The following is a 57671-nucleotide window of genomic DNA, read 5'->3' on the forward strand; positions in this document are numbered from 1 at the left end:
GGCTGCTGCCAGTCGGTCTGGAAGCCGGGGTGGACGTCGGTCTCCAGGGCGATCGCGCTGAGCGCGCTGCCCGGGTGCCAGAAGCGGATGCCCTCGTCGTCGATCTCGAAGGCGCCGCCGACCTTCCGGTAGGTGTTCAGGAAGGTCATCATCGAACGCTGCTGGGCGCCGCGCACGTAGATGTTGCCCTCGGTCGCCAGCGCGGCGGACGCCCAGGAGGCGGCCTCCAGGCGGTCCGGGATGGCGCGGTGGTTGTAGCCGCCGAGCGTGTCGACACCGGTGATCCGGATCGTCCGGTCGGTGTCCATGGAGATGATCGCGCCCATCTTCTGCAGGACGCAGATCAGGTCCTCGATCTCCGGCTCCACGGCCGCGTTCGACAGCTCGGTGACGCCCTCCGCCAGGACGGCGGTCAGCAGCACCTGCTCGGTCGAGCCGACGGAGGGGTACGGCAGCCGGATCTTGCAGCCGCGCAGGCGCTGCGGCGCCTCCAGGTACTGCCCGTCCGCCCGCTTCTCGATGGTCGCGCCGAACTTGCGCAGCACGTCGAAGTGGAAGTCCACCGGACGGCCGCCGATGTCGCAGCCGCCCAGGCCCGGGATGAAGGCGTGGCCCAGGCGGTGCAGCAGCGGGCCGCAGAAGAGGATCGGGATACGGGAGGAGCCCGCGTGGGCGTCGATGTCGGCGACGTTGGCGCTCTCCACGCGAGACGGGTCCAGGATCAGCTCACCGGGTTCCTCGCCCGGGCGCACGGTGACCCCGTGGAGCTGGAGCAGCCCGCGTACGACGCGCACGTCACGGATGTCGGGCACGTTGCGCAGCCGGCTCGGGCCGCTGCCGAGCAGGGCGGCGACCATGGCCTTGGGCACGAGGTTCTTCGCGCCGCGGACCCGGATCTCGCCCTCGAGCGGGGTGCCGCCGTGGACAAGCAATACGTCGTCGGTCATGGATCTCGCGTTCCTGGAGACGGGCAGGGGCCAAGCAGAAATGGTAAGGGCGCCGGAGGGGGTGTCCGTAGGGGCGGGCGGCCTCGGGGCGTGTAATGGCTTTGTCACAACACGCTCCGCTGCGGTCCGACTGTGCTCCGTAATCACTTTTGGTATAAGACATCCCTGTTTGCGATGAGCTGCGTTCCGCCCGGAAGTCGAGATTCCGGGAGCGGAAGTGCCGCTCGTGGCTCCATGGCCCCTCGGGCCCGTAAAGGGACGAAGGGGGGCAACGTGCCTGGCGGGGCCGGAATGGCCGTGCGCCGGTACTGCCGTCGTACGCCCCTTCCCTGCTCTTCACCGGGTCCGGCCGTTGACTCCCCCCGACGGTCCCAAGTGCGGGATCATGTGGTCATGACCGAGGTGTCCTCGCTCACAGGCCGGCTGCTCGTCGCCACACCGGCGCTCGCCGACCCGAATTTCGACCGCGCGGTGGTGCTGCTCCTCGACCACGACGAGGAGGGGTCCCTCGGCGTGGTCCTCAACCGCCCCACTCCGGTGGGGGTAGGCGACATCCTCGAACCCTGGGCGCCGCTGGCCGGGGAGCCGGGCGTGGTCTTCCAGGGCGGACCGGTGTCGCTGGACTCGGCCCTGGGGGTCGCGGTGGTCCCCGGCGGCGCGGAGGGCCCCGGGGGAGAGGTGCCGGGGGACGGCCCGCTGGGCTGGCGCCGGGTGCACGGCGCGATCGGGCTGGTGGACCTGGAGGCCCCGCCTGAACTGCTCGCCGCGGTCCTCGGCAGCCTGCGGATCTTCGCCGGGTACGCGGGCTGGGGCCCCGGCCAGTTGGAGGACGAACTGGTCGAGGGTGCCTGGTACGTCGTCGAGTCCGAGCCCGGTGACGTCTCCGCCCCTGACCCGGAGCGCCTGTGGCGGTCGGTGCTGCGCCGGCAGCGCAACGAACTGGCGATGGTGGCCACCTACCCGGACGACCCGTCGCTGAACTGAGCCGGGCGGGACGGCCGGTGGCCGGTGCCGGTGTCGATGCCTGTGCCTCCGGTGCGTCGCGGCAGGTCAGCGGCATGCCGACGGGCAGGGCAGGGGCATTGTCAGACCCCCTCGCTAGGGTCTGGTGGCAGTGGAGCCGTGCCACGGCCGACCGGTGTCACCGTCGGCGCTGTCGGCGCTGCCCCAGGTTTGTCGGTCGGATGTACGGGTCGGAGGGTCCGGGGCGGTGCGGGGCGGTCCGGACGGGGTGAACGGGGGAACCGTGATGTGCGAGCCGAGTGGGCCCGGGGAGCCGGACCATGCGGAACGGGTGGGGGAGCGTGCCGTGCCGCCCGCTCCGACGGCAGCCGCGCCGGGCGGCGGTGACATCTGCGCACGGGGGAGCCGGGGCCTGGCTGGGAGGACCCCGGGTACGGCCTTGAGGGCGGCGGCCTGGGGGACGGCGGCCTGGAGATGTTCGGGGCGTGGGGCCGGGGCTGGTGCGCCGGGCCGCTTCACCGCCCGCGTACGAGCGCGTGCCGTCGGTGGGACGGCCGCCGGCGGGCCGGCCGCCGGTGGGCCGGTGAACACCCTGCGTCCGCCGGGGGACCGGGAGCGTGTCTGCCGGGAAGCCGCCCTGTCCCCGGCCCCGGCCGCCGGACCCGGCCCGGCTCCGGGCGCCCGGATACCGGCCTGACGCCCGGGTTCTTGCACACCGGCCTGACGTCCGGGCTCCGCATACCGGGCTGCTGTCCGGGTGGGGCGGTGCACGCCGGGACCGGCTTCCTGAGACCGGGCGCCGACGCGTCGGCGCCCGGCCCGCCCCTCGTCATCTCTGCTCCGGTCCCGCTGTGCGCTTGTTCTCCGGTGCGGGGGCGGCCGGGCCGGTGAGCCGGAAGAAGCGCTCGGCCAGGGGATGGGCGTCGCGGTCGGGGAGCGCCAGACGGACGGGTACGGGCGGCGCGTTCTTCAGCCGCACGAAACGCAGGCCCGGGTGGGTGTGGCGTTGGGCCACCGCCTCCGACGCCACGCCGATCCCGTGTCCGGCAGCCACGGCCTCCAGCCACTCGTCGAAGTTGTCGGCGGTGCAGGCGAGCCGGGGCCGCCGTCCCCGGGGCCACAGCTCGGGGCGGGTGGTGCCGGTCACGGTGTTGACGACGAGAGGGAGGTCCGCGAGTTCCGCCCAGTCCAGCACGCGCCGCCGGGCCACCGTGCCGGTCCGCTCGCGGGCCGGGCCGGTGCCGGGCTCCGTACGGGAGACGACGGCGACCCGTGACTCGTAGGACAGCAGCCGGGTACGGACCGGCGCCCCCTCAGGCGGGTCGCCGCGCAGCACCGCCACATCCGACTCGCCCGTGTCCAGCCCGGCCAGCGGGGTGTCCCGGCGCACCAGCCGGACGCCCGCGCCGGTCGCCGCCTCGAAGGCCGAGGTGAGTGCGGGGCAGCAGGCGGGCAGCGGCGCGGTGAAGCCCAGGCGCAGGATGGCCTGTTCGCCGGGCGAGCGCAGGGCGTCGGCCAGCCGGGAGAGGAGCGGTGCGATGTCGTCGTGGAGCTGGCGGCCGGCGTCGGTCAGTTCGACGCGGCGGGTGGTGCGGTCCAGCAGGCGTACGGCGAGGGCGTCTTCGAGGGCCCGTACGGTACGGGTCAGCGCGGGCTGGCCGATGCCCAGCCGGTCGGCGGCGTGGGTGAAGCTGCGCTCCTCGGCGACGGCCACGAATGCGCGCAGATGCCGCAGCTCCACACCATCGTGCCCACCCGTGGTACGGACACCGGAAGCGGTACCAGCGTGTGCGGGATTCATGCCGCACGAGCATAAGCGGGTCCGTGCGGGCATTTCCCCTCGTTCCGGAGACTGCCTACGTTTCCGTCGTCGCTTCGGACGATCACGGGAGTTGAGCACGGTGCGGAAGGTATGGCTACTGGCCCTGGGGGCGTTCACCCTCGGCCTGGACGCGTACGTGATGGCGGGACTGCTGCCCGTCGTCGCGGACGACATCGGTACGACGGTCTCCCTGGCGGGGCAGATGGTCACTGTCTTCACCCTGGCGTACGCGATCTCGGCACCGCTGGTCGCCGGCCTGCTCAGCGGGGTGCGGCCACGGGTGCTCGTCATGGCCGCGCTGGCCGTTTTCACGCTGGGCAACGCCATGACCGCACTGGCCCCCGCACTCGGCGCGCTGCTCGCCGCCCGGGCCGTCGCCGGGGTGGGCGCCGGCGTCTACTCGGCGCTCTCGACCGCCGCCGCCTCCGCCCTGGTCCCGGCCGAGCGGCGGGGCCGGGCGCTGGCCGTGGTGATGGGCGGCATGAGTACGGGCACGGTTCTCGGCGTCCCCGTGGGCGTCCTGCTGGCCGGGCACGCCGGCTGGCGTTCCACGATGTGGCTGGTCACCGCGCTCGGCGCGGTGGCGCTGGTAGGTCTGTCCGTCCTGCTGCCGCCGGTGCCCGCCGATCCGCCGGTGTCCGTACGGGCCCGGCTGGCAGCCGTCACCGACCGCCGGGTGGCCCCGATCGTGGGCGTCTCCTTTCTCGCGGCGGTCGCCAGTCTCGGTCTGTACACCTACCTGGCGCCGGTCCTCGCCTCGGCGGGCGGCGTGAGCGAGGTCACTCCGTACCTGTGGGCGTGGGGCGTCGGCGGGGTGCTGGGCAGCGTCCTGGCCGGCCCGCTGGTGGACCGTACGGGAAAGGCGGCGACGCTGGTCGGCGCGGTGATGGCGGTCATCGTCGCTTCTCAGGCCCTGCTGCCGCCGCTCGCCTCGGTCGCACCGCCCGCCGCGGCGGCGGCCCTGCTGGTCTGGGGCGCGGCGGGCTGGGCCCTCCAGGTCCCCCAGCAGCACCGGCTGCTCGCACTGCGTGCCGACCGCGGCACGGTGGCCCTGGCGCTGAACAACTCGGCCCTCTACCTGGGCAGTGCGGCAGGCTCGGCACTGGGCGGAGTGGCGCTCGCGCAGGGGCTCGCGCCGTACGTGCTGCCGTGGGCGGCAGCCGGTGCGGCGGCCCTGGGACTGCTCCTCCACCTGTACGTCCGGCTGTCCGCGGGGCGACGCTCCCGGCATGCCGCCTGCCTCGGTACCCTTGGCAGTTATGAGCACTCTTGAGCCCGAGCGCGGGGCAGGTACGGGAACCCTCGTAGAGCCGACACCGCAGGTGTCGAACGGCGACGGCGACCACGAGCGCTTCGCCCACTACGTCCAGAAGGACAAGATCATGGCGAGCGCCCTGGACGGGACTCCCGTCGTCGCGCTCTGCGGCAAGGTCTGGGTCCCGGGCCGCGACCCGAAGAAGTACCCGGTCTGCCCGATGTGCAAGGAGATCTACGAGTCCATGGGCACCGGTGGTGGCAAGGACGGCAAGGACGGCGGCAAGAAGTGACGTGATCCGGTGACCGGGTCCCGGCGGCCCGGCTCATTGGCACGCACGGTCACTGGTGCTCACGGCTACCCGTACGACCTGTACCGGCACGAACCGCGCCGCGCCGTCTTCATGAGACGCCCGGCCCGCTCCCGTACGACACGGTGAGCGGGCCGGGCGTCTTGCTGCGTTCCGGCGCCCTTGCGTTCCGGCATCCCGGCATGCCTGCGTCCCTGCGTCCCGATATGCCTGCGTCCAGGCGCGGCCCCGCCACCGCGCCGGCTCCCGTTGCACGTCGTGCTTCTCGTGATCACGGGATGGTGGAGTCCGCCCGGCGGCCCTTGTGGCCGCGGTGCGGGCGCGCTTAGCCTCCTGCCAATTGTGCAGCGCGAAACGCCCGTTGCGTATGCTGCAACGTTGATTCGGAGGCACCCGAATGCAGCTCTCTGCCCGAACGGCCGCCCGAACACCCGCTTCCACCCCCCGTAAGACCGCCCGCGCGGCGGCGCTGGTGCTGGCCGGCCTGGTCGCCACCGCCGCCTGTGCCCCCGCCACCTCCGACAACGCCGCCAAGGAGGACGCGAAGAGCGGGACCCTGCGCGTCTGGCTGTTCCAGGAGGTGAACAACGCGCCGAAGGAGAAGGTCGTCCAGCAGGCCCTCGCGGCCTTCAAGGCGCGGCACGAAGGCGTCGGGGTCAGCGTCGACTACATACCGGTCGACACCCGCGCCCAGCGCATCAAGGCGGCCTTCAACGACCCGAAGAGCGCGCCCGACGTGATCGAGTACGGCAACACCGACACCGCCGGATACGTCAAGGACGGCGGACTGGCCGACGTGAGCGCCGAGTTCGCGTCCTGGTCCGACGCCAGGGAGACCGATCCGGCGGCGAAGGAGTCGGTGACCGTGGACGGGAAGGTCTACGGGGCGCCGCTGTTCGTCGGCGTACGGGCGCTGTACTACCGCACCGACGTCTTCAGGGAGCTGGGCTTGAAGCCCCCCGCCACCCAGGACGAACTGGCCGCCACCGCGCGGAAGATCCGCAAGGAGCGGCCCGAGCTGTACGGGATCGCGGTCGGCGGCGCGTACACCTACGGGGCACTGCCCTTCCTGTGGGCACACGGCGGCGAACTGGCCAGGGGCGGGAGCGCGGCGAAGGCCGGCGGCTCCGGCACGTACACCTCCGCCGTCAACGAGCCGGAGGCCGAGCAGGGCATCAAGGCGTACACCAGCCTGTTCGGGGACGACAACTGCCCGGCGCGCAAATGCGCGGACATGGGCGGCAACGACACCGTCACCGCGTTCGCGTCCGGGAAGGCCGGTATGGCCATCGGCGGTGACTTCAGTCATCAGGCCATGGAGGACGGGAAGGTCAAGGGAAAGTACGCGGTCGTGCCGCTGCCCGGCGTCAAGGCGGGCACAATCGCCCCGGCGTTCGCGGGCGGGAACAATATCGGCGTACTCAAGAGCAGTTCGCACCGCACGCTGGCGGTGGACCTGATGAAGTCGCTGGCGGGCAAGGAGACCCAGCGCAAGCTGTTCGACGCGATGGGATTCCTGCCGACGTACGGCGACGTGCGGCGCGAGGCCGCCGGGAAACAGCCCTTCGTACGGCCCTTCGTCAAGACCCTGGAAGCGGGCGCGAAGCCCGTGCCGGCCTCGCCCGCCTGGTCGGCCATCGACTCCTCACTCGTGCTGCCCACGATGTTCCAGGAGATTGTCAGCGGCCGTAAGAGCGTGGACGCGGCTGCCGACGACGCCGCGAAGAAGATGAACGAGGCATTCGCGAAGTGACCGCCGAGCGCGCCTTACGCGACCGCCCGGTACGCGACCGCCCCGCACACGACCGCCCGGGACGCGACGGCCCCGCGCGTACCCGCCTCGTACGTACCCGTCCCGTACGTACCCGTCCCATACGTCCCGGTCCCGCGCGAAGCCGTGGCGGCTGGACGCCCTGGCTCTACCTCGCCCCCGCACTGGTGGTGCTCGGCGGACTGCTGGTCTACCCCGTCTACCAGCTCGGTCTGATCTCCTTCCTCCGCTACACCCAGGCCCAGGTGAGCGGCGGCGAACCCACCAGTTTCCAGGGCCTGGGCAACTACGCCGAGCTGTTCGGCGACGGTGAGTTCTGGCGGGTGCTGCTGGCCACCGTGGTGTTCGCCGCCGCCTGCGTCCTTGGCACACTGCTGGTCGGCTGCGCGTGCGCCGTCCTGCTCACACGGGTACGGGCCGTGCCGCGCCTGGCCCTGATGCTGGCCGCGCTCGGCGCCTGGGCCACCCCCGCCATCACCGGCTCCACCGTCTGGGTCTTCCTCTTCGACCCGGATTTCGGGCCGGTCAACCGGGTGCTGGGTCTGGGCGACTTCTCCTGGACCTACGGGCGCTACAGCGCCTTCGCGCTGGTCCTGCTGGAAGTCGTGTGGTGCTCGTTCCCGTTCGTGATGGTGACCGTCTACGCGGGCATCCGGGCCATCCCGGGCGAGGTGCTGGAGGCCGCGGCCCTGGACGGCGCCTCGCAGTGGCGGACCTGGCGGTCGGTCATGGCGCCGATGCTGCGCCCGATCCTGGCCGTCGTCACCATCCAGTCGGTGATCTGGGACTTCAAGGTCTTCACGCAGATCTACGTCATGACCAACGGCGGCGGCATCGCCGGGCAGAACCTCGTACTGAACGTGTACGCGTACCAGAAGGCGTTCGCCTCCTCCCAGTACAGCCTGGGCTCGGCGATCGGCATCGTGATGCTGCTGATCCTGCTGGCCGTCACGCTCGTCCACCTGCGCCTGCTGCGCCGCCGGGGGGAGGAATGGTGAGTACGGTCCGTACGCCGCGCATCCGGCGGCCGGGACGGTCGGCCGCCGAGGCGGGCGCGCTGCTGCTCGCCGCCGCCGTCGCCTTCCCCCTCTACTGGATGGTGCTCTCCGCCTTCAAACCGGCGGGCGAGATCCAGTCCACCGACCCCCGCCCCTGGACCCTGCACCCCTCCCTGGACGCCTTCCGCCGGGTCTTCCAGCAGCACGACTTCGGGCGCTACTTCCTCAACAGCCTCTTCGTGGCGGGGGCCGTAGTCATCGCCTCCGCGCTGATCGCCTTCCTGGCGGCCACGGCCGTCACCCGCTTCCGTTTCCGGTTCCGTACGACGCTGCTCGTGATGTTCCTGGTCGCGCAGATGGTGCCCGTGGAAGCGCTGACGATCCCGCTGTTCTTCCTGATGCGGGACGTCGGCGACGCCGTACCCGGCATCGGCCTGAACACCCTCGGCTCGCTGATCCTGCCGCACCTCGCCTTCTCCCTGCCCTTCGCGATCTGGATGCTGCGCGGCTTCGTCAAGGCCGTACCCGAGGCGCTGGAGGAGGCGGCCTGTCTGGACGGTGCCTCCCGCACCCGCTTCCTGTGGCAGATCCTCTTCCCGCTGGTCTTCCCCGGGCTCGTGGCGACCAGCGTCTTCTCCTTCATCTCCACCTGGAACGACTTCCTGTTCGCCAAGTCCTTCATCATCAGCGCGACGGAGAACTCCACCCTCCCGATGGCCCTGCTCGTGTTCTTCAAACCGGACGAGAACGACTGGGGCGGGATCATGGCGGCGTCGACGGTGATGACCGTACCCGTGCTGGTCTTCTTCGTCCTCGCACAGCGCCGGCTCGTCTCGGGACTGGGCGGAGCGGTGAAGGACTGACACCACCATGACCGATGGACGGCACCGATGGGCGCCGATGGCGCCGATGGTTTCGACGACAAGGACACACGCATGACCGACAGGACGGAAACCAAGGCGGACCAGGGCGGCGGCGCGGAAGCGGAAGCGGTCACCGACCTCGTCCCCGCACCGCGCCAGGCCCGCCGCACCCGGCCCGCGACCGGTGAGCCCTGCGTCCTGGACGAGCGGACCGTACTGGACGCGGGCCCCGGCACCGAACGCGTCGCGCGCTGGCTGCGCTCGGCCGTCGGCGCGGCCACCGGCCTCCCGCTGGCACCCGCGCCCGCGCCCGGCGCCACCAACTGGACCGGGGACCACGCCTCGCCCCAGGACCGAGGGAACCGCGTCCTGCTCCGGCTGTCCCCGGACACGGAAAGACAGCTCGGCCCCGAGGGCTACTCCCTCGAAATCGGCGGTCCGGAAGCGGGGCCGTGTGTCGTCATCGACGGCGGTGACGAGGCAGGGCTGTTCTGGGGCGCCCAGACCCTGCGTCAACTGCTCGGCCCGGACGCCTTCCGCAGGGCACCGGTCGACCCGGACCGGCGGCAGTGGCCGCTGCCCGCCGTGTCCGTACGGGACGCGCCCCGCTTCTCCTGGCGCGGCATGCTGCTCGACGTGGCCCGGCACTTCATGCCCAAGGACGGCGTGCTGCGCTGGATCGACCTGCTCGCCGCGCACAAGCTGAACGTGCTCCACCTCCATCTCACCGACGACCAGGGGTGGCGCGTGGAGATCAAGCGCTACCCCAGGCTCACGGAGACCGGGGCCTGGCGCAGGCGGACCAAGGTCGGGCACCGCGCCTCACCCCTGTGGGACGAACGCCCGCACGGCGGCTACTACACCCAGGACGACCTCCGCGAGATCGTCGCCTACGCCGCCGAGCGGCATATCACCGTCGTCCCGGAGATCGACGTCCCCGGGCACTCGCAGGCCGCCATCGCCGCATACCCGGAGCTCGGCAACACCGATGTCATCGACACCAACTCCCTCGAAGTCTGGGACACCTGGGGCGTCAATCAGAACGTACTCGCCCCCACTGACAACACCCTCCGCTTCTACGAACACGTCCTGGAAGAGGTGCTGGCCCTCTTCCCCTCCCGCTTCGTCCACATCGGCGGCGACGAGTGCCCCAAGGACCAGTGGCGGGCCTCGCCCACCGCCCAGGCGCGCATCAAGGAACTGGGCCTGGCGGACGAGGACGGGCTCCAGAGCTGGTTCATCCGGCACTTCGACCGCTGGCTCGCCGCGCGCGGCCGACGGCTCATCGGCTGGGATGAGATCCTCGAAGGGGGCCTGGCCGAGGGCGCCGCGGTCTCCTCCTGGCGCGGCTACGCGGGCGGCCTCGCCGCCGCCCGGGCCGGCCACGACGTCGTCATGTGCCCCGAACAGCAGGTGTACTTCGACCACCGCCAGGACGGCGGCCCCGACGAACCCGTACCGATCGGCTACGTACGGACCCTGGAGGACGTCCACCGCTTCGAGCCGGTCCCGCCGGAACTGACGGACGAGCAGGCCGCACACATCCTGGGCACCCAGGCCAACCTCTGGACCGAGGTCCTGGACAGCCCCTCGCGGGTGGACTACCAGGCGTTCCCGCGGCTGGCGGCCTTCGCCGAGGTCGCCTGGTCGGCGCTGCCGGAGCCGGCCGCCCGCGACCACGCGGACTTCCTGCGGCGAATGACCGTCCACTATGCGCGCCTTGACGCCCTCGGGGTCGACTACCGCCCGCCCGGCGGCCCGCGGCCGTGGCAGCGGCGGCCCGGCGTGCTCGGACGCCCGATCGAGGGGTCGCCCCCAAACGTGTGAGCCGGAGCGGAAGGGACGCGTCCGGTGGGCAGATCCCTGGGACCGTGGTGCCCCCACACTGCCGCCGCCGGGCAATCACGGCATGCCGGATGTATCAGTTCATTCCGGCAGATGCGACACGTGGTGCAAGCGCGATGGCGGAGGCAGGAGTTACCGGCGGGATGTGGCGTGTGGTCTGTTACGTGAGGTATGCGCGATACGCGGACTGTGCCACGGGCTGCGCCAGGGACTGCGCCAAGGGCCGTGCCACGGACTGTGCAAGCTCCGTGCCCTACGCGGGGTACATGTGTGACATGCGAGATGTGCTGTAGATGCGATACACGCACTATGTGCCGTAGGGGTGATAGTGGGGGTGACAGCGGGGGTGACGGCCACCCCGGGTACGCCCATGCGTCCGCGGTCCTTCATGAGGACCGGCGGGCGGGCCCGCGGGCGGGCCGCCGGACGAAGGGGTGCAGCGGGGACGGATCGCCCGTTCGCGCACCCTCGCGCCGCGGCCCTGGGATGATGTGCCAGAGTTGCCACGTCCGGGCCGTGAGCACGTACCGTACGGCGGAGCGGAACAGCCGGGACACCGGGGAAGGGGCAGCTCGTTGACCACGCACGCACCGCAGGCGTCGCAGACGGTGACGTTGCCGGCCTCGCTGGACGAGGCGGTGGCGGCACTCGGCGCCATGCCCGCCGCCGTGCCCGTCGCGGGCGGCACCGACCTGATGGCCGCCGTCAATGCAGGGCTGCTCAGACCCGCGGCCCTGGTGGGCCTGGGCCGGATCAGCGAGATCCGCGGCTGGCAGTACCAGGACGGCCATGCCCTGCTCGGCGCGGGGCTGACCCTCGCCCGTATGGGACGCCCCGACTTCGCCGCGCTCATCCCGGCCCTGGCCGCCGCCGCCCGCGCGGCCGGCCCCCCACAGGTCCGCAACGCCGGCACGCTCGGCGGCAACATCGTCACCTCCGCGCCCACCGGTGACACCCTGCCCGTGCTCGCCGCCCTCGAAGCGACCCTGATCATCGCCGGGCCGCACGGCGCCCGCCGCGAGATCCCGGTCAGCCACCTGCTCGCCGGGCGCGAGATGCTGCGCCCCGGTGAGCTGCTCGGCTTCGTACGGGTGCCGCTGCTGCACGCCCCGCAGACCTTCCTGAAGGCCACCGGCCGTACGGGCCCCGGGCGGGCGACCGCCTCGGTGGCCCTGGTCCTGGACCCGGCGCGGCGCGGGGTGCGCTGCGCGGTCGGCGCGGTGGCCACGGTGCCGCTGAGGCCGCTGGAGGCCGAGCAGTGGGTGGCCTCGATCATCGACTGGGACGGCGAACGGGCCCTGGTCCCCGAGGCGCTGACGGCCTTCGGCGAGTACGTCGCCGCCGCCTGCATCCCGGACCCGATGCCCCGGCCCGGGTCCCCGGAGGGCACGGACGGCGGCGCACCGCAGGCCCTGCCGCCCGCCGCCCTGCATCTTCGTCGTACGGTGGCAGCCCTGGCCCGCCGAGCACTTGGGAGGGCGCTCTCGTGAGCGACGCACCGGACCAGCAGCCGCAGCAGCCCCAGCAGCCGCATCCGCACCCGCAGCAGCGGTGGGAGCCGCTGCCGCCGGGCGGGGAGTACGAATCGGAGGCCACGGCCTTCGTGCAGCTCCCGGAAGGCTTCACCACGGGCTACCCCGGCGCGTACGGCGCCGGGGCGTACCCGGGTGCTCAGGGCGCGACGGACACCGGGGGCGGAACGGGCACTTCGGGCGATTGGGGTGCGTACGGCGAGGACCCGCTCGCCGCACCCGGCCACGGCTACACCCCGCCGTCCTCCTTCGCCCCGCCCACTCCAGCCGCGAGCGCCGACCCCGGGGGGACCGGCCAGTGGACGATGCCGTTCGCGGACGCGGTCCCCGGCGCGGTTCACGGTGTGGTTCATGGCGCGCTCCCCGGCGCAGTTCATGGCGCGGTCCCTGGTGCGCCGATGGGTGGCGCGACGGCCGCCACGGCGGACGAGGGTGCTTCGCCGCAGGCCCCGGGCGCTGCGCAGCCGGGGTCGGAGCCGGGGTCCGGTTCCGCCGTGTCCTCACCGCCCTCCCCGTCGGCGCCGCAGGTGCCGCCCGGCGGTCACGGCGGCACCGGGATGCAGGTGGACTGGCCGGTCGCGGGCGGTACGGCGGCCGGCAGCGGGACGACCGGTCACTGGACGATCCCCACGGTCGCGGACGAGAGCCTGGAGGAGTCCGGCGAGTACCTGGTCGACCGGAACGGTACGGACGCGGGCACCGGGTACGCGGGTGCGTACGGCGCCGGTGCCGCGTACGGGGCGTACGGCGCCTCGGACGTGCACGGTGCTCCGGACGTACAGGGTGCTTCGGATCCGCACGGTGTGCCGGACGTGCACGGCGTGCCGGACGCACACGGTGTGCCGGGCGTGCACGACACCAACGGCGGCGCCGCGACCGGTCACTGGGACTTCGGCGCGGTCACGGCGGACGGCGCCACGGCCCGTACGGGGAACGGGGGGGAGCACGCGGCGCCCGAGTACCAGGGGCACGAGTACCCGGCTCAGGAGTACCCGGGCGCGGGCCGTACGAACGCGGCATACGCGGACGAAAGCGCCGGCTATCAAACGCACGCCGGCCATGAGGGCCTCAGCGTTCGCGAGAGCCACGGCGGGCACGCGGGCACGGCGTACGGGGACAGCCTCGGGGACGGCGTTCCCCTGGCCTCCGCCGGGCAGTCCGCCGACGAGCTGTCCGCCGCGTCCGCCTCTGCCGCCGAACCGTCCGCGGGCGACCCGTCCGGCGCCGGCCCGTTGGCGGCCGGACCCGCCCCGGCCTCGACCGGCCACTGGTCGCTGCCGGCCGACGCACTGGCCCAGTGGCCGCCCGCCGCCCCGTCCGCACCCGAGCCGGGGCCGGAGCTGGAGCGGGAATCAGAGGGCGCGCATGCCCTCGGGGCCACCGGTACCCCCGGTGCTGCCGGGGACGCCGCCGCGCCCGCCGTCGGGACGGGCCAGTGGTCGATCCCCGTCGCCGACGCGGAACAGCCGGACACCTCCGGCACGTTCGCCGTCGCCGTCGAGCCGGAGACCGCCGCCAAGGCCCCGGACGCCGGCGAACCTTCCGACGAATCGGCCACCGCCCAGGCCCCGGCTGCGGAGGAGGCCCCCGAGCCCTCCGCCGCATCGGAAGCCCCAAAGGCCGCAGAAGCCACGGAAGTCACGGAAGCTACAGAAGCCACAGAAGCGGCACCGAAGGCAGCGGAACCGTCCGAGCCGGCGGAACCGTCGGAACTGCCCGAGCCGGCGAAGCGTACGGAAGCAGCGGAACCGGCAGCAGCCGACCAAACGGCAAAAGCCGGCCAAGCGCCCGAAACCGTCGACCGGGCCCCCGGCGCCGAGTCCGCCCCCGAGCCCACCCCCGCCGCGGACCCGGCTCCGGACGCCCCCCGGCGCCCCCCGCCGACCAGGCACCCGCCACCCACGACCCCGACCCCGGGGCCCACCACCCCGACCCCCAGGCCCACGAACCGGACCCCCACACCGAACACCCCCACACCTCCTACGTCCTGCGCGTCAACGGCGCCGACCGCCCCGTCACCGACGCCTGGATCGGCGAGTCCCTCCTGTACGTGCTGCGCGAGCGGCTCGGCCTCGCCGGGGCCAAGGACGGCTGCTCGCAGGGTGAGTGCGGGGCCTGTTCCGTACAGGTCGACGGCCGGCTGGTGGCGTCCTGCCTGGTGCCCGCCGCGACCGCCGCGGGCAGCGAGGTCCGTACGGTCGAGGGCCTGGCCCAGGACGGCGCGCCGTCCGACGTCCAGTGCGCGCTGGCCGCGTCCGGGGCCGTGCAGTGCGGTTTCTGCGTACCCGGCATGGCGATGACCGTCCACGACCTGCTGGAGGGCAATCACGCCCCCACCGAGCTGGAGACCCGGCAGGCGCTGTGCGGCAACCTCTGCCGCTGCTCCGGCTACCGCGGTGTGCTCGACGCGGTCAAGGAGGTCGTCCAGACCCGTCAGGAGGCCGCCGAGGCCGCGGTTGAAGCGGCGCAGGCGGCCGAGGCGGCGGAGGCAACCGAGGCGGAAGCCGCCGGTGCCTTCGGCGCGGGCGAGCCACCGGACACCGCCCGCATCCCGCACCAGGCGGGCCCCGCCGACCTCCAGGGCAACCACCACCCTCACGGCCACCACCCGCACGCCCCCCACCACCAGGGCCCGGGCGCCGACCCGCAGACGGGAGGCTCCGCATGACCGGCACGACCGACGGCGCCGGTGCCGTCACCGCGACGCCCGCCGCGGGCACACAGGTCCCCGTCGAACCGCCGCCGCACGGTCTGGGCGTCTCCCTGCCGCCCGCCGACGCGCCGGCCAAGACGCAGGGCATCTTCCCCTACGCCGCGGACCTGTGGGCCGAGGGCCTGCTGTGGGCCGCGATCCTGCGCTCACCGCACCCCCGCGCCCGCATCCTGTCCATCGACACCAAGCCCGCGGCCGAGATGCCCGGGGTACGGGTCGTGGTCACCCATCAGGACGTGCCGGGGGACGCCGGGCACGGCCGGGGCACCCCCGACCGCCCGGTCTTCGCCAAGGACGAGGTGCGCCACCACGGCGAGCCGATCGCCGCGGTCGCCGCCGACCACCCCGACACGGCCCGGCTGGCCGCCGCCGCCATCGCCGTCGAGTACGAACTGCTGGACCCCGTCACCGACCCGCAGCTCGCCTTCGAGGCCGAGCCGCTGCACCCGGACGGCAACCTGATCCGGCACATCCCCCTGCACTTCGGCGAGCCCACCGCCACCGGCGACGTCATGGTCGAGGGCCTGTACCGCATCGGCCGCCAGGACCCGGCCCCCATCGGGGCCGAGGCCGGACTCGCCGTGCCGCGGCCCGACGGCGGCGTGGAGATCTACACCGCCTCCACGGACCCGCACACCGACCGTGACCTGGCCGCCGCCTGCTTCGGGCTGGAGCCGGAGCGCGTCAAGGTCGTCGTCACCGGCGTCCCCGGCGCGATGGCCGACCGCGAGGACCCGGGCATCCAGCTCCCCCTGGGACTGCTGGCGCTGCGTACCGGCTGCCCCGTCAAGATCGTCGCCACCCGCGAGGAGTCCTTCCTCGGCCACGCCCACCGCCACCCCACCCTGCTGCGCTACCGCCACCACGCGGACAGCGAGGGCAAACTCGTCAAGGTCGAGGCGCAGATCCTGATGGACGCCGGCGCCTACGCGGACACCTCCGCCGACGCGCTGGCCGCCGCCGTCTCCTTCGCCTGCGGCCCGTACGTCGTCCCGCACGCCTTCATCGAGGGCTGGGCGGTCCGTACGAACAACCCGCCGTCCGGACACGTACGCGGCGAGGGGGCCCTGCAGGTCTGCGCCGCCTACGAGGGCCAGATGGACAAGCTGGCGGCCGAGCTGGGCCTGGACCCGGCCGAGATCCGGCAGCGCAACGTCATGGCCACCGGTGACCTGCTGCCCACCGGCCAGACCGTCACCTGCCCGGCGCCGGTCGCCGAACTCCTGCGCGCCGTCAAGGAAGCGCCGCTGCCCGAACTCCCCAAGGACACCCCGGAGGAGGACTGGCTGCTGCCCGGCGGACCCGAGGGCGCCGGCGAGCCGTCCGCCGTCCGCCGTGGCGTCGGCTACGCGCTCGGCATGGTCCACATGCTCGGCGCGGAGGGTACGGACGAGGTCTCCACGGCCACCGTCAAGGTCAGCGGCTCGGTCGCCACCGTCATCTGCGCCGCCGTCGAGACCGGCTCCGGTTTCTCCACGCTGGCCCGCCAGATCGTCCAGGAGACCCTGGGCATCGACGAGGTCCATGTCGCGGGCGTCGACACCGACCAGCCGCCCGCGGGTCCGGCCTGCCACGGCCGCCACACCTGGGTCTCCGGCGGCGCCGTGGAGCGGGCCGCCAAGATGGTCCGTACGCAGCTCCTCCAGCCGCTGGCCCACAAGTTCGGCATGTCCACCGAACTCCTCCAGATCAACGACGGCAAGATCACTTCGTACGACGGGGTCCTGAGCACCACCGTCGCCGAGGCCCTGGACGGCAAGGAACTGTGGGCCACCGCCCAGTGCCGCCCGCACCCCACCGAACCCCTGGACGAGGCCGGCCAGGGCGACGCCTTCGTGGGCCTGGCCTTCTGCGCCATCCGCTGCGTCGCCGACGTCGACATCGAACTGGGCACCATCCGTGTGGTGGACATGACGGTGGCGCAGGACGTCGGCCGCGTCCTGAACCCCCGCCAGCTCCGCGCCCGTATCGAAGCCGGCGTCACCCAGGGCCTGGGCGCGGCCCTGATGGAGAACCTGCGCACCACCCGCGGCCAGGTCCGCCACCCCGACCTCACCGGCTACCCCCTGCCCACCGCCTTGGACGCCCCCGACATCCGCATCGTCAAACTCGTCGAGGAACGCGACGTGGTGGCTCCCTTCGGCGCCAAACCCGCCGGCGCCGTCCCGGTCGTCACGGCCCCCGCGGCCGTCGCCTCCGCCGTCCGCGCCGCCACCGGCCGCCCCATCGGCCGCCTCCCCATCCGCCCCCAGGCGGCCGTGGCGCAGCACTGACGGCCGTTTCCGGGCCCCGCGTGTACCAGGGCCGTCCCCGTACGCGCGGGGCCAAGCGATCCGCGAAACGGACACCGCACCGCCCGGCCGGCCGTCAGGCGGAACGAGGGAATCCTGGTCGCTGGTCCGGTTCGCGGATGCAGTCGTGGAGCGCGCCCGGTTCGGTGAAGCAGTGGTGTCCCGGGCATGAACGGCGGTGCTCACCGCCCGCGCCGGATTGCGCCAGTTCTCTATATGTAAGCTGTGAATTGATGTAGCTGTCACGCATCTTCCGTGGCAGTCTTTTCGGCATGTGAAAATCGCGGCACCAGGCATGCGCTCATCAATTTCTCGGCGTGCAGTCATCGCTCACTTATGCAACCCGAAGAGCCGGCCGCGCCAATCTGAACGTACCGGCCAGTTTATTTATCTTTATTGCGCATTGATCACTCGTCGGGTAGCGTCCGGTGTCAAGTTCTTGCCTACGGGAGCCAGATGGCGTTCGCCTGGGGCAGAGAATCGGAAGGGTATATTCCATTTTATGGTCCGGGCATTCATTCTCCGCTGAGAGGGCCGGCCTTGCGGTGTGGACAGGGGTGGAGTGGTGACGGACCTGCTGGGGTGTGCCGATCCGAAACCCGCCGGGCGGCGACAGTTATCCATACTTGCCGGGGCGTTGATTGCCTGGGCGACAAGGCGTCCGCTCGGCGAAAACGGGGAAGGGGTCACCCTGGTCCGTCATTCGTCGAACTTCCGACAGATGGTGGCGGTGCTGACGTTTTCGGAAATTCCGCTCGCTTTTCTCGTCTCCAGTATCCTGCCGCCTCACCTGCGCTGGGGGCATGCGGTACTGGAAGCGCTGGTGATTCTCACGGGGTTCGGCGTACTGGCGGCCCTGGCGCGGCACCCTCATGTCGTCTCGCGCTCGAAGGTCCTGCTGCGTACGGGGTTCCTGGGGAGCGTAACGCTGCCCCGTCAGTCTGTCCGGTCGGCGTCGAGAGGGATACGGACGATCGAGGGCCGGGGGCTGCGCCGCGTTCCCGGAGCGCCCGCGGAGCTGGTCTGCGCCGTCGGAAGCTCGGTCAATGTCCGGATCAATCTGGATCCGCCGGTATCAGTCGACCTGGGTGACGGGGAGCCCTTCGAGGTGACCGCCATTCATATCTCTGCGGACGTACCGGAGCAGTTGTTCAAAGCTCTGCGTGCCGAACGCGCACCCGAGGAGTAATGCGTGAACATGAAGGCTCCGGACCGCGAATTACCGGGCCCGGCTGGTCATGCCACCGCGCACAGCGCCGGGGCGGATTTATTGAGGGTATGCGGACAACCGGCGCCAGGTCGCACGGAAACCAACGTATTCCCGGAGGTTCCATGACCGCCACCTCGTTATCGACCCCAAAAGTATCCGTCTTCTTTCCGGGATCGGTACTCCGGGCGGAAATGGTGGAAGGCTTCGCTGAACTGGTTCGGGAGGCCGGCCTGGCCCGGTTGTGGATGGGGCAGAACCTGACCATCGATACGCATCACCTTTTCGCGTACCTCGCCGGCAGGGGGATAAAAGTTCCCGTCGGGACATCGGTCGGCCTGATGCCGCTGCGGCATCCCTTCGAAGCCGCCGTTCAAGCACGTTCGGCAGCCATGCTCACCGGACAGCCAATGGTGGCGGGATACGGCCCCGGAGCCGTGGAATTTGCTTCTTCCCTGCGCGGGACGGCGTACGCGAGTCCACTGACCGCTGCCCGTGAATACCTGTCCATGGTACGGGCGCTGGTGAACGGGGAACTGGTCGAGCGCTCCGGTGACTACTACTGCCTGAACGGCATGATTCCTCCGCTGCCGTCTGGCCGGCCGGAGGTCGAAGTCGGTGCCGGCGTGCTCCGCGCCAACATGGCGAAGGTCGCGGGAGAGGTCGCCGATGTGGCCATCACCTGGCTCACGCCCGCGCCGTACATCAAGAACGTGCTGGCACCGGCGTTGTACGAAGGCGCACAGAGCCGGGGCAGAGCGGCCCCGCGCATCGTGACGTTGCTGCACTTCGCGGTGGACCGCCCCCGACGCGACCCCCGGGAACTGGTGCTGGCGGCGAACGGCGGACACCTGGGCGCGGCGCCCTACGCAGCCATGCTGCGTAGGGCCGGGGTGGACGTCGATCCCGGGGAACCCGCGCGGAGCGCCGCCGCACTGGTGGATTCCGGTGTTTTCCTCACGGGTTCTGCGAGCGAGATCGCCGAGCAGGTAGCCGATTACGCGCGCTCGAACGTGGACGAGGTGGCGCTCTCTCCCGGAGGCGTGTTGATCCGGTACGGGGTGGAGGCAGCACTGGCTGATCTTCGGGAGGTCGTCGCGGAACTGAGAGGCAAAGATGTCTGAGACTTCCGAACCGGCCGGCGCGGGGTTCACCTTCACCCCGCGACGGCTCCTCCTGGTGGGTACGGGAGCGATCGGCGTCACCTTCCTGCCCTACTGGGTCAAGTGGATGAGCATCGTGCTGCCGGATGTGGAGTGCCGTGTCGTGGTGACACGCAGTGCTGAGCGTTTTGTGACGCGTGAGGCGCTGTCGGCCATCAACTCCAGTGAAGCGCTGCTTGACATGTGGCCGGACGAACCACGGACCAAAGCGCTGCACGTCGAATGGTCGCTGTGGGCCGAGGCCGTGGCGGTGTACCCGGCCACGGTGCACTTCATCAGCAGGCTCGCCACCGGCATGGGCGACACTCCGGCCATGCTCGCGTTGCAGTGCACCCAGGCGCCCATCGGCGTGGCCCCGTCCCTCCCGCCAGGGGCCATCGACAACCCGGTGCTGGCCCGGCACATGAAAGAACTGCGGGAGCGGCCCAACGTCTGCGTCATACCTCCTCAGCCCGGCCCGAGCAGCACCACCGGCCGTGACGATGCCTATATCCCGCCCGAGTTGCCGAAGCTGCTGAGACTGATGGAAGCGTTGCCGGCACGGTCGGCCTGAGCGAGCGGTGCGAGGAGGGGATCCGGTTGCACTCCGATGGAGAACTGATCGCTGAGTACGGTACCGAGCTCACCCGGACCGCCGTGTATCGGTGTCCTGGGCCGGCAGCGTACCGATGGGTGCGGACCGCCGGCCCCGGACAGCCGCACCAGGAACGTATGCCCTCGGCCACCACGCTGCGCCACCTGCGCGCCCTGCCGGCCGTGGGGCTGCGCCTTTCGCTGCCACAACAGGAGGGCCACCGGCTCATCTACCCGGTGGGCGGTCCCGACTCGTTGGCGACCCTGTTGATGACCAGCCCGCCGGAGGACGCGTACGCGCAAGGCCGCGTGTTGCTGAGGGACCTTGCCCGCACCCTAGGCGCACTGCACACCGTGCCGGCCGAGGGGCTCACGCGGCGGAAATACCCCGGTCTGCTCAGGTTGGAGCCTTGGTTCTCCCGCGACTTCCGCAAAGAGGGGACCGTGCGGTTGTACACCGTGGTCAGAAGGCGGCTGGGAGACACTCGGTTGCGGCATCTGCGGGAGCGGTGCCGGTGGTTTCTGACGGACACTCCAGCTCCGGTCCTCCTGCACGGGCGACCGGGAACCGGAGTGGTCGTGCCCGACCTGACCAATGGTTCGGGCAGCCTGCTGGCCGGTGAGGACATGGCCGCGGGCCGGCCCTGCCTCGATATCGGGTGGGTACTCGGCGAACTGGCTGAGTTGCGTGGCATGGTCCGCAGGAGAATCGGGGCGGAGGCGGCGGCGCAATGGTCGTTGATCACGCGTGCTTTCGCCGACGCGTGTGATCGGCCGGCGTTGGAAGATGCCCGTGAAGTCGCCGTACTGGGAATGCTCGCGCACATGAGGGATGCTTGTGATTACGTCGGATGGGGCGATGAGTGGGCGACCCTCACCGTGGACATCCTCGCGGAGGAGGCAGAGCGTGCCGCCCAGGGGAGCTGAAAAATAGCTCGCCCTTTTCTGGTTACACATACTCGCATTCCATATCGTCAACGGCCGGATGAAATCGCACCCGGCCCTTTCTGGCATGCCCGCACGGATGTCTTGCCAAAGTTTCAATGCGCCGGGAAAAGTCTTCCCTTGAATGCTTGTCCGGTGCTATAAAAGACTTCGTAAGCAGCGCCCGCGGAAAACCGGGGCGTGGATGTTCAACAGAAAGGAAGTCCCATGGACGCCGAGCAGCTTTTCGAGGGTTACACCACCTACGCCGACGCCGAGGAGCTGGCCGCCGCGACGCAGGACGTTGATGGCGCGCCCGGCTCGCTCGTCACCGTCGCCAGCGTCGTGGTCTCCATCTGGCAGGGTTGCTGACGCTGCTCAGTGCCGGTTTCTGAATGGGAATGCCGGAGTCGACTGATCCCGTCAAGTATCGAGTCGTCCCCAGCATCCCCGCTCAAATGATAGCGCGGGGGCGTGGACCGTTCCACGCCCCCGTTGGCCTGGGGCCCGTCTTCGCGAGGGGGCTCGTGGAAGGAGTCCGGGTGCCCGTGGTGCGCCGTATCGTTCTGGACAATGGCCTGAAAGTCCTGCTCGCCCCCCGGCGAGGGACATCGCTGGTCGCGGTCTGTATGCACTATGACATCGGTTTCCGGTCCGAGCCGCCGGCATTCAGCGGTTTCGCGCATCTTTTTGAACACCTGATGTTCCAGGGCAGCGGGAAATACCCGAAGCTGGCGCACTGGAATTACGTACAGGGCCTCGGCGGTTCCATCAACGGCACCACGCATCCGGACTACACCGACTACTTCCAGTTGTTGCCGAAAAACGGCCTGGCCGAGGTCCTCGCCATGGAGGCCGACCGGCTGGATTCTCTGGTCGTCAGTGACGAAAGCCTCGGTAACCAGCGGGCAGTGGTGAAGGAAGAGATCCGGACGAACATTATGAACCGGGCGTACGGTGGGTTCCCGTGGATTCCGTTGCCCGCGCTTCTGTACCGTACGTACCCCAATGCGCACAACGGGTACGGTGAATGGTCCGATCTGGATGCTGTGACTGTTGCGGACGCGGTGGAATTCCACCGCACGTATTACGTCCCGTCCAATGCCGTGCTCACGGTATCCGGGGATTTCGATGTCCCCGGCGTGCTGAAGCTGATCCACAAGCTGTTCGGTGTATTGCCTTCCCGGCCCCGCCCGCCCGCGCCGACGCTGCAAGAGCCGGTGCCCGAACGCACCGTGCGGGGCACGCACACGGACGTGCACGCTCCGCTGCCGGCCCTGGCACTCGGGTACCGGCTGCCGGACCCTGGCTCCGACCTGACCGCCTACCTGGCCCATATGGCACTGTGCGAGATCCTCGCCTGTGACTTCTCCGGCGCGCTGCACACGAGGCTGGTACGTGACAAGGCGCTTGCCGTCCGGGTGTCGGCGGGCTGTGGTCTGTTCAACTCTCTGGACGCCCGCGCGCCGGACACACTGGCGATCGTCGTGACCTGCCGGCCGGGCGTCGAACCAGAGGACACGGTCGCCGAGATCGACGAGGAGCTGGCCCGGCTCGCGGCGAGGGACACCATCGGCGCACTCGTTCCTGGCGCGCGAAACCGTCTGGCGGCCCGGCTTTACCGGCGCAACGCCGATTTGCTGGCACACACCCGCACCATGGGGGCATACGAACTGCTCCATGGCAGAGCGGAACTCGTCGACGAACTGCCCGAACGGGTCGCGGCGTTGGATACCACATCCGTCCAACGGGCGGTCACCCGTCTGCTGTCCCCTTCACGAGCGGTGCTTCGGCTTGTCCCGCGAAGCGCGCCTCCCGGCCGTACCGCCGGGACAGAGGTGGCCGTCGCGTCATGAACTCCTTGACGACAGCACGGCACCTGCTGGACACCACGCTGCCCAATGGCCTGCGGCTGATCGTGGTGCCGGACCACAGCGTGCCACTGGTCGAGATCCGGCTCAGTATCCCTTTCGCGGGTGTGGGCGAGGCGCACGCCGCGCATGCGCATATCCTCGGCGCCGTGCTCCTGCGCCCCGCCGCAGAGGTGTGTTCCACGCGGCGCGAAGCATGGGCGACAGCGGATATCAACGCCGCCAGAGGCATCGACCGCCTTGGCATCTTCGGCTACACGCCGACAGTGTTCCTGGAGCCGGTGCTGCACGAAATCGCAGCCTGCCTGGCCCGGCCACGTTACGGTGATGACGCCATCGCCGAGGCTCGGCAGAAGCACACCGCGCATGTCGGCATAGGGCGCGCGGAGGCCCGGTGGATGGCACTGGCCGCACTGTTACGGCGGTGGTATCCCGCGTATGCCCAGCCCTGTGACCTGCCGCCCCCCGCAGCCCTGGCTCGTGTCGAGCCGGAAAAGATACGACATCTGCATCACAGTCGGCTCAACCCGGCCGGCGCGACCCTGGTCCTGGTCGGGGATGTCGAGGCAGCGCAGCTCGCCGACCTGGTGCGCCTGGCCTTCATGGACTGGTCCGGCGGGCCGCCGCCCCACGATGTCTTCCCGCCGCCGTCGATTCCGTCGGCCGCCGGTGAACTCACCCTTCTCCACCGCCCGAAGTCGGCCCAGGCGGAAGTCCTCATGTTCGGCACGATGCCTGAGCGAACCGATGACCGCAGTCCCGCCTTCGACATCGCCAACGTGGTGTTCGGTGACGGCGTGGGGTCCCGGCTGACCAGGAAAGTCCGGGAGGACAGGGGCTACGCGTATCTCGCCGGCTCCGCCATGGAAATCATCGCGGGCCGATCCACCCTCCTGATCCGGTTGGCGGTGAACGAGCGTGACGCGGCAGCCGCTGTGAACGAGACACGGGCGGAACTGGCGGCCATGGTGCACACCCCGCCCGACCCGGCGGAGATCGCTGCCGCGAAGCAGTTGCTGGCCGGCCGACTGGTCACTTCCACCGCCTCACCGGCCTCGTACGCGACCTCTCTGGTGAACGTCGTCGCGGAAGGCGCCCCGCCGGACTGGGACCGGGCCTATGCGCGGCGTCTCGCCGGCACCGGCCGGACGGAGGTGGCCGAGGCCGCGCTCGCCCATTTCTCGCCGGAGGTGCTCGACACCGTGGTGGTGGGAGACGCCGAAGCCCTCGCCGTACCCCTGGAGCAAGTCGCTGACCTGCGGGTGCTTCGGTACGAGCGATTGGAGGACGTTCCCGCCCTGCCGCGGTCCGCGGCCTTCAAGACTTCGCCACGGGAGGCACGATGACACTGGTGGACCATCGGTACCGGGCCCGGCCCGAAAGCCTGGAATCGGTACCAGCAGTAGCGCGACTACTGCGGCGGCTGGGCCTCGGCACCTTCGACCCCGCCCATCTCACCTCGTACAACGGACGCAACAACAACTGGTCGGGCCTCACGACCGAGGGTACCCAACTCTTCGTCAAACACCTGAGCGGCCCCTTGGACGACGCACGGCGGCGCCTCACGAACATCCTCGCCTTCCATGAGCTGCTGAGGTACACGGAGCAGAGCATCGTGCGGGGGCCACGCTGTTTGGGCTGGAGCATGGAGGACGTCCTGGTCGTCTTCGAATGGCTGCCGGACACGGTGACCGGGGCCGAACGGGCGGATTCGGGTGCCTTCGGAGAGGAGGACGCCCACCGGATCGGTGAGACCATCGGTGCCCTGCACGGCCTGGACCCCTCGGGCCGGGTGAGCCTTGACCCGACACCGCACGCGCTGCCCCCCGTATCCGGGCTGAACGCCTTGTCCTTGGAAAAGCACCGGACGGCAAGCGGGGCGGAACTCAGGATGTGGAGCATCCTGCAACAGGACGGGGAACTGGCAGAAGCCATCAGGCGGCTGCGGAAGCCGGAGAGCGATGGCGTCTCCCGGCCCGTGCACGGCGACTTCCGACTGGACCAGGTGCTGTTCGCGCGGGATGCCATGTATCTGCTCGACTTCGAAGAGTTGCGGCGCACCGATCCCGCCCGGGACATCGGCGCGTATGTGGGTGAATGGCTGTACCGCGCGGTGCGGAAACTCGCCGGGCCGGAAAGCCCGGAAAGCGACGCCGCATCGGGAGCACCCGGAAGCATGCGGGCGCAGGCTGCAGGGGAGCCCCGGGGTCACGGTGCGGTCGCCCGTGCCACGAGCGAACTGGCCAGGTGCCGGCCCTTTATCGAACGATTCCGTGCGGGCTACGCCGCGCGGGGAGATGCCGCGCACGACGAAGCCCTGTGGATCCGCAGCGCGGGGTTCGCCGGCTGGCACCTGCTCGACCGGGTCATGGCGCGGTCGGCACAGCGGTCGGTACTGACGGCCGGAGACCGCGCTGCGATGGGTATCGCTCGTACGCTCCTGCTCTCTCCCGGCGCTGTGACGAGAACGCTCGGGCTGGAGGACTGATCCGAAAATGAACGGATACCGCAGTTCAGGACGTGACTGTTGCCGATGTGGTGCTGGTGATGAGGTCGCAGCAGACCGTCGGTCCCAGGGCGTTGGCCTCGCGGGTCATGTGCTGCACCGCACGGGCCGGGTCGCGCCGGGTGACGTGTGCGGCGCCCAGGTCCAGGTGGTCGACGTGGCTGTGCAAGACATGCCAGATATCGCCGATCTGACATCCGGACTCACCCGGCAACAACCTCCTACCGGCTTGCCGGGCGACCCGCCCCCATTTCACTGCCCCCGTGGGGCTTGCGCAGCGAACTGGAGCATCTGACATGCCGCATCCGAGACAGGCGGAACAGGAGAGGGCGACGGCGCCCCTGCACTGGCGTCTGAGCGCGGAGCTCGATACGGCCGAGGTGGACTTGACCCGGCTCACCGCACGCATCCGCGACCGGACCGTGGACGCGGACACCGTGCACGACTTGCAACACGCACTGGCGAATGCTCTGTACGAAGTGCTCCACACGGGCTTGGACATATCCGGCGCGCCCCGCCTTCGCACGCTGCGGGACCCGTCCTACGAGCGGCTCCTCGCGGACGCGGTGCCGCACCGTGACACGACCTTCGCGGTGCCGTACGCGGCGGTCGCGGAATCAGGGGACGACCCGTCCCACCGGATCGTCACGCTGGAAGGAGTACGCACCCTCGTCCCGGCAGCCTCGGTGACCGCGAGCGCCGGGGAAGGACGGGCCGTGGTGCACTACCCGTGCGCACGCCCCGCGCTGTCCGCGGGCTTCTTCCTGGTGGACGGTTCAGCCGGACGCCCTGATGAGGTGAACTCCATCGTCCGCTTGTACATCCACCTGAAGGATGCCAGGACCGCACCGCCGCTCTGGAGGGACCTGTTGCATGGGCTGGAGGCTCGCACCGTGCGCTACCGGGCCAAGATCAGTTCCTCTCCGCTGCTGTACCCACGGCGTGACGCGGCCGTCGTCTACCTGAGCACCGCCGAGGCGGGCCACACCGTGGCCCAGGATCTGGCTGCCGGCCTTGCGGGCCGGCCCGGTCTCGGCCGGTCCACCTCAGTGTTCGCGCGGGAGATCGTCCCGGGGCTGGCCGTGGCCGAGGAACCGGACGATCCTCGCACGGGTCAGGCACACCTGAGTTTTGGTCTGCACCGGGCCCACGCCGTGGCACAAGGGTTGATCGACCACGCCCGGTCTCCCCGTGACTCAGACGTGCGCACCGTAGTGTGCGCGGCACTGGCCCGTGCGCACATACGGCCGGACGCGCCCTGGCGCAACGCGTCCCGATGACGGCTGGCGCGCTTCCCGGCCCACCGCCCTGGACGCCCCCGACATCCGCATCGTCGAACTCGTCGAGGAACGCGACGTGGTGGCCCCCTTCGGCGCCAAACCCGCCGTGGCCAACCAGCAGTGAGTACCGGGGGCGCCCCCGGATTCCCCCGGAGGCGGCCCCGGAAAACCGGGAGCCGCACTTGACTGCGTGGGCGTGCGTGAAATGAACACCGGGATCTGTCGACTCACCCTGCGGAGACGGGAGTTGCCGGCGTTCGGTCTCCGTCCTTTTCGTCCGTTGACGTGTGGTGGCCGGACCTCATCATCGGCAGGAAGGCGAGAGCCGATGTGGCCAGCAGGAGATTCACGCCCAGTCCCCACGTAAAGGCGGACGTCGCTGAGTAGACCGTACCGAGCAATGCCGGTCCGAGGGCGGAACCGATCTGGATTCCGGTCTCCAGCGCTCCGGAGGCGGAACCGGCGTCCCGCTCCGGGACTCCGGCGAGCACGATGTTGATGAGCGGGGTGAATCCCAGCCCCTCGCCGAAGCCGATGACCGCCAAGGGGATGACGATTGCGATCTCGGGCATCTGACGGCCATATACCGCTGCGGAGCCGAGCAGCGCGGCCGTTCCTGCGATGTTGATGACATATCCGATGGTCAGTACGTGGTGGCCCGCCTTCGGCCCGATTTTCGGGGCGACCAGGGAGGCGATGCCGAAGCACAGCGCGAGGGGGGTGAACAGAAGGCCGGCCTTCAGGGGGGAGAAACCGAGCGGACCCTGGAAGTAGAGGGAAATGAGGAAGAACAAACCGATGTTCCCTGCCACGAAGGTGAGGGACAGCCCCACTCCCGCCCGGAAGGTGCGCCGGCGCAGGAGTTCCGGATCGATGAGCGGCAGGTGATGGTGTCGTTTGGCGCGGTTCTCCCGGCGAAGGAACACGGCCATCGCGGGAATGGCCGCAAGTACCAGCAGGAGCAGCAAGGGGTGTCCGTGCTCTCCGCCGCCGAAGACGAGAGGGGCGATCACACACAGCAGGGCCACGGTGAGCAGCCCGACTCCGGGCAGGTCCAGGCTGGGACGGTCCTTCTTCCGGTTCTCGGGGAGGAGCAGCAGGGCCCCGATGACGGCGGCGAGGCCGATGGGGAGATTGATGAGAAAGATGGCCCGCCAGGACAGGCCCGCGATGTCCAGCCCGATGAGCAGGCCGCCGACGATCTGCCCGATGATGGCCGCGATACCGGTGACGGCCCCGAAAAGGCCGAACGCCCTGGCCCGGTGACGCCCGGAGAATTCGAGCTGGATGATGGACAGCGTCTGCGGGAGCATCAGGCCCGCCGCGACCCCCTGCAGTACGCGGAAGCCGATGAGGGGAATGGGCTCCCAGGCCAGCGCGCACGCCAGGGAAGCGGCGCTGAAGGCGGCGACACCGATGATGAACATCCTGCGGTAGCCGTGGATGTCGCCCAGTCTGCCGCCGGTGACCAGCGTCAGACCGAACGCGAGGGTGTAGCCGGAGATGATCAGTTCCAGTTCGCTGACACCGGCGCCGAAGTGACTGCGGATGGGCTGGAGTGCCACGTTGACGATGGACAGGTCGAGCTCGACCAGGCAGGTGCCGGCCAGGACCACGACGAGCGCGAGCCATTGGCGCAGATCGGGATGGCGTATGTCCACCGGCGGTGGGGCAGCTTGGGTAACCATGTCGGTCAAGTCTTGGCAGCCGGCCCCTCATGATCAACGGCGATCTGCGAATGAACCGATAAGCGGAACTGAAGAATGCCGACCGCGTCCCCCTGCCTTCGCGCTCACACCCGGACGTACGCCGGCGCGCTCAACCCCGGACGTACGTCGGCGCCCTCACCCCTGGACGTACGTCTCGGCGGTCTCCGCGAACGCCGCCACGACAGGCTTCCGGCCGGTCTTGCGCCACACCAGCGCCACATCGGCGTTCGGCAGGTCGTGGATGGGGACGAAAGCCACGTCGGGACGGGCGTAGAACTCGGCGGTCGACCGCACCATCGGAGCGAGACCTTGTCCCGCGGCGACGAGGGAGAGCACTTCGTGCACGGTGGCCACCGGCTGACCGCGGCGGATCGGCTTTCCCGAAGGCGTACAGGGCGGTGACTGAGCATCCCACCAGTACTGCGGGGCGTTTCCGGCGGGCGAGAACACCTGCTGCTCCGCGAGTTCTTCGACCGATATGGACTCGCGGGAGGCCAGCGGATGGCCCAGCGGCACGGCAAGCGTCCTGGGTTCGGAGGACATCGTGGGGCCCACCTCCAGGTCGTCCTCCAGAACCGGGAGCCAGTGGCTGAGAACATCGATCTCGCCCCGCCGCAGCGGTCCGAGAGGATCGGCGATATGCACTTCGTGCAATTCGGTCGCGCAGGCGGGGAAGCGCGCCCTGAAACGCCGGATGATCTCGGGCACGACCATGGTGGCACACAGGAATCCGACCCGGAGGGTCTCCTCGATACACCGCGTGGCCCGTCGTGCCTCATCCAGCGCGTCACGCAGCTCCTGGAATGCCGGAGCCACGCGCTCGCGATACCGCTCGCCCACATCGGTGAGCCGGACGCTGCGCGTAGTGCGCTCGAAGAGGCGACCGCCGACGCGGCGTTCAAGAGAACGCGTCAATTGGCTCACCCGCGCCTGCGAGACCATCATCCGCTCTGCGGTCCGGCCGAAGTGCAGTTCTTCGGCCAGGGTGAGGAAACACTCCGTCTCCTGGTAATCCATCAGCCCCCACCCGTACTCCCGGTACCGGACGCCCTGAACAGGTGGACCGACCGCCTACGGTGAGTCCCCCGCCGCTCCAGCATTGTCCGCACCCGCACCGGACGACGCAATCAACGCCGGCCGCTCGAAGCAGCGGTCCCGCGGCCCATGGCCGCCCGGCCCGGCCGGGTTCCGGCAGGGCGGCCTCTCGGCAGCGTCGTATATGAGTGCCTGGAGCGCTGCGGCGTCCAGGCATCGGAGGCCGTGACCGGAATCGAACCGGCGTAACTCGCTTTGCAGGCGAGCCCCTCAGCCACTCGGGCACACGGCCGGGCTGTGGTGTTCTGCGCGGGCCGGTGGAGCGGGGCCCGCGTGTGGTGACGACCATAGGCCCGGGGGCGGGGGCCGGGGCAAGAGTGGTGGGGGGCCTGTCATGAAGGTGCAACACGCGGTTCATGTAAGGGGGTTGGCGGGCGCGGGTGGGTCTGTCCCGGCCGCGGGGGATGTGCTGTGATCCGTACTCGGTCCTTGGGAGTAGGTCGGGGGGACGGCCCGGTTCCCGTCCCGGGACAGGGGTGACCGGCTTTCGAGCCTCTTACCCTGACCGGATGACTGCCGTAGACCCGGGCGACGCCCTCGCCGAGACCGCCGCTGCCCAGATACCCGAGCCACCGCCCGCCAACGCCCGCGGCGGTGGCGTGCTCTCCCCTGCGTACCGGGCGCTGACCTGCGGCATCATCTCGGTGATCTCGTTGATCGCCTTCGAAGCCAGTGCGGTGAACACCGCGATGCCGGTGGCTGCCCACGCTCTGGACGGCGTCGGACTGTACGCCTTCGCCTTCTCCGGCTTCTTCACCGCGAGCCTGTTCGCGATGACGCTCTCCGGCGAGTGGTGCGACCGCACCGGGCCGTCGGCGCCGCTGTTCGCCGGGATCGCCGCCTTCGGTGCGGGTCTGGTGGTCGCGGGCTCGGCCCAGAACATGTGGATCTTCGTGGCGGGCCGTGGGATCCAGGGCCTCGGCGGCGGGCTGGTGATCGTCGCCCTGTACGTCGTCGCCAGCCGTGCCTATCCGGACCATCTGCGGCCGTCGGTGATGGCGGCCTTCTCTGCCGCCTGGGTGCTGCCGGTGATCGTCGGCCCGCTCGTCGCCGGGACCGTCACCGAGCACCTCGGCTGGCGCTGGGTGTTCCTGTCCATCCCGGTCCTGATCCTGCCGCCGCTGGCCGTGATGCTGCCGGCGCTGCGCAAGCTGTCGCGGAGGGAGGCAGCGGGTACGGAGGGAGCGGGTACGGAGGGAGCGGGTACTGGGGCAACGGATACGGAGGCAACAAGTACTGAGGCAACGGGTAGCGAGGCGCGTACGGACAGGGGCGTCGGAGGCATGGACCGGCGGCGGATCGTGCTGGCTCTGGCCGCCGCCACGGGTACCGGTCTGCTCCAGTACGCGGGCCAGGACCTGCGCTGGCTGTCGCTGATCCCCGCCGTGGCCGGGCTGGCCCTGCTGGGGCCCGCCATCGTCCGGCTGCTGCCCCGGGGCACCTTCCGGGCGGCGCGCGGGCTCCCGTCGGTGATCCTGACGCGGGCCCTGGCCGCCGGGTCGCTGTTCGCCGCGGAGAGCTTCGTACCCCTGATGCTGGTGACCGAGCGCGGCCTGTCCCCGACGCTGGCCGGGCTGTCCCTGACGGGCGGCGGGCTGACCTGGGCGCTGGGCTCGTACACCCAGAGCAGGCCGCGGCTGGAGCCGTACCGGGAGCGGCTGATGGTGCTGGGCATGCTGTTCGTGGCCGCCGCCGTCCTCGCGGTGCCGCTGGCGCTGATCGAGGGGGTGACGCCGTGGATCGTCGCCGTCGCGTGGGTGCTCGCCGGGTACGGCATCGGGCTGACGATCTCCAGCGGCGGTGTGCTGCTCATGAAGCTGTCCCGGCCGCAGGAGGCGGGCATCAACTCGGCCTCCCTCCAGGTGTCGGACGCGCTCGGCAACATCGTGTTCGTGGGCATCGGCGGCGTCCTGTTCGTGGCGTTCGGCGGCGGCTCGGTCGCGGCCGGCGGCCACGCGCCGGCCGTGGACACCGGCGGGCAGCCGTCCCACCTGGTGCATCCGACCCACCCGGCCGCCTTCACGGCGGTCTTCGTGGCGATGACGGTGGTGGCGCTGGCAGGCGCGTACTTCTGCACCCGTCTGAAGCCGGAGGAGCCGCAGAAGCCGGAGAGGGAACGGCGTAGCGGGGTACGGAACGGCGTAGCGGGGTACGGGGCGGCGCTGCGGGCTGTACGGCGCGTCCGGCGGCCGGGCCGGCCGCCGCCCCGAAAAGCCGTACCGCGGCGGGGCCCGTGATCAGTATTGTCCCGGTATGACGATCGATCTGCGGCTGGACGAGGACCGGCGGGAAGCGCTGCGGCTCCGGGCCGAGCGGGAGGGCCGTGACGAGCACGCGGTCGTGCTCGCCGCGCTGGACCGCTACCTGGAGCAGGAGCGGGAGGCGGACCGCGCCACGGTCCGCCGGCTCGGGGAGACCTACGCGGCCCGCCACGCGGATCTGCTGCGCAGGCTGGGGGAGTGATGAAGTACCTGACCGTCCAGGAGACGCTGGACCTGGTGGAGCCGGCCTGCGCGGGGCAGAAGGTCGCGATGCGCGATCCGGGACTGTTCAGCTCGGCGGTGCACCGCCCGGGGTCCCGGATGTACGGCGTGCAGGCGTACCCCGGCCCCTTCGAGAAGGCGGCGGCGCTGCTCCAGTCGATGGCCGTCAACCATCCGCTGGTCGACGGGAACAAGCGGACGGCGTGGCTGAGCACGGCCGTGTTCCTCGCCGTCAACGGGATCGACATGCTGGAGATCGATCAGGACGCGGCGTACGACCTGGTCGTGGCGGTGGCGGCGGGCCGGACCGGGGACGTCGGGGAGATCGCGGACGGGCTGCGGGCACTGCGCCGCCCGGCGGCGCCGGCGCACGGCAGCGGACCGGCGACCGCGGCGACGCCCGACAACGTGCCTGGTCAGGCGTAAGGGAACAGATCCGGAGCGGGTCCGGAACGGTGCCGGGGAACAGGTTCGGACCGGCGCTTGGAACGCCGTTCGCGGTGGTGTACGGAGCGGCGTACGGCACGGTGTGACGTGCGTCGCGCCGACGGGTGACCCGGCGCCGTCGCCCCGAAGTGCGCCTCCCCGCCCGGGTAGGCTGGCGCGGTTGCCGATCGCCGAGCCAGCCGACGGAGACCGTGACTACCACCACCAGCGCCACCAACAACCACCACCTGTCCCCCGCCTTCCCCGGACGGGCCCCCTGGGGTACCGCCAACAAGCTGCGAGCCTGGCAGCAGGCGGCGATGGACCGGTACATCCAGACCCAGCCGCGGGACTTCCTCGCGGTCGCGACGCCCGGCGCGGGCAAGACGACGTTCGCGCTGACGCTCGCCTCCTGGCTGCTGCACCACCACGTCGTCCAGCAGGTGACGGTCGTCGCGCCGACCGAGCACCTGAAGAAGCAGTGGGCGGAGGCGGCGGCCCGGGTGGGGATCAAGCTCGACCCCGAGTACAGCGCGGGGCCGCTGGGCCGCGAGTACCACGGCGTCGCGCTGACCTACGCGGGCGTGGGCGTGCGCCCCATGCTGCACCGCAACCGGATCGAGCAGCGCAAGACGCTGGTCATCCTGGACGAGATCCACCACGCCGGTGACTCCAAGTCCTGGGGCGAGGCGTGCCTGGAGGCGTTCGAGCCGGCCACCCGGCGGCTCGCCCTCACCGGCACCCCCTTCCGCTCCGACACCAACCCCATCCCCTTCGTCACGTACGAGGAGGGCAACGACGGCATCCGCCGCAGCTCCGCCGACTACACGTACGGATACGGGAACGCGCTGGCCGACGGCGTGGTCCGCCCGGTCATCTTCCTCTCCTACAGCGGCAACATGCGCTGGCGTACGAAGGCGGGCGACGAGATCGCCGCCCGGCTCGGCGAGCCGATGACCAAGGACGCCGTCTCGCAGGCGTGGCGTACCGCGCTGGATCCGCGCGGCGACTGGATGCCGAACGTGCTGCGGGCGGCCGACCGGCGGCTGTCCGAGGTCCGCAAGGCCATACCGGACGCCGGCGCGCTGGTGATCGCCTCCGACCAGGAGCAGGCGCGCGCGTACGCCAAGCTGATCCGCGAGATAACGGGGGAGGGCGCCACCCTCGTCCTGTCCGACGACAGCGGGGCCTCGCAGCGCATCGACGACTTCTCGCACTCCGACGACCGCTGGATGGTCGCGGTGCGGATGGTGTCCGAAGGCGTGGACGTGCCCCGGCTGGCGGTCGGGGTCTACGCCACGACGATCTCCACGCCGCTGTTCTTCGCCCAGGCCGTGGGCCGCTTCGTACGGTCCCGCAAGCGCGGTGAGACCGCCTCGGTCTTCCTGCCCACCGTCCCTTCGCTGCTCGGTTTCGCCAACGAGATGGAGGTCGAGCGCGACCACGTCCTGGACCGGCCGGAGAAGGACGGCGAGGAGGACCCGTACGCCGAGTCCGAGAAGGAGATGGACGAGGCCAACAAGCAGCAGGACGAGGACACGGGGGAGCAGGAACAGTTCTCCTTCGAGGCGCTGGAGTCGGAGGCGGTCTTCGACCGGGTGCTCTACGACGGCGCCGAGTTCGGCATGCAGGCGCACGCGGGCAGCGAGGAGGAGCAGGACTACCTCGGCATCCCCGGGCTGCTGGAGCCGGACCAGGTGCAGATGCTGCTCCAGAAGCGGCAGGCGCGGCAGATCGCACACAGCAAGAAGCGGCCGGACGCGGAGGCCGACCTGCTGGAGCTGCCGGCGGAGCGGCGCCCGGTGGTCACGCACAAGGAGCTGCTGGAACTGCGCAAGCAGCTCAATACGCTGGTGGGGGCGTACGTCCACCAGAGCGGGAAGCCGCACGGGGTGATCCACACCGAGCTGCGGCGGGTGTGCGGCGGGCCGCCGAGCGCGGAGGCCACGGCCGGGCAGCTCAACGAGCGGATCAAGAAGGTACGGGAGTGGGCCACGCGGATGCGCTGAGCGCCCGCGCGGATGCGTCGAGCGAGGCGCGCGCGGCGGACGTGGCGTACGTGGCGTACGTACGCGCCGGGCGTACGCGCTGAGCCCCGGCGCGTACGCCGTCGCTCCGCGCCGGGGCGCATCGCAGCGGACGCCGGAGTGGACATCGGAGCGCGGATCGGACGTGGGCCGGTCCGCGCTCCGGCGTATGCGACCCGTACCGCGCCCCGCCTCCTGATCCGTACCCCCGAGGTCCGAAAGCGGTGGCCGCAGCCCCGAAAGCGGGGGTCGCAGAGAGGACATACCGGGCGGCGGAGCCCGGATTCTGGACGGACTCTTCCGCTGACCGGACTAGCTCGCTACTGTCCCCGTCACGCACACGCCCCGTGGCAGCGCCGCCGCGGAGCGCAGCCGGTGCCAAGCGGCCGGCGGCCTCTGCGCGCGCGCTGCACCGGGACCGCAGCGCGACGTGCCAGTCGGAGCCGCCACTCACCCGAGGAGGGGCGTCGTGACCGCGGAGACCTCCCAGACGCTCGACCGGGGACTACGGGTCCTCAAACTGCTCGCCGACACCGACCACGGCCTGACCGTCACCGAACTCTCCAACAAGCTCGGGGTCAACCGGACCGTGGTCTACCGCCTGCTCGCGACCCTGGAGCAGCACGCCCTGGTACGCCGCGACATAGGAGGCCGGGCCCGCGTGGGTCTCGGCGTGCTCCGCCTGGGCCGCCAGGTCCATCCCCTCGTACGGGAAGCGGCGCTGCCGGCCCTGCGCTCCCTGGCCGAGGACATCGGCGCCACCGCCCACCTCACCCTCGTGGACGGCACGGACGCGCTGGCGGTCGCCGTCGTGGAGCCGACCTGGACCGACTACCACGTCGCCTACCGGGCCGGGTTCCGCCACCCGCTGGACCGGGGCGCGGCGGGCCGGGCCATCCTCAAGGCCCGCCAGGGCCGTACGGAGGACGCCGGGCTGGCCCTGACGCACGGCGAACTGGAGGCGGGGGCGAGCGGTGCGGCGGCACCGCTGCTGGGCGTCAGTGGCATCGAGGGCAGCGTGGGGGTCGTCATGCTCGCGGACTCCGTGCCCGAGCGGGTCGGCCCGCGGGTGATCGAGGCGGCCCGCGAGGTCGCCGAAGCCCTGCGCTGAAGCCGGGCCACGGGCCGGGGCGCCGCGCTGAGCCACATGCTGAACCACGGGCCGAGGCGCCGTGCTGAGCCACGGGCCGAGGCACCGCGCTGCATCATCGGCCGAGCCACGGGCCGCAGCGCGGCACCGGACCTTGGGACGCCGGTCAGCCGGTATCACCGGCGTCAACTAGGGTGGCGGGGTGTCTTCTCGCACCCGCGCCCTGCTGGTCAGCTCTGTCCTCGTCGTCGCGCTGCTGATCACCGCCGCCCTCGCGCCGCTGCCGTTCTCCCTGGCCTACCCCGGTTCGACGGCGGACGTCCTCGGCGAGCACAAGGGCAAGCCGGTGATCACCATCAGCGGTACCCCGACCCGTAAGACCACGGGCCAGCTCCGGATGGTGGCGATCGTGGCGACCGGCCCCGACGTCCCCGTACGCCTCGGTGACATCGTCAAGGGCTGGTTCGCGACCGACGAGGCCGTCATGCCGCGGGACTCCGTCTACCCCGTCGGCAAGAACAGCAGGGAAGTCTCCGAGCACAACGCCGCGCAGATGAAGGAGTCCCAGGACACCGCCGTCCAGGCCGCCCTCGGCCACCTCCACAAGTCGCCGAAGGACGTACGGATCAAGCTGAATATGGCGGACATCGGCGGCCCGAGCGCCGGTCTGCTGTTCTCCCTCGGCATCATCGACAAGCTGGACGGCGACGGCGCGGGCCACGACCTGACCGGCGGCCGGAAGATCTCCGGAACCGGCACCATCACCGCCGACGGCAAGGTCGGCCCGGTCGGCGGCGTCCCCCTGAAGGTCCAGGCCGCGGGCCGCGACGGCGCCTCGGTCTTCCTCGTGCCCAAGCAGCAGTGCTCCGACGCCCGGGCCACGGCCCCCGACGGTGTCCGCCTCGTCCCGGTCACCACCCTCACCGGCGCCCTCGACGCCCTGAAGTCCCTGCGCGCCGGCAAGAACGTCCCCGCCTGCTGAGACCGGCGCGGGGTCAGTCCGCTTCGACGGGATGGTGCCGGCGCAGCCCGGGAAAGCGGGCGAAACCGCGGTCCGCGGTGTAAAGGTCCGAGCCCGACTCGATGGCGAGCGCGGCGAGATAAGCGTCCGGAACAAGGTTGCCCCGGACGCCGGCCTTACGGCACAGCCGCTCGAAGATGTCCCCGTGGCGTGGGCCTTCTTGGAGACGAACAGCCACCGGTGAGCTGCGGATGTCCCGGAGGAACGTGAGCGCCGTCTCCATGGTGCTCGGCGGACTGTAGATCCGGGGGTGGGTCACGATGCGCTCGCCCGTCGTTGAGGGTGCCCACCTTCACCCCTCCTTGATGAAGCCCCGTTCGACCAGCCAGTTCTTGGCGACCTCGTGGGGGTCCTGGCCGTCGACGTCCACCTTGGCGTTCAGGGACTGGGCGACGGTGTTGTCCAGGGCGCGGGTGATCGGGGCGAGGACGTCGGCGATCTGCGGATACTTCTTCATCGTGGCGGCGTGCATTTCGGGGGCGGCGTTGTAGTTGGGGAAGAAGTGCCGGTCGTCCTTCAGGACGTGCAGGCCCATGGCCCTGATGCGGCCGTCGGTGGTGAAGACCTCGCCGAAGGTGCAGGTGCCGCCGCGTGACAGCTCGGTGTAGACGACGCCGCCGGTCATCTTGCGGATGTTGGTGGAGCGGATCTTCATGCCGTATGCCTTGGCCATGCCCGGCAGGCCGTCGTTGCGGGTGGAGAACTCGTTCTCCACGCACAGGGTGACGGCGTCCGGGTCCTTCCTGGACAGTGCGGCGACGTCGGAGAGGGTCTTGACGCCCAGCTTCTTCTGGTCGGCGGGGTTCAGCGCCAGTGCGTAGGTGTTGTTGAGGGTGGACTGCGGCAGCCAGTCCAGGCCGTTGCGGCGGTCCTCGGTGCGGACCGCCTCCCACTGCGCCCGGGGGGAGGCGATCGGCTTGTCGTGGCCCAGGTGGGTGATCCACCCGGTGCCGGTGTACTCGAACATGCCGTCCGCCGTGCCGGACTTGACCGCTTCGCGGGCGCCGATCGTGCCCTGGATGTTGGTCTTGTCGATGACGGTCGCGCCGGCCGCCTTGAACGCCAGGCCCATGATCTGGCCGAGCACGATGTTCTCGGTGAACTCCTTCGAGGTGACGGTGAGCTGGGCTCCTTTGAGGGGCTTGCCCCGGCCGGCCGAGCCCGGTTCGACGGCGTCGCTCAGCGGGCTGCCGCTGACCAGTCCGCAGCCGCTCAGTACGGCGCAGGCGGCGAGCAGCGTTCCCGCGGCGGCGGGCGCCACCGCTCGTACCCGTACGGTCGTGCGTGTGGCCATCAGTCCGTCCCCTCCAGTCCCCGTGGGCGCAGCAGCAGTTCGGCGAGCGAGGCCAGCCAGTCGACCAGCAGGGCCAGGACCACGGTCAGTACGGAGCCGAGGACCAGGACCGGCATCCGCTGGGTGATGATGCCCGCCGAGATCAGGTCGCCGAGGCCGCCGCCCCCGCCGAAGGTGGCCAGCGTGGCGGTCCCCACGTTCAGTACGAGCGCGGTGCGCACCCCGGCCAGGATCAGCGGTACGGCCAGCGGCAGCTCGACCCGGCCCAGGACGCCCAGCGGTGACATCCCGATACCGCGCGCAGCCTCGGTCAGCGTCGGGTCGATGGCGTTCAGTCCGGCGATGGTGTTGGCCAGCACCGGCAGTACGGCGTACAGGACCATGCCGATGACGGCGGCCCGCGCGCCGACGCCCAGCCAGATGACCAGCAGGACCAGCAGGCCCAGCGCGGGGACGGCCTGGCCGAGGTTGGCGGCGGCCATCGCGAGCGGGGCGGCCCTGCGCAGCCTGGCGCGGGTCAGCGCGATGCCCAGAGGGATGGCGATGATCAGGACGAAGAAGGTCGAGACGGCGGTCAGCGCGATGTGCTGGCGCAGGGCGATCCAGACCTTGCCGCCGTCCACCGCCTGGTGGGCGATGGAGTCGAGCTGGGCGCCGCGGAACCACAGCCAGGTGATGAGCAGGGCCGCGGCCAGTACGGACGGCAGGAAGGCGGCCTTGCGCCAGGTGATGCGGCGGGGGCGCGGGGCGGCGGGCCCCTTCTCCTCGGACGTACCGGGCCCGAACACCTTTTGTCCGAACGCCCTCGGCCCGAACATCTTCAGGCCGAGCGCCTTCGGCCCGACCGTATCCGCGTCGGCCGTGTGCGATCCGGCCGTACCCGATCCGGCTGCATGTGATCCGGCCGCCACGGTGTCCGGCTCCGCGGCCCGGCTCTCGTCGCGGAAGGCCGCCCCGCGGACCTCGTGCTCGCCCGGTGGCCGCTCACCGTGCCGCGGCCGGTCGCCGCCGCCGTCGCCGTCGCCGTTCCGGGGAGTCATGACCCCGCCCCCCGCGGGCCGCCGTCCTCACCGTCCCCGTCCCGGCCCCTGCCCCCGTTCCTCTCCCTCTCCCCGTTCCCCTCGCCCGCTTCGCCGGAGCCGCTCACCTGCCTCCCCACGACACTCGCCCCGGCCCCGGTATCCAGCCCCTCCTGCGCCGCCCGGGTCCGCCGGGCCCGCTGTTCCGTCAGTTCCTGCTGGTGCTCGGCGGCGTCCAGCCGGTCCGCCTCCAGCAGCTCGTGGACGTTGTTCATCAGCGTCTCCATGTCCACCACGCCGATGTACTCACCGCGCCGCCCGGTGATCGCAACCCGGCCCGCGTTGTCGGTGAGCACCGCTTCCAGCGCGTCCCGGAGCGTCGCGTCGCGGCTGACCGTGTGGTGGACCAGGGTGCCGGCCCGCGCCAGTGACCCCTTGGCGAGCGTCAGGTCGCCGCGCCGCAGCCATTTGTACGGGCGCCGGTGCCGGTCCAGCAGCAGCAGTTCGGTGACCGGGCCCGAGCCCAGCAGATCGAAGATCGTCTGGAGCGGGTCGTCCACCGCGGCGGTGGGGAAGGCGGCCACGCCCACGTCCCGTACGCGGGTGAGGTTCAGGCGCTTGAGGGCCGCGCCGGCACCCACGAAGCCGGAGACGAAGTCGTCGGCGGGGTTGGTGAGGATGGCCTCGGGGGTGTCGAACTGGGCGATGTGCGAGCGCTCGCGCAGAACGGCGATGCGGTCGCCGAGCTTGATGGCTTCGTCGAAGTCGTGGGTGACGAAGACGATCGTCTTGTGCAGTTCGTGCTGAAGCCGGATCAGCTCGTCCTGGAGGTGGTCGCGGGTTATGGGGTCCACGGCGCCGAACGGCTCGTCCATCAGCAGGACGGGCGGGTCGGCGGCCAGCGCCCGGGCCACGCCGACCCGCTGCTGCTGGCCGCCGGAGAGCTGGCGCGGATAGCGGCCGTGGAACTCGCCCGGATCCAGGCCCACCAGGTCGAGCATCTCCTCGACCCGTTCGGCGATCCTGCTTCTGGACCAGCCGGTCATTCTGGGGACGAGCGCGATGTTCTGGCCGACCGTCATATGGGGGAAGAGCCCGGAGGACTGGATCGCGTAACCGACCTTGCGTCGCAGCCTGACCGGGTCGATGCCGGTGACGTCCTCGTCCCCGATCATGATGCGCCCGGAGGTCGGTTCGATCAGCCGGTTGATCATCTTCAGTGTGGTGGACTTGCCGCAGCCGGAGGGGCCCACGAGGATCACCACCTCGCCGGGCTTGATCTCCATGGTGACGTCGTCCACCGCGGGCCCGGCGTTCCCGGGGTAGGTCTTGGTGAGGTTCTCCAGATGGATGCCGGCGCCGGACACCGCCCCCGCGACACCTGATGTGCCGCCTGGCCTGGTACTCGGCGCGACGCTTGATCCGGCACCCGATTCGGCGCCGCCTGGTCCGGCGCTTGATCCGGCATTGGGCGCGGCAGGCTCAGACACGGATCCCCCTGGAGATGGTCAGCCGTCCGATCAGGACGTACGCGGCGTCGAAGAGGAGGGCGAGCAGCACGATGCCCAGGGTCCCGGACAGCACCTGGTTCAGGGCGTTGGCGCTGCCCAGCGAGGCGATGCCGCGGAAGATCTCGTTGCCGAGCCCGGGCCCGGAGGCGTAGGCGGCGATCGCGGCGATGCCCATGAGCATCTGGGTGGAGACCCGGATGCCGGTGAGGATCGGCGGCCAGGCCAGCGGTAGTTCGACCCGCAGCAGCCGGACGGTACGGGACATGCCGATGCCCTTGGCGGCGTCGATCAGCGAGGGGTCCACACCGCGCAGCCCGACGACGGCGTTGCGGACGATCGGCAGCAGTCCGTAGAGGGTCAGGGCGATGACGGTGGGGGCCACGCCCAGGCCGACGAGGGGGACGAGCAGACCGATCAGGGCCAGCGAGGGGACCGTCAGGATCGTCGCGGTGGTGGTGGCGGCGAGGTTGCCGGCCCACTCGCTGCGGTAGGTGAGCACGCCCAGGGCGACCCCGAGCACGGTGGCCAGCACCATGCACTGGAAGACCGCGCTGGCGTGCTGAAACGTATCCGTCAGCAACTGTGCGTGCCGGCTGCCGACGTACTCCCAGAAGCTCACTCGTGGCCTCCTCGGTCACCCGCCCGACGTTCCTCGGTCAGTCACCCGTCGCCCGGTCACCGTCGCCCGGCCACCCGTCCGCCCGCGGCCGGCCGGCCCCCGGCCGGCCGGTCAGCCGCCCGATGCCTGCTTGACCAGCGGAATAATGCGCAGCGGAACCGGGTTTTCCATGACGATGGCCGTCGATGCCCGCACGATGCCATCAAAACCTACTACGCGGTCGATGACCCGCTGTAGATCCGCGTTGGATCTGGCGACGAGCCGGCACAGCATGTCGCCGTGTCCGGTCGTCGTGTGCAACTCCAGTACCTCTGGAACGGTCGCCAAATGGGCACGTACATCCGAACCTTGGCCCTGCTTGATCTCCAAGGTGGCAAAGGCGGTCACGGGATAGCCCAGCGCGGCCGGGTCCACATCCGGGCCGAACCCCCGGATCACCCCGTTGGACTGCAGGCGGTCCAGCCGCGCCTGCGCCGTACCGCGCGCCACACCGAGCCGGCGGGACGCCTCCAGAACGCCGATCCGCGGCTCCTCGGCGAGCAGTTCGAGCAGTCTTCCGTCCAAATGATCGATCGTCATGAGCGGTCCTCCTGTTGATGATGGTCATCATGTACAGATCGTCCGGCGTTTCCCATGACCGTCTATACACATTGCCCAGCAGGGGTACAAACTATTGCGCATCTTGTGCCTCAGAGGGAGGCTGCCGCCATGACTCAGACCACCGATCACACCCCTGACACCTCTCGGCAGGCCGACCCCTTCCCGGTCAAGGGGATGGACGCGGTCGTCTTCGCCGTCGGCAACGCCAAGCAGGCCGCGCACTACTACGCCACCGCCTTCGGCATGAAGCGCGTCGCCTACTCCGGACCGGAGAACGGCTGCCGCGAGACCGCCAGTTACGTGCTCGAATCCGGCAGCGCCCGCTTCGTGTTCACCTCCGTCATCAAGCCCGCCACCGACTGGGGCCGCTTCCTGGCCGACCACGTCGCCACCCACGGCGACGGCGTCATCGACCTGGCCATCGAGGTCCCGGACGCGCGCGCCGCCTACGCCTACGCGGTCGAGCACGGCGCCACCGGCATCGAGGAGCCGTACGACACCAAGGACGAGAACGGCACCGTCGTACGCGCCGTCATCGCCACGTACGGAAAGACCCGGCACACCCTGGTCGAGCGCTCCGGATACGACGGCCCCTACCTTCCCGGCTTCGTCGCCGCCGACCCGATCGTGGAACCCGGCCCGCGCCGCTTCCAGGCCATCGACCACTGCGTCGGCAACGTCGAACTCGGCAAGATGGACGAGTGGGTGGCCTTCTACAACAACGTCATGGGCTTCACCAACATGAAGGAGTTCGTGGGCGACGACATCGCCACCGAATACTCCGCGCTGATGTCCAAGGTCGTCGCCGACGGCACCCGCAAGGTGAAGTTCCCGCTCAACGAGCCGGCGATCGCGAAGAAGAAGTCGCAGATCGACGAGTACCTGGAGTTCTACGGCGGCCCCGGCGTCCAGCACATAGCCCTGGCCACCAACGACATCGTCGCCAGCGTACGGGCCATGCGCGCGGCCGGCGTGGAGTTCCTGGACACCCCCGACTCCTACTACGACACCCTCGGCGAGTGGGCGGGCGAGACCCGCGTACCGGTCGAGACGCTGCGCGAGCTGAAGATCCTGGTCGACCGCGACGAGGACGGATACCTGCTCCAGATATTCACCAAGCCGGTCCAGGACCGGCCGACCGTCTTCTTCGAGATGATCGAGCGGCACGGCTCGATGGGCTTCGGCAAGGGCAACTTCAAGGCTCTCTTCGAGGCGATCGAGCGCGAGCAGGCCAAGCGCGGCAACCTCTGATTCCACCGCCGGCCGGACTGCCTGCCCAGCCCTGGCACCCGCTTCCCGGCCGGCGGCCCGCCCAGGGGCCGCCACCCCCCGCTCCGCGGCCCCGCCGGACCTGACCCGGCGGGGCCGCGGCGTGCGGTCGTACGAGGAGGGCGGCAGCGGCCCCGAGGCTCTGCCCCGCCCCCGAGGCCCCGCCCCGAGGCGCCGCCCCCGGGCCTCCCGGAGGTGATCTTCCGTGTGCGGTCCATCGGTGCCAGGCTGGCTCTATGGACCTCATCGCACACCTGCGCGCCGGGCTCCCGGCGGAAGCGGTCGTCACCGACCCCGACGTCACCGGTTCCTACGCCCACGACATGGCGAGCTTCTGCGAGGCCGGCACGCCCGCCGTCGTCGTGCTGCCGCGCACCGTCGAGCAGGTCCAGCACGTCATGCGTACGGCCACCGCGCTGCGCGTACCGGTCGTCCCTCAGGGGGCGCGTACGGGCCTGTCGGGCGCGGCCAACGCCTCCGACGGCTGCATCGTCCTGTCCCTGGTCAAGATGGACCGGATCATCGAGATCAACCCCGTGGACCGGGTCGCGGTCGTCGAGCCGGGCGTCATCAACGCCGTCCTCTCCCGCGCCGTCAACGAATACGGCCTGTACTACCCGCCGGACCCCTCAAGCTGGGAGCAGTGCTCGATCGGCGGGAACATAGGTACCGCGTCCGGCGGCCTGTGCTGCGTGAAATACGGGGTGACGGCCGAGTACGTCCTCAGCCTGGACGTCGTCCTTGCCGACGGCCGGCTGCTGAAGACCGGCCGGCGCACCGCCAAGGGCGTCGCCGGCTACGACCTCACCCGGCTTATCGTCGGCTCCGAGGGCAGCCTGGGCGTCGTCGTACGCGCCGTGCTCGCCCTCAAGCCGGAGCCCCCGCGCCAGCTCGCGCTGGCCGCCGAGTTCCCCTCCGCGGCGGCAGCCTGTGACGCGGTCTGCGAGATCATGGCCCGTGGGCACGCGCCGTCGCTGCTGGAGCTGATGGACCGTACGAGCGTCCGCGCGGTCAACGACATGGCGCACATGGGCCTGCCGGACAGCACCGAAGCCCTCCTCCTCGCCGCCTTCGACACCCCGGAGCCGGCCGCGGACCTGGCCGCCGTCGCCGAGCTGTGCACGGCGGCGGGTGCCACCGAGGTCGTCCCCGCCGACTCCGCCGCCGAGTCCGACCTGCTCCTGCAGGCCCGCCGGCTGACGCTGACCGCCCTGGAGCGCGTCAGGCCCGCGACGATGATCGACGACGTCTGCGTACCGCGCTCGCGCCTGGCCGCCATGCTCGACGGCACCACGGCCATCGCCGAGAAGTACGGTCTGACCATCGGCGTCTGCGCCCACGCGGGCGACGGCAACACCCACCCCGTCGTCTGCTTCGACCCCGCCGACGCCGACGAGTCCCGCCGGGCCCGCGAGTCCTTCGACGAGATCATGGCGCTCGGCCTGGAACTGGGCGGCACCATCACCGGCGAACACGGTGTCGGCGTGCTGAAGAAGGAGTGGCTGGCGCGCGAACTGGGGCCGGTGGGGCTGGAGTTGCAGCGCGGTATCAAGCAGGTCTTCGACCCGCTGGGCCTGCTCAACCCGGGCAAACTGTTCTGACGTACGACTGCGGGACCGTAAGGCCGTGTAAGGCCATAGGGCGTCCCGTCGGCGCGCGCCGTCGGCCTTCCGTACCCCTCACCAGCCCATTCTTCACCTATCCGAGTGAATTTTCCGGGCGGCTGGAAGCACTCCGCGCGCGCACGGCCGGTGAGGGGAAAGCTGATCGTCACATGTGTACCCGCGCCCGCGCCCCCGCGCGCGTCGTGGGCGACTGGACGGAGACGACGATGAGCGGTGGCCTGTTCGACGGGCTGGAGAACGGCGAGGACGGTGCGGGGCCGCCCCGGAACGCCCCCGGCGGCATCCGCGACGAGCTCTACGAAGACTCCACGGGCCGTCTCGACGAGGACCCGGTGATCGCCAGGGCCAAGGTCATCCTGGCGGACGTGCTGCGGTGCGACGTCAGCGGTCTGTACCCGGACGCCGACCTCGCCAAGGACCTGGGGGCCGACGAGAAGGCCGTCACCCACGTGGCCACGCTCCTGGAGAGGGAACTCGACCTCGACGGCCTCACCGAGGAAGCCGACTTCTGGGCAACGGTCGAGGACATCCTGACCAGCGTCCGCGAGCAGGCGCTCCAGCCCTAAGCCGACAGGGCTCAGCAGCCGCACCGTCCGCCGCAGGCCGCCGCCCGCGCCAACTCCGGCGCGTACGCCCTGTGGCCGCGCGGGGCGCTCCGGCAGAGGATGGGCAGGGGCACGAGGCCGACATGCCGACGCAGGGAGCGATGAGCCGATGACAGGGACCGATGCGTACGACGTCGTGGTGCTCGGGGCGGGGCCGACCGGCGAGAACGTCGCCGACCGGGTCCGGGCCCAGGGGCTGAGCGTGGCGATCGTCGAGAGCGAGCTGGTGGGCGGCGAGTGCTCGTACTGGGCCTGCATGCCCAGCAAGGCCCTGCTGCGCCCGGTCGCCGCCCGCGCCGACGCCCGCAGGCTGCCCGGCCTGCGGCAGGCGGTGGCGGGCCCGCTGGAGACGGCCGCGGTCCTCGCCCGCCGGGACGCCTTCGCCTCCCATTGGAAGGACGACGGACAGGTCCAGTGGCTGGACTCGCAGGGCATCGACCTCGTACGCGGCCACGGCCGGCTCGACGGCCCCCGGCGCGTCCTGGTCGACGGCGGCACCGACCACGCGCGGCTGCTCACCGCCCGGCACGCGGTCGCCGTCTGCACCGGCAGCCGCGCGGTCCTGCCCGGCCTCCCCGGACTCGCCGAGGCCCGCCCGTGGACCAGCCGCGAGGCCACCGGCGCGCGGTCCGCGCCGCCGCGCCTGGCCGTGGTCGGCGGCGGGGTCGTCGGCGTCGAGATGGCCACCGCCTGGCAGGCGCTGGGCTCCGCCGTGACGATGCTCGTACGCGGCGAGGGTCTGCTGCCCAAGATGGAGCCCTTCGCCGGCGAACTGGTCGCCGAGTCCCTGACCGAGGCCGGCGCGACCCTGCGGACCGGGGTGTCGGTGACCGCGGTACGGCGGCAGGAGCCCGACGGGCCGGTGACCGCGACCCTGGACAGCGGCGAGGAGATCACCGCCGACGAGATCCTCTTCGCCACCGGCCGCGCGCCGCGCACCGACGACCTCGGCCTGGAAACGGTGGGGCTGCGCCCCGGCTCCTGGCTGGAGGTGGACGATAGCTGCCTGGTCACGGCCGTGACGGGCGGCTGGCTGTACGGCGTGGGCGACGTCAACCACCGTGCGCTGCTCACCCATCAGGGCAAGTACCAGGCCCGGATCGCGGGCGCGGTCATCGCCGCCCGCGCCCAGGGCGTACCCACCCTGGAGAACGACCGCTGGGGCGCCCACGCCGCGACCGCCGACTCCGCCGCCGTCCCGCAGGTCGTCTTCACCGACCCCGAGGCCACCTCGGTCGGCCTGACCGCCGCCGAGGCCGAGCGCGCCGGACACCGCATCCACGTCGTGGACTACGACCTGTCCTCGGTGGCGGGCTCCAGCCTGTACGCCGACGGCTACCGCGGCCGGGCCCGCATGGTCGTCGACCTCGACCGCGACGTCCTCCTCGGCGCCACCTTCGTGGGCCCCGGAACCGGCGAACTGCTGCACTCCGCCACCATCGCCGTGGCCGGCGAGGTCCCTATCGAGCGCCTGTGGCACGCCGTTCCCGCGTACCCGACGATCAGCGAGGTCTGGCTGCGACTCCTGGAGTCCTACCGCGACCGGGGGTAGGGCGTCAGGGCGCCCAAGGCGTCGGCGAAGGCCTGCCCGAGGTCCGCGCAGGACGCGCCTCCTCGTGCGTCAGGGCGTCAGCTCAGCTCACGGTGGGTATGTAGGGCGCTGCTGCGGCCTGGGCCATCGTCCGAAGTTTTGTGAAGTAGGAGGTGCAGTACTCCTCATTGATCAGAGGAATGATCTTGTCGAGGTCGGCGATGCAGCCCCGGAGGTAGGCGATGCCACTGTCGTCGAGTCCGCCCTTCAGTTCCCTCTGCACGAGGCCGGCGACGTCGGCGTCCAGGAGGACCAGGTCTGCACCGTCGAAGTCCACGCCGCGGAAGCCGTCGGGGAACGGCGCGCGCAGGTGGTCCTCCCACAGCCGGGCGAGTTGGCCTTCGGGCTGTGCTGCGTCCACGTCGGCGGCTGACGCCTCTGCCGTGGACGGTGGGCGAAGGAGCAGGGAGACGGCATCGAAGACGGCACGCACCAGTGCGACGGCCCGGAGCGGGCGGAGAGCAGCACTTGACTCGGCGCCCTGCGCGAGCTTGTCGCGCAGCAGTCGGCTGCGGTCGAGTTCGGCGGCGAGTCCGGCCGTGATGAGCCCTGCGTCGGTGGCCCGCTCAATGAGGACGTGCAGTGGTTCCTTCGTGGCCAGACGCTCGGCGAGGACGTGCTCCAAGGCGAACAGGGAATGCGTGACGGCGACGGTGGCGAACTCGTACCGGTAGTAGGAGTGCCGGATGAGCTCGCGGGAGGTTTCCAACGCGCTCATGACGTACATTGACGCGTCGCCGGGCAGCGCCAGGTCGGCAACCAGGGCGTGCATGTCCACATAGTCGAGAACGAGGTGGTGGGTGCGCGGGTCCCGTCCCGGCAGGAGGAGCGGGTCGGGCGTCGGTGGCAGGGTGTTCACCGGTGCAGTGTTGTCACCGGAAGGCTGTCGGTGCCAGCGGATTTGCTTGAGCGGTCCGCGTCCCGCTGTCGCATGACGCGACCGGTCCGGTCCGGCCTTGAAGAACAAGCTCAGGGCGTCAGGGCGCCAGAGTTGTCCGCAGGGTCGCCGCCGCCTTGTACGTACGCAGCACCGGCGCCGTTTCGATGCGCGTCACCGCCTCCCACGCCACGCGCCGCGTCAGGTACGCGTGGAGCGCCTCGGCGTCCCGGCACAGCGCGTGCGCGACCAGGTTCGTCGGCCCGGTCGTCGCCGCGACCACCGCCAGTTCCTCGTGGCCCGCCAGCGCGGTCGCCACCGCGTCCAGGTGCGCCGGGACGACCTGCATCCACAACAGCGCCGACACCGTGACACCCAGCAGCGCCGGCTCCACGTCCACATCGAAGAAGAACGCGCCGCGCGCCCGCAGTTCGGCGAGCCTGCGGGCCGCCGTCGCCGCCGAGACGCCGGTCGCCGCCGCCAGGTCCGCGTAGCTGATCCGCGCGTCCTCGCGCAGCGCGCCCAGCAGCGCCCGGTCCGCGTCGGTCAGCACGTACGGCTCACACGGCTCACACGGTGCGCTCGGGTCGTACGGCTCGCTCTCAGGGGCCGGGGCGTGCCCGCCCGTGCCGGTGGTGTCCCGTCCGGCCCGCAGCCGGGCCTGCTGGTCCTCGTCCAGGACGTTCACCCGCCCCCGCCACACGGTCGGCCCGCCGAGGTAGGTGTGCAGCAGGTGGTGGGCGGAGACCGAGGTGATGCCGGCGGTACGCGGGATGTCGCGCAGCAGCAGCGCGTGTGCGTCCGGGCCGGTCGGTGGCGTGTGGATGATCGCCGCGATCTCCGTGCCGCCGGACGTGAGCCGTACCCATGAGGTGTCCGGCCGGCGCGCGAGCGCCACCGCGATGTCGTGCGCGCTGCGGGTCGCGGCCGTCAGCCGTACGAACCACTGGAGCGTGCCCGCGCTGCGCGGCGTCGGCAGCGCCACCACCCGCAGCCCGGCCTGCGCGCACAGGCGCCGGTAGCGGCGGACGACGGTCTGCGTCGAGGAGCCGAGCACCTCGGCGACGAGAGTGAACGGCGCCCGCGCGTCCACCTGGAGAGCGTGGATCAGTCCCCGGTCCAGATCATCCAGTACGAGCATATTCAGCAAACTAGCCGACCCGGATGGAAGTAATCGCCTGTTGGACCCGGAGAAATGGAAGCCGGTACGGGGTGGCGGGCACGGTGGTCGCCGACCCGTCAACACCCGTACCTCCAGGGAGAGACCACATGTCCCGCGCCATGGGCAGCACACCTGGCACCGGTAGGTCCACCACCGGCACACCAACCAACCGCACATCCGCCGGCGCGCCCGCAGCGCCAGGAGCCCCCAGTCCGGCCGGCCCGCCCGCCGAGCCGTACCGGTGGCGCTGGATCGCACTCGCCGCACTCCTGGCAGCCGAGGCCATGAACCTCCTCGACGCCACGATCGTCCAGGTCGCCGCCCCTGTCATCCACACCGAGCTCGGCGGACCGGACGCCGGCATCCCGTGGTTCAGCGCCTCCTACACCCTGGCCTTCGCCCTCGGCCTGCTCACCGGCGCCCGCCTCGGTGACATCCACGGCCGCAAACGCGTCTTCCGCGCCGGGGTCCTCGCCTTCGCCGCGACCTCCCTGGCGTGTGCGCTCGCTCCCACCACCGCCGTGCTCATCACCCTGCGTGCTCTGCAGGGCGGCGCCGCGGCCGTGCTCGTCCCGCAGACGTTCGGGCTGATCCGCGCCATGTTCACCGGCTCCGAACTGCCCAGGGCCCTCGGCACGATCGGGCCCGTCATGGGGCTGTCAGCCGTCGCCGGTCCCGCACTCGGCGGCCTCCTCACCCACGCCGACCTGCTGGGCTCCTCCTGGCGCGCCGTCTTCCTCGTCAACCTCCCCCTCGCCGCCGCCGTCCTGGCCGTCCTACCCCGGCTGCGCGAAGACCGTGCCCCCGTCCGCCCCCGCCTGGACCCGGCGGGCACCGTACTGGCCATGCTCGGCACCGCCCTGCTGGTCTGCCCGCTCGCCACCGGCCACCCCGGGCCCGCCGCGTGGGTGACCGCCGCGGCCGGCGCCGCCGTCCTGGCGGTGTTCGTCGCCCAGCAGCGCCGTACCGCCCGCCGCGGCAGAGCCCCGCTGATCGAACCCGCCCTGCTGCGCGGCCGTGCCTTCCCCGCCGCGCTGGCCACCTCCACGCTGTTCTTCGCCGTCGTGAACGGCGTCATGACCACCGTCGTCCTCCACCTCGAACTCGGCCTCCACGACGGGCCGCTGACCGCCGGGCTCACCCTGCTGCCCTGGTCCACGGGGCTGGCCGTCGCATCATGGGCAGCCGGGTCCCACCTCGTCCCCCGGTACGGCGCCCGCGTCATGCACGCCGGCCTTGCCACCGTCGCCGGCGGGCTGGCCGGCGCCGTGCTCGCCTACCGCGCCGCTGCCCCCGGCGTCTACCCGACAGCCCTTCCGTTCGCCCTCGCACTGGCGGGGCTGGGCGCCGGGCTGTTCACACCGCCCTTCTTCACCACTGCGCTGGGGGCGGCCGGACCGCAGGAGACCGGATCCGCGGCGGGGCTGCTCAACGCCGTCCAGCAACTCGGCGGAACCCTCGGTGTCGCCGTCATCGGCGGGGTCTACCTCGATGCGGCCGGTGACGCGCGTGCCGCGACCGGGGCCGGGTACGCGCTCGGCGTGGCCGCGGTGCTCCTGGCCGTCGCCGCGGCGGCGGCCGGGCTGATGACGGCGCGCCGTGCCCGGACGGCCGTTCCCGCCGGCGAAGCGGGGGACGGGGCGGGACCGGGGTGACGCGGTCCGGTGCGGTCCCGGTCCGGTCCGGGCATGTGCCGTGGGTCGTGGGCCGTGGGTCGTAGGCCCAAATCCCGATACCGGGGTGGTCGGGCGGAGCCGTACGGTCAGGAGTGGACAGCACCAATGGCCCTGACAGCACCGACGGATGCAGGAGGCCCACCGTGCCCGTACAGCTCGATCACACGATCATTCATGCCACCGACAAGTTCGCTTCGGCACGGTTCCTTTCGGAACTGATCGACGGTCCTGAGCCGCAAGCCTTCGGCCCCTTCGCCGCCGTACCGGTCGGGAACGGACTGACCATCGACTACGCCGACTCGCTCGTCCCGGCCGACGCCATCGTCATGCAGCACCTGGCGTTCCTGGTCTCCGAGGAGGAGTTCGACGAGATCTTCGGCCGTATCCAGGAGCGCGGGCTGCCCTACTGGGCCGACCCGCACCACCACGAGCCACAGCGGATCAACCACCTGATGGGCGGCCGGGGCGTCTATGTGAACGACCCGGACGGTCACGCCATCGAGTTCCTCACGCGCACCCACACCCTCGCCGGCCTCGCCGAAGCGGGCGTGGGAGCGGGGGCGGGCGCGGGCTCGGGCGCCTGAGCGCCGGATCACGTGCCGGGCCGCGCGCCGGGGCACGTACCGGGGTGCGTTCCGGCCGCGCGCCGGGTTCCGTACCGCGGTACGTGCCGCGTCACGTGCCGGCTTCCGGGGACTCGTCGGAGGGCCATGGATCGTTGAGCCACAGCTCGTCCCGGGGGACAGCGCCATGAGAGCGCTCAGCCCTTTGTCGAGTCCCAGGTACTCCTGCTCGGTCCCCGGCGGCACCACCCGCAGTGTGCGCTCCAGCCATGCCGACACCGCCGCCGCCGGGGCCTCCAGCAGCGCGTCGCCGTCCGGCGAACTCAGCGCCACACACACCACGCTGCGCCCGTCCACCTTCGTCGGCCAGACCCGCACGTCCCCGTGCCCGCATGGGCGGAACACCCCCTCCACCAGCAGCTCGCGCGCGAAGGTCCAGCTCACGGGAGTGTTCGAGCCGACGTGGAAGGTGATGTGGACGGCGTACGGGTCGACCGTACGGTAGGCGAGCCGGGCCGGTACGGGGACGCTGCGCTCCGGCGACAGCACCAGGTCCAGCTCCAGCTCTCGTTCCACCACGGTGTGCATGACGCGGTCCGCCTCTCTTGTCTGCCTGCCCGGTGCGGGCCCCGGTGGTCCCGGTGAATGAGCCCGTACATGGATAGAGGCCATACCCGCGGGGCCATTACGCGACTTCGTACAACTTTTTTCGCGAACCCCTTCCAGGTGGTAGTGAGCGGGGACGGCCGCGGAGCCGGCCCCGGGTCTGATAGATGTGGACGCTGCGTTGCGGCAGACTGCACCTGAACCTGCCCCACCCAGCGCACACACCAGGCCGAGAACAGATACGGGACTTCGGACATGAGCGCCCCTACGTCAGGATCCGCCGGCGGCAGCCCCACGCCGGGCTTCTACCCGGACCCGTCCATCCCCGGCTACATCCGGTACTGGAGCGGTGCCGCGTGGGTGCCGGGCACGAGCCGCCCGGCGCCGGGCGAGGGGGAGCCGATGCCCGCGCCGCCCGCGGGCGTGGCGGTGGCGCCGCCCGCTCCGGCACCGGCGGCGGCCCCGGCGTCCGCACCGGTTACGGCCCCCGCACCGGCGGTGGAGGAGACCGGGCCGGTCTTCCTTGACGGGGAGGGCGAGCCGCAGGCCGCGGCGGACAGCGGGACCGGGAGGGAATCCGACGCCCGTCCCGCCGCCATCCCCTGGCAGGACCCGGCCCGGCCGTCCGCCGTGCGCCCCGCCGAACCGTCCCCGGCCTGGCAGGCGGACGCCTCGCAGCAGGAAGGCTTCGGCGGCGAGCAGGACCGGCGGATCTCCTGGGGCGCGCAGGGGGCCGGCCGGCCCGGTGAGGAGGCTTCCCCGGCGGTGCCGCCGCAGCGGGACGAGACCGGTGTCGCTCCTGCTGCCGGTGCTGCTGCCGGTGCCTCCGCCGCGTCCGCTGCGCCGTCCGTACCGTCGGCTTCGCCGTCTTCACCGGCTTCGGGCTCTTCGCCGTCCGCGTCCGACGGGCCGGACGCCCCGAGGTCGGACAGTACGGTCACCATCCGCGCGCTGGGGCGCGACCGGGACGCCGGCCCGCGTGAGAACACCGACAACAGGACGACCACGATCCGGGCGGTACGGGCCGAAGGGCCGGACGACGCCGGAGAGGGCGGTGCCGCCAAGAAGGGCGGCGAGACGATGTTCATCCGCCTCGGCTCCCGGGGCGAGGGAGGCGGGTCCGCGGCGCCCGGGATCACTGCCCCGCAGGTACTGCCCTCCGGCGGCGGCGCACGGCAGGCGCCCGGCAGGGCCGCCGCTCCGGACCAGCGCGTACCCGGACAGCCCGGGCCCGCCCGGCAGCCGGCCGCCGGCGGTCCGGCCGGCCGGACCACCGCGCAGCCTCAGCCGCAACCGCGGCCACCCGCGCAGCCGCAACCGCACTCCCAGGCGCTGCCCGGCCCGCAGATCCCGGCCGTCCCGGGCCCCGTACAGCCGGCTCCCACCGCCCCCGCCGCCCCCACGGCGCACGGCCCCCGGACGCCGGGCCCGGCCATGGCACCGCGGGGCGCGCCGCACGGGACCCCGCACGCCGCCGGATTCCCGCCGCACGGCAGCGCTCCGGCAACCCCCGGCCCGGTTCCCGGCGTCGGTGGTCCGGGCCCCGGTCCGGCGCAGGGCGGCGGCGCCCCCGAGGGCGTCATCCCCTGGAAGCCCCCGGTCAACGACCCGTTCGCGGCGGCGCGGGAGCAGGGCCGACCGGCCGGACTCGGCCGCCGGCTGCTGGCCCGGCTGATCGACACCCTCGTCCTGGGCGGCATCACCGGGGCCGTGGCCGTGCCGCTGTGGATCAAGGCCGGCGACCACATCGACGAGAAGGTCGAGGCGGCCAAGCAGTCCGGCCGGCAGGTCACGGTCTACCTCCTCGACGGTACGACCGCCCCCTACCTCGGCATCGTCCTGGCCACCCTGCTCGTCGCGGGCGTCCTCTACGACGCGCTGCCCACCGCCAAATGGGGCCGTACGCTCGGCAAGAAGCTGTGCGGCGTCAAGGTGCTGGACATCGAGGGGCACGACTCCCCGTCCTTCGGCGCCGCGCTGAAGCGCTGGCTGGTGTACGGCGTGCTCGGGGTACTGGCCGTCGGGATCGTCAACGTGGTGTGGTGCCTGTTCGACCGTCCGTGGCGGCAGTGCTGGCACGACAAGGCCGCGCGGACGTTCGTCGCCCAGGGCTGAGCGGCCCGGCGCGCCGCCTGATCCGGGCATCCGGTTCCGGGCGTCCGTTCTCGGGCGCCCGATCTCGGGCCTCGTCAACCGCAGTCCCGGCAGTCCCCCGAACGGCGCACGCCGGATGCGGCGGTCCGCCGCGCGGGTTCGACTCGGGCCATGAGCAGCGACCAGCCTGGGCCCGGATCCGGTGAACCGCCACAGGACGACCCGTTCCTGAAGAAGCCGGGGGAGCGGGAACCGCGTCCCCCGGCGGGCGCCCCGGCCGCGGGCTCCCCCTACGGTGGCTCCCCGTACGGTGGCGGCACGGACCCCGCGGGCCCGGCCGGCGGCGGCCCGTACGGTGGCGGCGGACCCGGTGGCGGCCCGTACGCCGACAACCACAACCCCTACGGCGGCGGGTACGGCATGCCCGATCCGCTCGCCGGTATGCCCCCGCTCGCGGGCCGCGGGCGGCGGCTGCTCGCCCGCATCATCGATTCCTTCATCATCTGCGTGACGGTCGGCTGGTTCATGACCTTCCTGGTGGGCGGGGTGGACTACACCAGCACCGACAGCGCGCAGGCCGCGCGGCAAGCCATGGTCTCCGGCATCACCATGCTCGCCTACCTGGTCTACGAAGGGCTGATGCTCACCAGCCGCGGCCAGACCCTCGGCAAGATGCTGATGAAGATCAGGGTGGCGATGCTGGCGGACGGGGCGGTACCGACCGGCCAGGCGGGCTGGACGCGCGCCGCCGTCTACACGCTGCCGGAGATCGTCCCCTGCTGCGGCTTCGTCTTCTGGCTCGTCAACGTCCTGTGGTGCACCTGGGACAAGCCGTACCAGCAGTGTCTGCACGACAAGGCGGTCAAGACCGTGGTGGTCTCCACCGCCTGACGGGCGCGGCATCTGACGGGCGCGGCACCCCCTCACGCACGGCGCCGCCGGGCCCTTCCCGCGCCGACGGGCGGCTGGTTGACTCCTCGTATGAGCAGCGACCAGCCGCCCGCCGCTTTACGAGGTGCCCCGGGCCCGGTCAAAGGGGCGCCGCCCCTCGCCTCGCTTGGACAGCGTTTCCTGGCCCGGCTGGTCGACCTGGTGGTGCTCTGCGTGCTGTGGATGCTGATGCTCGGCGTCACCGGCGCCACCCGTTACGCCGTGGAGCACCCCGGCAAGCAGGACGTCACCCGCAACATGATCGCCTCCGCGGCGGCCTTCCTCCTGTACTTCGTGTACGAGGGCGTGCTGCTGGCCCGCGGCGGTCAGACGCTGGGGAAGAAGCTGACCGGCATCCGGGTGGCGATGCTCGCCGACGGATCGGCGCCCGCGGGCCGGGGCTGGCTGAGAGCCGCGGTGTACGTCCTGCCGGGGCTGCTCACACCGTTCTTCGTCGGCACGCTCTTCTGGCTGCTCAACTCGCTGTGGTGCCTGTGGGACCGGCCGTACCAGCAGTGTCTGCACGACAAGGCGGCGCGGACCGTGGTGGTCCGTGCCGGATGAGTTCGGGTATCAGCGCGAGTGCTCGCCGACCCGGCCCGCCGCGGTGCCCGCCGGGTGCGCGCGCTGGCGGGATATGCGCTCGGTGCGCGGCGCGAGTACGGCGGTACGCGCCGGAGTGCGGGCGCCCGTCACCGTACGGCCGATCGTCACCGTACGCCGGCGTGCGGTCCCGGTACCACGGGCCGTCCGGGGCATGGGTGCGGTCATCGCCACGAGCAGACCGAGGCCGAGCCCGGCGATGGCGATGACGGCGATGCCGATTCCGGCCTGCGTCTGGGAGAGCAGCAGCATGGCGAGGGTCGAGAGGATGACGGTGGCCGAACCGTAGGCGAGCTGTGCGGCAGTCGGTCGAGGCATGACGGAGTCCGTCCTCAAAGGGTCGGTAAAGGGAGTCGGTCGACATGGCGCGCCGCCAATTGACTCTACGGTCCTTACTTCCCGAGGGGAACTGGCGGTAAGCGTGACCTAACCCACGGTCTCGGTGCATAGGGGGCGCACGGAATCACTCCAAGTTTGAACGGATGTGACCGGAGCGCCCGTTGACGTACGCGGGGCGCGTCACAGCGGACGAACGGCGGGCGTACGGAGCACATGGCAACGCCCGGTGCCCCGGTCCCGAAGCTTCGCGCCCGAAGCTCTGCGCCGGGGCCCTGCACCTCGTACCCGGGGCCCGGCAGCCGTAATCGGAGGGCCCGGTACCGTACGCGGCTGTCGTGCCCAAGTCAAGATCTGTTTTTTCGTCTCCCTTTCCGGTCCAATGCCCTCGAACAACGACCACTTCGAGGGGAGACCGCGCCAAGTGAGAGAACAGAAGAGGGTGTTCAGACCGGTCGCCCTGATCACGGCAGCAGCCGCGATCGGGGCGTCCGCTTTGTCGACCGGGCTGGCCCAGGCCGATAGCGTACGGCCGTTCGCGTCCGTCCAGCGACAGGACCCCACCTCCTCCGCCCAGCGGGCCGTGGACCACGATCTCAAGGGCCCCTACAGCGAACAGCAGACCGCACAGCGCAAGGAAGCGCTCCAGCAGGTGCTGTCCGGTGACGCCGAGGCGGAGCGGCGCGGCGCCTCCGAGGTCGTCAAGCTGACCAAGGGCAAGGACAAGGGCAAGTACGTCGAACTGGCACGGAAGAAGACCGACCGGATCTTCACGATCCTGGCCGACTTCGGCGACAAGGTCGACGACACCACGATGTACGACCCGGACGGCGACGGACCCAAGCCGCCCGTCAAGAAGTACGGTGGCCGGCCCGGCCCCGCGCACAACCAGATAGCCAAGCCCGACCGGGCGAAGGACAACAGCACCGCGTGGCAGAAGGACTACAACCGCGCGCACTTCCAGGACCTGTACTTCTCGCACGACAAGAAGAAGGAGTCCCTGGCCAAGTACTACGAGAAGCAGTCCTCGGGCCGCTACTCCGTGGCCGGCCAGGTCTCCGACTGGGTCCGCGTGCCCTGGAACGAGGCGCGGTACGGCTCCAACTACTGCGGCTCCACCAACTGCCCCAGCGCCTGGGACCTGGTCCGTGACGGCGTCAACCAGTGGGTCAAGGACCAGAAGGCCAAGGGCCGCACCGACGCCCAGATCAAGGCCGACCTGTCCACGTACGACCAGTGGGACCGCTACGACCACGACGGCGACGGCAACTTCAACGAGCCCGACGGTTACATCGACCACTTCCAGATCGTGCACGCGGGCGAGGACGAGTCCGCGGGCGGCGGCGCGCAGGGCACCGACGCCATCTGGGCGCACCGCTGGTACGCGTACGGCTCGGACTCCGGCAAGACCGGCCCGGCCGGCAACAAGGCCGGCGGTACCCAGATCGGGGACACCGGCATATGGGTCGGCGACTACACGATGCAGCCGGAGAACGGCGGACTGGGCGTCTTCGCCCACGAGTACGGCCACGACCTGGGCCTGCCCGACGAGTACGACACCACCGGCAAGGGTGAGTCCTCGGTGGAGTACTGGTCGCTGATGTCCTCCGGCTCCTGGCTCGGCCGCGGCAAGGACACCATCGGCGACCTCCCCGGCGACATGAGCGCCTGGGACAAGCTCCAGCTCGGCTGGCTCAACTACGCCAAGGCCAAGGCCGGCAAGAAGTCCACGCACAAGCTGGGCGTCGCCGAGTACAACACCAAGAACAAGCAGGCCCTGGTGGTCGAACTGCCCGCCAAGACCCGTACCACCGAGATCGTCAAGCCGGCCGAGGGCGCCACGCAGTGGTGGAGCGGCATGGGTGACGACCTGAAGAACACCCTGACGCGCCCGGTGGACCTCACCGGGAAGAAGCAGGCGTCCCTCACGCTCAAGGGCTGGTGGGACATCGAGGAGAACTACGACTACCTGTACGCCGAGGTGTCCACCGACGGCGGCGCCAACT

At 71.2% G+C, this 57671-nt stretch carries 48 protein-coding genes, 1 tRNA gene and 3 pseudogenes (2 of these 52 cut by a window edge); 36 read left to right on the top strand and 16 right to left on the bottom strand.

The window, feature by feature from the left end:
* Nucleotides 1–947, bottom strand: partial view of a UDP-N-acetylglucosamine 1-carboxyvinyltransferase gene (gene murA / locus KGS77_RS22435; protein ID WP_242584729.1) — the 5' portion only. It extends 391 nt beyond the left edge of the window; only the first 947 of its 1338 coding nucleotides appear in the window; it begins with the start codon at nt 945–947; the stop codon falls past the left edge of the window.
* A gap of 393 nt (nt 948–1340) precedes the next feature.
* Between murA and KGS77_RS22440 the strand changes: the two genes are divergently transcribed.
* Nucleotides 1341–1931: a YqgE/AlgH family protein gene (locus KGS77_RS22440; RefSeq protein WP_242584731.1), complete on the top strand. Its 591-nt coding sequence runs from the start codon at nt 1341–1343 to the stop codon at nt 1929–1931.
* An 808-nt stretch (nt 1932–2739) separates the two neighbouring features.
* On the opposite strand, the gene KGS77_RS22445 is transcribed toward KGS77_RS22440, so the two are convergent.
* Nucleotides 2740–3711, bottom strand: a complete 972-nt coding sequence (locus tag KGS77_RS22445; protein ID WP_242584733.1) for a LysR family transcriptional regulator — start codon at nt 3709–3711, stop codon at nt 2740–2742.
* 100 nt (nt 3712–3811) lie between these two features.
* Here KGS77_RS22445 and KGS77_RS22450 point away from each other — a divergent pair, with 100 nt between their 5' ends.
* From KGS77_RS22450 to lxmK, 17 genes and pseudogenes are all read left to right on the top strand, one after another.
* Nucleotides 3812–5005 carry an MFS transporter gene (locus KGS77_RS22450; protein WP_242587623.1) on the top strand — a complete coding sequence of 398 codons (1194 nt, stop codon included), beginning with the start codon at nt 3812–3814 and terminating at the stop codon, nt 5003–5005.
* On the top strand, nt 4992–5279 hold the full coding sequence (locus tag KGS77_RS22455) for a DUF3039 domain-containing protein (RefSeq protein WP_242584735.1): 288 nt from the start codon (nt 4992–4994) through the stop codon (nt 5277–5279). The genes KGS77_RS22450 and KGS77_RS22455 overlap by 14 nt, the downstream gene beginning before the upstream one ends.
* 415 nt (nt 5280–5694) lie before the next feature.
* Complete coding sequence (locus KGS77_RS22460) at nt 5695–7050, top strand: extracellular solute-binding protein (protein WP_242584737.1); 1356 nt, start codon at nt 5695–5697, stop codon at nt 7048–7050.
* 119 nt (nt 7051–7169) lie between these two features.
* On the top strand, nt 7170–8066 hold the full coding sequence (locus KGS77_RS22465) for a sugar ABC transporter permease (RefSeq protein ID WP_242587624.1): 897 nt from the start codon (nt 7170–7172) through the stop codon (nt 8064–8066).
* Nucleotides 8060–8929, top strand: a complete 870-nt coding sequence (locus tag KGS77_RS22470; RefSeq protein WP_242584739.1) for a carbohydrate ABC transporter permease — start codon at nt 8060–8062, stop codon at nt 8927–8929. The genes KGS77_RS22465 and KGS77_RS22470 overlap by 7 nt, the downstream gene beginning before the upstream one ends.
* A 72-nt stretch (nt 8930–9001) precedes the next feature.
* Nucleotides 9002–10756, top strand: coding sequence for a beta-N-acetylhexosaminidase (locus tag KGS77_RS22475; protein ID WP_242584741.1), 1755 nt, complete (start codon nt 9002–9004; stop codon nt 10754–10756).
* Between the two features lie 593 nt (nt 10757–11349).
* Nucleotides 11350–12264, top strand: a complete 915-nt coding sequence (locus KGS77_RS22480; protein ID WP_242584743.1) for an FAD binding domain-containing protein — start codon at nt 11350–11352, stop codon at nt 12262–12264.
* 599 nt (nt 12265–12863) lie between these two features.
* Nucleotides 12864–14974, top strand: a pseudogene (locus KGS77_RS22485) ((2Fe-2S)-binding protein).
* Complete coding sequence (locus tag KGS77_RS22490; protein WP_242584745.1) at nt 14971–17292, top strand: xanthine dehydrogenase family protein molybdopterin-binding subunit; 2322 nt, start codon at nt 14971–14973, stop codon at nt 17290–17292. Before KGS77_RS22485 ends, KGS77_RS22490 begins: the two are co-directional and overlap by 4 nt.
* A 583-nt stretch (nt 17293–17875) precedes the next feature.
* Nucleotides 17876–18499 carry a hypothetical protein gene (locus KGS77_RS22495; protein WP_242584747.1) on the top strand — a complete coding sequence of 208 codons (624 nt, stop codon included), beginning with the start codon at nt 17876–17878 and terminating at the stop codon, nt 18497–18499.
* A 143-nt stretch (nt 18500–18642) separates the two neighbouring features.
* Entirely contained in the window at nt 18643–19641 is a 999-nt protein-coding gene (locus KGS77_RS22500; RefSeq protein WP_242584749.1) for an LLM class flavin-dependent oxidoreductase, read from the top strand.
* Complete coding sequence (locus tag KGS77_RS22505) at nt 19634–20233, top strand: flavoprotein (RefSeq protein WP_242584751.1); 600 nt, start codon at nt 19634–19636, stop codon at nt 20231–20233. The genes KGS77_RS22500 and KGS77_RS22505 overlap by 8 nt, the downstream gene beginning before the upstream one ends.
* Nucleotides 20234–20391: 158 nt before the next feature.
* Complete coding sequence (locus KGS77_RS22510) at nt 20392–21180, top strand: hypothetical protein (protein ID WP_242584753.1); 789 nt, start codon at nt 20392–20394, stop codon at nt 21178–21180.
* 225 nt (nt 21181–21405) lie between these two features.
* Nucleotides 21406–21549 carry an LxmA leader domain family RiPP gene (locus KGS77_RS22515; protein ID WP_242584755.1) on the top strand — a complete coding sequence of 48 codons (144 nt, stop codon included), beginning with the start codon at nt 21406–21408 and terminating at the stop codon, nt 21547–21549.
* Between the two features lie 176 nt (nt 21550–21725).
* Nucleotides 21726–23033, top strand: coding sequence for a pitrilysin family protein (locus KGS77_RS22520; protein ID WP_242584757.1), 1308 nt, complete (start codon nt 21726–21728; stop codon nt 23031–23033).
* Nucleotides 23030–24394, top strand: coding sequence for an insulinase family protein (locus KGS77_RS22525; protein ID WP_242584759.1), 1365 nt, complete (start codon nt 23030–23032; stop codon nt 24392–24394). The genes KGS77_RS22520 and KGS77_RS22525 overlap by 4 nt, the downstream gene beginning before the upstream one ends.
* Nucleotides 24391–25536, top strand: a complete 1146-nt coding sequence (gene lxmK, locus KGS77_RS22530) for a class V lanthionine synthetase subunit LxmK (protein ID WP_242584761.1) — start codon at nt 24391–24393, stop codon at nt 25534–25536. The genes KGS77_RS22525 and lxmK overlap by 4 nt, the downstream gene beginning before the upstream one ends.
* Nucleotides 25537–25561: 25 nt before the next feature.
* Here the strand turns inward: lxmK and KGS77_RS22535 are convergent, their stop codons facing one another.
* Nucleotides 25562–25723: a hypothetical protein gene (locus tag KGS77_RS22535; protein WP_242584763.1), complete on the bottom strand. Its 162-nt coding sequence runs from the start codon at nt 25721–25723 to the stop codon at nt 25562–25564.
* 127 nt (nt 25724–25850) lie between these two features.
* Between KGS77_RS22535 and KGS77_RS22540 the strand changes: the two genes are divergently transcribed.
* Together KGS77_RS22540 and KGS77_RS22545 are read left to right on the top strand one after the other, a co-directional pair.
* Nucleotides 25851–26834 (top strand): T3SS effector HopA1 family protein, encoded by a 984-nt coding sequence (locus KGS77_RS22540; protein ID WP_242584765.1) that lies wholly within the window; start codon nt 25851–25853, stop codon nt 26832–26834.
* Complete coding sequence (locus KGS77_RS22545) at nt 26788–26958, top strand: hypothetical protein (RefSeq protein ID WP_242587848.1); 171 nt, start codon at nt 26788–26790, stop codon at nt 26956–26958. The genes KGS77_RS22540 and KGS77_RS22545 overlap by 47 nt, the downstream gene beginning before the upstream one ends.
* Before the next feature lie 103 nt (nt 26959–27061).
* Here the strand turns inward: KGS77_RS22545 and KGS77_RS22550 are convergent, their stop codons facing one another.
* From KGS77_RS22550 to KGS77_RS22560, 3 genes are all read right to left on the bottom strand, one after another.
* Nucleotides 27062–28522, bottom strand: a complete 1461-nt coding sequence (locus KGS77_RS22550) for an MFS transporter (protein ID WP_242584767.1) — start codon at nt 28520–28522, stop codon at nt 27062–27064.
* A gap of 156 nt (nt 28523–28678) precedes the next feature.
* Nucleotides 28679–29560 carry a LysR family transcriptional regulator gene (locus KGS77_RS22555; RefSeq protein ID WP_242584770.1) on the bottom strand — a complete coding sequence of 294 codons (882 nt, stop codon included), beginning with the start codon at nt 29558–29560 and terminating at the stop codon, nt 28679–28681.
* 238 nt (nt 29561–29798) lie between these two features.
* A tRNA-Cys gene (locus KGS77_RS22560) sits at nt 29799–29870 on the bottom strand.
* Nucleotides 29871–30147: 277 nt separating this feature from the next.
* Here KGS77_RS22560 and KGS77_RS22565 point away from each other — a divergent pair.
* The 6 genes and pseudogenes from KGS77_RS22565 (at nt 30148) to KGS77_RS22590 (ending at nt 36646) form a co-directional block, all read left to right on the top strand.
* Nucleotides 30148–31875, top strand: coding sequence for an MFS transporter (locus KGS77_RS22565; protein ID WP_242584772.1), 1728 nt, complete (start codon nt 30148–30150; stop codon nt 31873–31875).
* A 16-nt stretch (nt 31876–31891) separates the two neighbouring features.
* Nucleotides 31892–32101 (top strand): CopG family transcriptional regulator, encoded by a 210-nt coding sequence (locus KGS77_RS22570; protein ID WP_242584774.1) that lies wholly within the window; start codon nt 31892–31894, stop codon nt 32099–32101.
* A pseudogene (locus KGS77_RS22575) lies at nt 32101–32469 on the top strand (type II toxin-antitoxin system death-on-curing family toxin); the annotation flags it as partial. The gene KGS77_RS22570 and the pseudogene KGS77_RS22575, both read left to right, overlap by 1 nt.
* A 290-nt stretch (nt 32470–32759) precedes the next feature.
* A complete protein-coding gene (locus tag KGS77_RS22580; RefSeq protein ID WP_242584776.1) occupies nt 32760–34556 on the top strand; it encodes a DEAD/DEAH box helicase in 1797 nt (598 codons plus the stop codon).
* Between the two features lie 487 nt (nt 34557–35043).
* A complete protein-coding gene (locus KGS77_RS22585) occupies nt 35044–35685 on the top strand; it encodes a helix-turn-helix domain-containing protein (RefSeq protein ID WP_242584779.1) in 642 nt (213 codons plus the stop codon).
* A gap of 181 nt (nt 35686–35866) precedes the next feature.
* Entirely contained in the window at nt 35867–36646 is a 780-nt protein-coding gene (locus tag KGS77_RS22590) for a S16 family serine protease (protein ID WP_242584781.1), read from the top strand.
* 13 nt (nt 36647–36659) lie between these two features.
* Here KGS77_RS22590 and KGS77_RS22595 read toward each other — a convergent pair whose 3' ends face one another.
* From KGS77_RS22595 to KGS77_RS22620, 6 genes are all read right to left on the bottom strand, one after another.
* Nucleotides 36660–36944: a PIN domain-containing protein gene (locus tag KGS77_RS22595; RefSeq protein ID WP_277994258.1), complete on the bottom strand. Its 285-nt coding sequence runs from the start codon at nt 36942–36944 to the stop codon at nt 36660–36662.
* A 33-nt stretch (nt 36945–36977) separates the two neighbouring features.
* Nucleotides 36978–37979 (bottom strand): glycine betaine ABC transporter substrate-binding protein, encoded by a 1002-nt coding sequence (locus KGS77_RS22600; RefSeq protein ID WP_242584784.1) that lies wholly within the window; start codon nt 37977–37979, stop codon nt 36978–36980.
* Complete coding sequence (locus KGS77_RS22605) at nt 37979–39019, bottom strand: ABC transporter permease (RefSeq protein ID WP_242584786.1); 1041 nt, start codon at nt 39017–39019, stop codon at nt 37979–37981. The genes KGS77_RS22600 and KGS77_RS22605 overlap by 1 nt, the downstream gene beginning before the upstream one ends.
* Complete coding sequence (locus KGS77_RS22610) at nt 39016–40365, bottom strand: betaine/proline/choline family ABC transporter ATP-binding protein (protein ID WP_242584788.1); 1350 nt, start codon at nt 40363–40365, stop codon at nt 39016–39018. The genes KGS77_RS22605 and KGS77_RS22610 overlap by 4 nt, the downstream gene beginning before the upstream one ends.
* Nucleotides 40366–40480: 115 nt before the next feature.
* Nucleotides 40481–41128 carry an ABC transporter permease gene (locus tag KGS77_RS22615; RefSeq protein WP_242584790.1) on the bottom strand — a complete coding sequence of 216 codons (648 nt, stop codon included), beginning with the start codon at nt 41126–41128 and terminating at the stop codon, nt 40481–40483.
* A 111-nt stretch (nt 41129–41239) separates the two neighbouring features.
* On the bottom strand, nt 41240–41707 hold the full coding sequence (locus KGS77_RS22620; protein ID WP_242584792.1) for an Lrp/AsnC family transcriptional regulator: 468 nt from the start codon (nt 41705–41707) through the stop codon (nt 41240–41242).
* A gap of 129 nt (nt 41708–41836) precedes the next feature.
* Here KGS77_RS22620 and hppD point away from each other — a divergent pair, with 129 nt between their 5' ends.
* The 4 genes from hppD (at nt 41837) to KGS77_RS22640 (ending at nt 46779) form a co-directional block, all read left to right on the top strand.
* Nucleotides 41837–42979, top strand: coding sequence for a 4-hydroxyphenylpyruvate dioxygenase (hppD, locus tag KGS77_RS22625; protein ID WP_242584793.1), 1143 nt, complete (start codon nt 41837–41839; stop codon nt 42977–42979).
* Nucleotides 42980–43233: 254 nt separating this feature from the next.
* Nucleotides 43234–44598: an FAD-linked oxidase C-terminal domain-containing protein gene (locus tag KGS77_RS22630; RefSeq protein ID WP_242584796.1), complete on the top strand. Its 1365-nt coding sequence runs from the start codon at nt 43234–43236 to the stop codon at nt 44596–44598.
* 230 nt (nt 44599–44828) lie between these two features.
* Complete coding sequence (locus KGS77_RS22635; RefSeq protein ID WP_242584798.1) at nt 44829–45188, top strand: acyl carrier protein; 360 nt, start codon at nt 44829–44831, stop codon at nt 45186–45188.
* A gap of 148 nt (nt 45189–45336) precedes the next feature.
* Entirely contained in the window at nt 45337–46779 is a 1443-nt protein-coding gene (locus KGS77_RS22640) for an NAD(P)/FAD-dependent oxidoreductase (protein WP_242584800.1), read from the top strand.
* A gap of 82 nt (nt 46780–46861) precedes the next feature.
* Here the strand turns inward: KGS77_RS22640 and KGS77_RS22645 are convergent, their stop codons facing one another.
* Together KGS77_RS22645 and KGS77_RS22650 are read right to left on the bottom strand one after the other, a co-directional pair.
* Nucleotides 46862–47677: a hypothetical protein gene (locus KGS77_RS22645; protein ID WP_242584802.1), complete on the bottom strand. Its 816-nt coding sequence runs from the start codon at nt 47675–47677 to the stop codon at nt 46862–46864.
* A gap of 118 nt (nt 47678–47795) precedes the next feature.
* The gene (locus KGS77_RS22650; protein WP_242584803.1) at nt 47796–48836 is read right to left on the bottom strand and encodes an AsnC family transcriptional regulator; all 1041 of its coding nucleotides are present in this window, start codon (nt 48834–48836) and stop codon (nt 47796–47798) included.
* A gap of 128 nt (nt 48837–48964) precedes the next feature.
* On the opposite strand from KGS77_RS22650, the gene KGS77_RS22655 reads away from it, so the two are divergent.
* Together KGS77_RS22655 and KGS77_RS22660 are read left to right on the top strand one after the other, a co-directional pair.
* Nucleotides 48965–50512: an MFS transporter gene (locus tag KGS77_RS22655; RefSeq protein ID WP_242584805.1), complete on the top strand. Its 1548-nt coding sequence runs from the start codon at nt 48965–48967 to the stop codon at nt 50510–50512.
* 164 nt (nt 50513–50676) lie between these two features.
* Nucleotides 50677–51117, top strand: a complete 441-nt coding sequence (locus tag KGS77_RS22660) for a VOC family protein (protein WP_242584807.1) — start codon at nt 50677–50679, stop codon at nt 51115–51117.
* Nucleotides 51118–51208: 91 nt separating this feature from the next.
* On the opposite strand, the pseudogene KGS77_RS22665 reads toward KGS77_RS22660, so the two are convergent.
* A pseudogene (locus KGS77_RS22665) lies at nt 51209–51684 on the bottom strand (SsgA family sporulation/cell division regulator).
* 273 nt (nt 51685–51957) lie between these two features.
* Between KGS77_RS22665 and KGS77_RS22670 the strand changes: the two are divergent.
* From KGS77_RS22670 to KGS77_RS22680, 3 genes are all read left to right on the top strand, one after another.
* The gene (locus tag KGS77_RS22670; protein ID WP_242584809.1) at nt 51958–53817 is read left to right on the top strand and encodes an RDD family protein; all 1860 of its coding nucleotides are present in this window, start codon (nt 51958–51960) and stop codon (nt 53815–53817) included.
* Nucleotides 53818–53967: 150 nt separating this feature from the next.
* The gene (locus KGS77_RS22675; protein WP_242584813.1) at nt 53968–54687 is read left to right on the top strand and encodes an RDD family protein; all 720 of its coding nucleotides are present in this window, start codon (nt 53968–53970) and stop codon (nt 54685–54687) included.
* A gap of 90 nt (nt 54688–54777) precedes the next feature.
* A complete protein-coding gene (locus KGS77_RS22680) occupies nt 54778–55290 on the top strand; it encodes an RDD family protein (protein WP_242584815.1) in 513 nt (170 codons plus the stop codon).
* Between the two features lie 9 nt (nt 55291–55299).
* Here KGS77_RS22680 and KGS77_RS22685 read toward each other — a convergent pair whose 3' ends face one another.
* Nucleotides 55300–55647 (bottom strand): hypothetical protein, encoded by a 348-nt coding sequence (locus KGS77_RS22685; RefSeq protein ID WP_242584817.1) that lies wholly within the window; start codon nt 55645–55647, stop codon nt 55300–55302.
* Between the two features lie 442 nt (nt 55648–56089).
* On the opposite strand from KGS77_RS22685, the gene KGS77_RS22690 reads away from it, so the two are divergent.
* Nucleotides 56090–57671 carry the 5' portion of an immune inhibitor A domain-containing protein gene (locus tag KGS77_RS22690; protein WP_242584819.1) on the top strand. 824 nt of this gene lie beyond the right edge of the window, so the window shows 1582 of its 2406 coding nt (coding positions 1–1582); the start codon lies at nt 56090–56092; its stop codon lies beyond the right edge, outside the window.

It is taken from the genome of Streptomyces sp. MST-110588, assembly GCF_022695595.1.
GTDB lineage: Bacteria > Actinomycetota > Actinomycetes > Streptomycetales > Streptomycetaceae > Streptomyces.

What these genes read in the sequence shown, in the direction of transcription:
- KGS77_RS22525 (WP_242584759.1), top strand. Translation starts at nt 23,030, where the DNA reads ATGAACTCCTTGACGACAGCACGGCACCTGCTGGACACCACGCTGCCC.
- KGS77_RS22675 (WP_242584813.1), top strand. Translation starts at nt 53,968, where the DNA reads ATGAGCAGCGACCAGCCTGGGCCCGGATCCGGTGAACCGCCACAGGAC.
- KGS77_RS22630 (WP_242584796.1), top strand. Translation starts at nt 43,234, where the DNA reads ATGGACCTCATCGCACACCTGCGCGCCGGGCTCCCGGCGGAAGCGGTC.
- KGS77_RS22640 (WP_242584800.1), top strand. Translation starts at nt 45,337, where the DNA reads ATGACAGGGACCGATGCGTACGACGTCGTGGTGCTCGGGGCGGGGCCG.
- KGS77_RS22475 (WP_242584741.1), top strand. Translation starts at nt 9,002, where the DNA reads ATGACCGACAGGACGGAAACCAAGGCGGACCAGGGCGGCGGCGCGGAA.
- KGS77_RS22685 (WP_242584817.1), bottom strand. Translation starts at nt 55,647, where the DNA reads ATGCCTCGACCGACTGCCGCACAGCTCGCCTACGGTTCGGCCACCGTC.
- KGS77_RS22650 (WP_242584803.1), bottom strand. Translation starts at nt 48,836, where the DNA reads ATGCTCGTACTGGATGATCTGGACCGGGGACTGATCCACGCTCTCCAG.
- KGS77_RS22445 (WP_242584733.1), bottom strand. Translation starts at nt 3,711, where the DNA reads ATGAATCCCGCACACGCTGGTACCGCTTCCGGTGTCCGTACCACGGGT.
- KGS77_RS22600 (WP_242584784.1), bottom strand. Translation starts at nt 37,979, where the DNA reads ATGGCCACACGCACGACCGTACGGGTACGAGCGGTGGCGCCCGCCGCC.
- KGS77_RS22505 (WP_242584751.1), top strand. Translation starts at nt 19,634, where the DNA reads ATGTCTGAGACTTCCGAACCGGCCGGCGCGGGGTTCACCTTCACCCCG.
- KGS77_RS22440 (WP_242584731.1), top strand. Translation starts at nt 1,341, where the DNA reads ATGACCGAGGTGTCCTCGCTCACAGGCCGGCTGCTCGTCGCCACACCG.
- KGS77_RS22510 (WP_242584753.1), top strand. Translation starts at nt 20,392, where the DNA reads ATGCCCTCGGCCACCACGCTGCGCCACCTGCGCGCCCTGCCGGCCGTG.
- KGS77_RS22500 (WP_242584749.1), top strand. Translation starts at nt 18,643, where the DNA reads ATGACCGCCACCTCGTTATCGACCCCAAAAGTATCCGTCTTCTTTCCG.
- KGS77_RS22455 (WP_242584735.1), top strand. Translation starts at nt 4,992, where the DNA reads ATGAGCACTCTTGAGCCCGAGCGCGGGGCAGGTACGGGAACCCTCGTA.
- hppD (WP_242584793.1), top strand. Translation starts at nt 41,837, where the DNA reads ATGACTCAGACCACCGATCACACCCCTGACACCTCTCGGCAGGCCGAC.
- KGS77_RS22550 (WP_242584767.1), bottom strand. Translation starts at nt 28,522, where the DNA reads ATGGTTACCCAAGCTGCCCCACCGCCGGTGGACATACGCCATCCCGAT.
- KGS77_RS22655 (WP_242584805.1), top strand. Translation starts at nt 48,965, where the DNA reads ATGTCCCGCGCCATGGGCAGCACACCTGGCACCGGTAGGTCCACCACC.
- KGS77_RS22635 (WP_242584798.1), top strand. Translation starts at nt 44,829, where the DNA reads ATGAGCGGTGGCCTGTTCGACGGGCTGGAGAACGGCGAGGACGGTGCG.
- KGS77_RS22470 (WP_242584739.1), top strand. Translation starts at nt 8,060, where the DNA reads ATGGTGAGTACGGTCCGTACGCCGCGCATCCGGCGGCCGGGACGGTCG.
- KGS77_RS22605 (WP_242584786.1), bottom strand. Translation starts at nt 39,019, where the DNA reads ATGACTCCCCGGAACGGCGACGGCGACGGCGGCGGCGACCGGCCGCGG.
- KGS77_RS22670 (WP_242584809.1), top strand. Translation starts at nt 51,958, where the DNA reads ATGAGCGCCCCTACGTCAGGATCCGCCGGCGGCAGCCCCACGCCGGGC.
- KGS77_RS22540 (WP_242584765.1), top strand. Translation starts at nt 25,851, where the DNA reads ATGCCGCATCCGAGACAGGCGGAACAGGAGAGGGCGACGGCGCCCCTG.
- KGS77_RS22680 (WP_242584815.1), top strand. Translation starts at nt 54,778, where the DNA reads ATGAGCAGCGACCAGCCGCCCGCCGCTTTACGAGGTGCCCCGGGCCCG.
- KGS77_RS22460 (WP_242584737.1), top strand. Translation starts at nt 5,695, where the DNA reads ATGCAGCTCTCTGCCCGAACGGCCGCCCGAACACCCGCTTCCACCCCC.
- KGS77_RS22490 (WP_242584745.1), top strand. Translation starts at nt 14,971, where the DNA reads ATGACCGGCACGACCGACGGCGCCGGTGCCGTCACCGCGACGCCCGCC.
- KGS77_RS22620 (WP_242584792.1), bottom strand. Translation starts at nt 41,707, where the DNA reads ATGACGATCGATCATTTGGACGGAAGACTGCTCGAACTGCTCGCCGAG.
- KGS77_RS22555 (WP_242584770.1), bottom strand. Translation starts at nt 29,560, where the DNA reads ATGGATTACCAGGAGACGGAGTGTTTCCTCACCCTGGCCGAAGAACTG.
- KGS77_RS22565 (WP_242584772.1), top strand. Translation starts at nt 30,148, where the DNA reads ATGACTGCCGTAGACCCGGGCGACGCCCTCGCCGAGACCGCCGCTGCC.
- lxmK (WP_242584761.1), top strand. Translation starts at nt 24,391, where the DNA reads ATGACACTGGTGGACCATCGGTACCGGGCCCGGCCCGAAAGCCTGGAA.
- KGS77_RS22570 (WP_242584774.1), top strand. Translation starts at nt 31,892, where the DNA reads ATGACGATCGATCTGCGGCTGGACGAGGACCGGCGGGAAGCGCTGCGG.
- KGS77_RS22515 (WP_242584755.1), top strand. Translation starts at nt 21,406, where the DNA reads ATGGACGCCGAGCAGCTTTTCGAGGGTTACACCACCTACGCCGACGCC.